The sequence below is a fragment of the Candidatus Thiodiazotropha endoloripes genome (assembly GCF_001708965.1).
In the GTDB taxonomy this organism is placed as follows: Bacteria; Pseudomonadota; Gammaproteobacteria; order Chromatiales; family Chromatiaceae; genus Thiodiazotropha; species Thiodiazotropha endoloripes.
In genome coordinates this window covers 173,015-230,685 of the sequence record NZ_LVJW01000006.1, presented here as the reverse complement: position 1 = coordinate 230,685, position 57,671 = coordinate 173,015, and the positions used below count along the sequence as shown (strand labels likewise).

Sequence of the window (57,671 nt, the reverse complement as noted above, 5' to 3'; positions counted from 1 at the left end):
GGTAAGGAGGTCTGTCATATAAAGTGTCATCAGCGGGGTGAATCCGCTGTTCTCGGGCAGGGCGTCCAGAATCCGCTGACGATAGTCTGCCGCCAGTTGGGTGTTGGCTACCGGAGGTTTCAGGTTCGGCATGACGATCGCTCTGGCGAAACGTTCGGCGGTGTGGGCAACCACGGAGGTCATCGCCTCGTCATCGCGTAAATGGAGGTGCCAGTCATCAGGTTTCGTCAGGGTGATCTTCATGTTGTGCCGTCGCTGGATTACTTAATCGCATTCACCATTGTCGCATAGTCGTAGGGGATCATAAATCGAGGTGTGAACGGAGACGGTAACCGATGAATTGGCTTGTCGGCTGGGATAATCATCGATGCGACTCTTGCCTCATGCTGAACCGAGAGTGGGGGAATGAGTTTCCTAAGCGATGTTTCCTTAGGTTTTTGCTATTTGAAACAATTTAACAATTGAAATTTGTTATTTGTTAATTTAAGTAATTTCTAATATTCTATACCTCGAAAGCTGCGCAGTATCTGCTTTCTTAACAAAATTCGAAGACGACATTCTATCTTGAGGAGAGTGAAATGAAAAAGACTGTTCAAGCTGCTGCCGCTGCTGCACTTATCGTTGCTTCCGCTTCTGCATCTGCATGGTGGGGTGGCCCTGGTTACAACCGTGGATGGGGTAACGATGGTTGGGGCGACGGCTGGGGTGATGGCTCCGGTGACTTCAGTTTCGGAATGAGTGGTAGTGCACGTGGTTCTGGTTATGGTCGTGGCAACAACTACTACCGTGGATACAACGGCTATGGTCCTTACGGCTATGGCGCACCTTACGGTTACGGTTATGCCCCTTATGGCTATCCTGCACCTGCAGCTCCTGCTGCACCTGCAGCGCCTGCCGCTCCTGCTAAATAAGCAGTTTATATAAAAGGATCCATTTGCACAGGGATGTGCCTAGATAGACATGCGTAGTTTTCAAAACACAGATTTTTTGGGTACTTTACAATGAAAAAGATTTCAATCATTGCCGCTGCGATTGCCTTGGCAGCCAGCTCCGCAACTGTTAACGCCTGGTGGGGTGACAGCTGGAGTGACGACTTTTTTGGTGATGGCTTCGGCGCCGGAGACTTCGACTTCTCATTCAACATGCGTGCACGTGGTAACGGCTACGGCCGTGGTTATGGCCGTGGTTACGGTTATGATCATCCTTACTACTATGGTTACGCACCTCACTATGCACCCGCTCTGACCGAAGAGCAGCAGAGTGCCATGGCTGAGCAGCAGAAAGCATTTGCTGAACAGCAGAAAGCTTTCGCCGAGCAGCAGCAGAAAGCATTCGAGCAGGCTGTCGCCGCACAGCGTCAGTACGCTGAGCAGTTCAGTAACTCTGATCCTTTCGCCGCTATGGAAGCTGACATGAAAGCCAGACAGGAGCAGCAGGAAGCTTACCGCAAAGAGATGATGGCCCGTTTTGAGCAGACCGCTCCGAAGCGTCCTGAAATGCCGGAAGCTGTTGCCAAGCGTATGGAAGAGTCCAAAGCCCGTCGCGACGAAATCGTTAAAGAGATGGAAGCCCGTCGTGCTGAAGCAATGAAGCAGATGGAAGAGCGTCGTAAGGTTGCCATGGAGCGCAAGCCTTTCGAAATGCCTTCGATCGAAGCTCGCAAAGAGATCTGATTTAACTAAGATCCATTGCAGAAAAGGCGCATCCAGAGCAATCTGGATGCGCCTTTTTTTATGTTTTCAGGGTATTTTCCAGGGTGTTTCTTTTAGCTTCAACAAAATTCAGCATAAATCCTAATTCAATTGTAAAAACAGTGGATTAGGTCATCAAAAATTACTATCAGATAACGCTGAAATCCTTCTCATCTTGTTGTATATTACCGAGATCAATCCAAATTATTGGTAATCCAAATAGTTTTCATTCTAACTCTGACGGTTTTACCCGGCAGAGGTGAATGGAGTTGCATCAGCTTAATCCCTGACGCCAAACCGAACAGCTAGAGAATAACAATGCCAAGTAGACCCGATATCGACCCCATTGAGACACAGGAGTGGCTGGACGCCCTGGAGGCCGTACTCGAGAATGAGGGGGTGGAGCGTGCCCATTTTTTGATCGAACGCCTGGTTGACAAGGCCCGTCGCTCCGGCGCTTATCTGCCATTCAGCGCCAACACCGCCTATGTCAATACCATCCCGGTAACCAAACAGCAGCGATTTCCGGGCGACCGGGCGATGGAGCGTCGTATTCGCTCCTTCATTCGCTGGAATGCGATGGCGATGGTGGTACAGGCAAACCGAATCTCCACCGAACTTGGTGGTCATATCTCGAGTTTTGCCTCCGGCGCGACCCTGTTCGATGTGGGCTTCAACCATTTTTTTCATGCCCCGACCAAAGAGCGGGATGGGGATCTGATCTTTTTCCAGGGCCATTCCGCACCAGGTGTCTATGCCAGGGCCTACCTGGAGGGAAGACTGAGTGAAGAGCAGCTCTATAGCTTCCGTCAGGAGGTGGATGGCCATGGGCTCTCCTCCTATCCTCACCCCTGGCTGATGCCGGGATTCTGGCAATTCCCCACCGTTTCCATGGGGCTTGGTCCACTGATGGCGATCTATCAGGCCCGCTTCATGCGCTATCTGCATGATCGGGGAATGGTCAACACGGAACAGCGTAAGGTGTGGGCCTTCTGTGGGGATGGCGAGATGGATGAACCGGAAGCATTGGGTGCGATTTCCCTGGCGGGCAGAGAGCGTCTCGACAATCTTGTCTTTGTTATCAACTGTAACCTGCAGCGACTGGATGGTCCGGTGCGCGGTAACGGCAAGATCATTCAGGAGCTGGAAGGGGTCTTCCGGGGTGCCGGCTGGAATGTGCTCAAGGTCATCTGGGGCGGCTACTGGGATCCGCTTTTTGCCCGGGACAAAAACGGTATCCTGGTGAAACGCATGGAAGAGTGTGTGGATGGTGATTACCAGGCCTATAAGGCGAAAGGTGGCGCCTACACCCGTGAACACTTTTTCGGTAAATATCCCGAGCTGGATGAGATGGTCGCGAATATGACCGACGAGGACATCTGGCGCCTCAATCGTGGTGGGCATGATCCCCATAAGGTGTTCGCCGCCTATGCCGAAGCGACCGCCCACAAAGGTCAGCCAACCGTGATTCTGGCGAAAACCGTGAAAGGTTACGGTATGGGTGTGGCCGGTGAAGGGCAGAACATCACTCATTCACAGAAGAAGATGGGTGAAGCGGCGCTGAAGGCCTTCAGGGATCGTTTCAACATTCCGATTTCCGATGATCAGATCGGTGCGGCGCCTTTCTATAAGCCTCCGGCAGACAGTCCGGAGATGAAATACATGCATGAGCAACGTAGCAAGCTGGGAGGCTTTCTACCTCAGCGGCGCACCAAGGTTGAAGCCATGACAGTGCCTCCGCTGGAGAGTTTCAAAGCGCTGCTTGAGGGTAGTAGTGATCGGGAGCAATCCACCACCATGGCCTTTGTTCGACTGTTGAATATGCTGATACGGGATAAACAGCTTGGAAAGCAGATCGTACCGATTGTTCCTGACGAGGCCCGGACATTCGGTATGGAGGGTATGTTCAGGCAGTTGGGTATCTACTCATCGGTAGGGCAGCTCTACGAGCCGGTGGATGCGGACCAGGTGATGTTCTATCGGGAGGATAAGAAAGGCCAGATTCTGCAGGAGGGTATCAATGAGGCGGGCGCCATGTCCTCCTGGATTGCGGCCGCTACCTCCTATAGCAACCACGGGGTCAGCATGATCCCCTTCTATATCTACTACTCCATGTTCGGCTTCCAGCGTATTGGCGATCTGGCCTGGGCGGCCGGTGACATGCAGGCACGCGGATTCCTGATCGGCGGCACCGCAGGCAGAACAACCCTGGCTGGTGAGGGATTGCAGCACCAGGATGGCCATAGCCATCTGGTGGCGGCGACCATTCCCAACTGTGTCTCCTATGATCCGGCATTTGCCTATGAACTGACGGTGATCGTGCTGGATGGCATGCGGCGCATGTATCAGCAGCAGGAAAATGTTTTCTACTACATCACCGTGATGAATGAGAATTATCTCCAGCCGGCCATGCCCGAGGGTGTGGAAGAGGGCATTGTGCAGGGTATGTACCTGCTGAAAAAGGGCGGTAAGCAGAAAAAGCGTGTGCAACTGCTGGGCAGTGGCACGATTCTTCGTGAAGTGATCGCCGCCGCCGAGCTGCTGGAAAAAGATTTCAATGTCACCGCGGATATCTGGAGTGTAACCAGCTTCAACGAACTGCGCCGGGAGGGTCTGGACGTTGAGCGCTGGAATACCCTCCACCCGGAAGAGGATCAACGACAGAGCTATGTGGCCCGGCAACTTACCGGTCAACAGGGTCCGGTGATTGCGGCAACAGACTATATCCGCAGCTATGCCGATCAAATTCGTCCTTTTGTGCCCGGCGCTTACAGTGTGTTGGGCACCGACGGTTATGGTCGCAGTGACATGCGAAGTCAGTTAAGGAAGTTCTTTGAAGTCAATCGCTACTATGTGGCACTTGCCGCCTTGAAGTCATTGGCAGATCAGGGTGATCTGAAAGATGAAGTGGTCACTCAGGCGATCAAGAAATATAAAATCGATCCGGATAAGCCCAACCCCTGCACTGTATAGATGGTTGGTTATTAACTTGTGCGGCATGTCCGGACGTTAAGAAACAGAGTGCCGGAATGGCAATAAAGAGGATGAGACGTGGGTAAAACGACAGATGTACTGTTACCTGATATTGGTGATTTCGAATCGGTGGAAGTCATTGAGATCCTGGTTTCTGAAGGTGACGAAGTCTCCGTTGAAGAGTCTCTGCTGACCCTGGAAAGCGATAAAGCCACCATGGAGATCCCCTCTCCACATGGCGGGAAGGTCAAGCAGTTGAAGGTTAAAGTTGGGGACCGGATCAGTGAGGGGGATGTGATCCTTACAATCGAAGCGGTTGAAAGTGAATCGGCTGCTGCGGATGAGTCGGCAGCCGGATCCGCTCCGGCACCTGCAGCCGAAGAGGTGGAGACCGTACAGGCGCCTGCGCCGACACCAAATGAAGAGGCTGGCGATGATCTGGCGGCAGGTCGTCGCCCGGGGGATAAAGAGGCTCGCATCCCACCGGTGCCGGAGAGTCCGATAATCAGCGGCGAACCACACAAACCCCATGCCAGCCCTTCAGTCAGACGCCTTGCCCGTGAGTTGGGGGTGGACCTCTCTCTGGTGAAAGGTCATGGTCCCAAACAGCGGATATTGAAAGAGGATGTACAGAATTTCGTCAAACAATCGTTACGCCGGGGTGAAGCGAGTGGCTCTGGTCGTGGCAGTTTTGAAATGCCGAGTGGACCGGATGTGGACTACAGCCGCTTTGGTGAGGTTGAATCCAAGCCAATGGGGCGGATCAAGAAGATCAGTGCCGCCCATCTGCACCGCTGCTGGCTGACCGTACCCCATGTAACCCAGTTTGATGAGGCGGATATCACTGAACTGGAGGCCTTTCGAAAGGCACAGAAAGCGGTCGCAGAGCAGCGGGATGTTCGACTCACGCTGATGCCGTTCCTGATGAAGTCGGTTGCCGCCGCGCTGGCGGAGATGCCGGCGTTCAATGCCTCCCTGGATAGTGACGCCGAAGCGCTGATCTATCGACACTACGTCAATATCGGTGTGGCGGTGGATACGCCCAATGGTCTGGTTGTGCCGGTAATCCGTGACGTGGACAAGAAAAGTGTCTTCGAACTGGCGGCGGAACTGATGGCTGTCAGCGAGCGGGCCAGAGCCGGCAAGCTGGCACCGGCAGATCTGCAGGGAGGCTGCTTCTCAATCTCAAGCCTGGGCGGTATTGGTGGGACGGCCTTTACCCCGATCGTGAATGCGCCGGAGGTGGCGATTCTTGGCGTCTCACGCAGCAGCATGCAGCCGGTATGGGATGGGGCGAACTTCCAACCCCGGCTGATGCTACCCCTCTCCCTCTCCTATGATCATCGGGTGATTGACGGTGCAGAAGGTGTCAGATTTACCCGACTGCTTGCATCGTTGCTGGAGGATATTCGCCGCTTGCTGCTGTAGTGGTCGATGAGGTCTGTTTCTATCACAAAGCAGATCCGGGGAATTTATAAATTAAAGTCTGAATCCTTATGCAAATTAATAAGTTGTGGCTTGTTGTATGGTTGCATGACAACAACTAAACTTTAGTTATTAGAGTTTCCTTTCGAACGGATTCTCATCAGCTCAGTTGCAGGCACAATCAGCCGTACTCCGCAGATACAGTTGTGATTTAGGGGCAGGGATGCAACCTGTGCCTCTTCAACTCGTGGAATCTCCAATTTTCTGACGGAAAGCAATTCCTTAGGCTTTAAAGTAATTTCAGGCTTGTCCGATAAAGGATTAAAGGTTGGCTTGAACTTGGATTGGAATAAACAAATACGTATCGAATCTGAATCAAAGGCTGTTGTCGTGGTGCAGCAGTTGGCTGGTTTAGGTTCGGTGTCTGGCTGATATGCATAAGACGCTGTTATTACTGATATTCTTTCTTTCTTATGTGCCATATCTTTGGGCTGATGAGATAAAGAATGAGCCCATCCGACCCCTTGAAGTGAGTTTTGAAGTCGACCCGAAACTGGTTGCGCTGGGTGATCAGCTGTTTCACGATCGACGCCTCTCCCGGGACAACTCTTTGAGTTGCGCCAGTTGTCATCTGCTCTCAACCGGTGGGACAGACCGAAAGCCTCGTTCCGCCGGGGTAGGGGGTGTATTGGGGGGAATCAAGGCGCCAACCGTTTACAACAGCAGTTTCAATCTTGCCCAGTTCTGGGATGGACGGGCGGAGAGTCTTGAGATTCAGGCTGCGGGTCCGGTGCACAATCCTGTTGAGATGAACTCATCCTGGCCTGAAGTGATCTCCAAGTTGAGTCAGGATGCCTCCATGGTTGAGGTTTTCGGTCAGCTCTTCAGTGACGGCATTACCGGTGAGAACATTGCAATCGCCATCGCCGCCTTCGAAAAAACGCTGGTGACTGAGGGCTCCCGTTTCGATCGTTGGCTGAGCGGCGAGCAGACCCTGAGTGAGCGGGAGTTGCGCGGCTATCGACTGTTCAAAAGCTACGGCTGCATCAGTTGCCACCAGGGGGCCAATGTGGGCGGCAACTTGTATGCCTATATGGGAGCCAAGGGTGACTATTTCAAAGACAGAAATACAGAAATCACCGAGGCAGACTATGGCCGATACAATGTAACCGGAGAGGAGGACGACAAGCACTATTTCAAAGTTCCCAGCCTACGACTGGCCGCGGTCAACTCACCCTACTTTCATGATGGTTCCGTATCGACCCTGGATGAAGCGATTCGGGTGATGGGGCGTTATCAGTTGGGTCGTGAGATACCCGATGAGGATATACGGGATATCGTTGCTTTTCTGCATACTTTGGTTGGCAAGCATAGTCGATTCAAGCCATGATTAAGTTTCTTAGATCAATCGGCACCAAACGCGGCGCATTGCTGATCGGCTTGAGCCTGGCATTTGCCTTGTTGCTCGGGCTGTTCTGGGATGATGAGTCCAGTGAGTATGCAGAGATCTCACACAACATGCTGCAATTGAAGAAGCTGGATGCCCGCCTCGATCGGGATATGCTGAGAATCTCCTCATTTCTGATGGTTCAGTACGACCCATTGGTAATGACGACCAACGATCTGCGTGAGATGAAAGCAAAGATCAATCTGCTGATCGATGAGCATGATCAGCAACTCAAGGATCTTTTTTCCACCTATTGGCAAGGGATGGATGAAAAGCTCACCCTGCTGGAAAAGATCAAATTTCAGGCCGCACTGGTGCGTAATGGCATTCACTACCTGCCCATCATAGCGAATGAGCTGAAAGTGAGTGAGCCGAGACTCTACGAAGATATACTGGTACTGATCAATCAACTCTATACCTACCATCTGTTCTCTGCGGATTCACAGTTCACCGAAGTTGAACGCAATCTGGAACAGCTCAAGCAGTATAAGGTGGAAATCACCGGGAATCAGTCACTATTGGAGCAGGTGCTGTTTCATATCGACTCTGATCTGCATGGTCTTGCCAAACTGGGTCTATTGAAGCGACGCTATCTGGAGATTTCGAGCCAGGAATATTTCGAGGCGATTCATGCCAGGCATGAAGCCAATCGGATAGCAGAGACCAGCACCAAACGGGAGCTGATCATGCTGCTGATGGTTGCGGTGTTCATTCTGCTGCTCGGTCTGTGGCAACTGATCAGGAGTCTGCATAATGCCCATCAGGAGGTAAATCGTGCCTGGTATCGTCTGCATGATGCGGTGAACAACCTCTCCGAGGCGTTTGCCCTGTTCGATGCGGACGGTCGTCTGGTATTGTTTAATCGCTGCTTCGAGGATTTCTATCCCTGGCTTAAAGAGCGAGATATGGAGTCTCTCACCTTAAAGGAGCTGCAGGCTGTTGCTGCTAGCCGGGTGAAAAATCTGAACCTTGAGGGCGATGCGATTCTCGATCTCTTGCCTCAGGGTCAGTATCTGGAAAAGCTGGATAGCGGCGCCTGGTATCTCAGCAGTAACAACCGCACCACTGAGGGTGGGCTGGTCTGCGTCAGAAGTGATATCACAGAGTCAAAACAGGCCGAGTCGGATCTGCGTAAGCTGGGTCGGGTACTGGAGCAGAGTCCTGCGTCAGTGATCATCACCAATACGGAAGGGATTATCGAGTATGTGAATCCGAGATTTGAAAAGGTCTCGGGTTACACGGCAGCAGAAGCGATTGGGCAAAATCCAAGGTTCCTCAAGAGTGGAGACAAGACCAAACAGGAATACAATGATATGTGGAGCAGCCTGCTCGCAGGTAAAGAGTGGCGTGGTATGTTCCACAACAAGCGCAAAGACGGTTCCATTTATTGGGAGTCCGCGTCGATCTCACCGCTGCGGGATGAACGAGGCAAGATAACCAACTTCATCGCTGTCAAAGAGGACGTCACAGCACAGAAGCGGGCCGAAGATCAGTTGAGAATGAATGCCACAGTATTTGACACCACGGCGGAAGGGATCATGGTGACTGATGAGGAGAACCGGATTAAAACGGTCAATCCGGCCTTTTCAAGAATCACCGGTTACAGTCAGGAAGAGGTTTTAGGGCGTACACCCAATATTCTCAGTTCCGGTCGCCACAGCAAATCCTTCTATGAGGACTTGTGGGAGTCTGTGCTGCATAAAGGCTACTGGTCAGGTGAGATCTGGAATCGGCGTAAGGATGGCAGTGTGTTTCCGGAATGGCTGTCGATCTCTGCAATCAAAGGTGAACACGGCATCGCAAAAGAGTTTGTCGCCGTCTTTTCCGATATTACCAAGCACAAAGAGAACGAAGAACAGATCCGTTATCAGGCCAACTATGATGCCCTGACCGGGCTGCCCAACCGTTCACTGTTATCCGACCGATTGAATCAGGCCATCGCTGCTGCCCATCGTGAAAACTGGATGCTTGCGGTGCTGTTTATCGATCTCGATCACTTCAAGGTAGTGAATGATACGTTCGGCCATGTGGTGGGGGATGAGCTGTTGCAGCTGGTATCTGCACGGATCAAAGCCTGTCTGCGTGAATCGGATACGGTAGCCAGGTTTGGTGGGGATGAGTTCATCATTCTGTTGCAGGATGTTACGGAGATGGATTCTGTGGCGAATGTGGCCACGAACATCATCGATCATATAACCCGAGTTTTCTCTCTGTATGGGCGTGAGATCTATATCGGTGCCAGTATCGGCATCACGGTCTATCCGGATGATGCGGTGAATGCGGACTCCCTGCTGCGAAATGCGGATATGGCCATGTACCAGGCGAAGGAGCGGGGCCGAAATACCTACCAGTTCTTTACCGCATCGATGCAGCAGCACACCTTGGAGCGCCGACAGCTGGAGCTGGATCTGCGGCAGGCGATCAAACGGGATGAACTTGAGATCTACTACCAGCCGGTCATCAATCCGACTCTGAACAAGGTGGTGAGTGTCGAGGCTCTGTTACGCTGGCATCACCCCCATCGGGGTACCGTCTCTCCGGCAATCTTCATCCCGGTTGCAGAAGACAGCGGACAGATTGGCCCCATTGGTGAGTGGGTATTGAAGAAATCCTGTGAGCAGTTGAAGCGGTGGCACAATGCCGGCTTCAGTGATCTCAAACTGGCGGTGAATCTCTCCAGCAGACAACGGGAGCTTGGTCTTGAGGCCAGCTTTTTACTGGGGGTATTGGCGGAGACCGATCTCTCTCCCGATTATATTACCCTTGAGATCACCGAGAGTCTGTTGATGCGTGATACCGATGAGGCGATGACCTGGTTGTCTGATTTCAAGGCACTCGGCGTTTCTCTGTCAGTGGATGATTTTGGTACCGGTTATTCATCACTCAGCTATCTGAAGCGGTTCCCGGTTGATACGATGAAGATCGATCGCTCATTTGTCAGCGATCTACCGGATGACATTGAAGATGTAACCCTGGTGCGAACCATTGTTGCGATGGCACAGAGCCTCAATCTGTCCCTGATTGCGGAAGGGGTGGAGACCCTAGAGCAGGCTGAATTCCTGGTCGATACCGGTTGTGACAATCTACAGGGCTTCTACTACGCCAAACCGATGTCAGCGAAAGAGTTGACACTCTGGCTCAGTTCCGATGTGCTTGAGACAGGTACCACATAGGGGCTGTCAATCCGTATTCTATCGGCCATGGACTGCTGAGCACCATTTTAAGATTGCCGTTATCAAATCTGAGCGCCCGATCCAAACCCAAATAATTGCACGCTGTTTTTTGGTCAATACCGGTGCCCCTGTCACAACCTCAATCCCCGATTGGTTATATAAAACCGCTGCTGAAGGAGACTCCAACGCTGTTATGGATTGAGGTGGCTCTGATGCTCGATGGTGATTCAGAGAGTTTACTGATCTGTCGGCTGACTGGAGAAGTGGTTGCAACCTGATTGACGGAAGTTGTACCACTCAAACTGATTACTAGGACAAATTTGCAATATTGAGGGATTTAATTATGAAAAAACTGACTACCGTTGCCTTGTTAAGCCTGACCCTTACACTGGTTGCCTGTAGCGACTCAAGTGGCCCGGATAGCAGCACCAAAGCCGATACCGCATCACCGATGACTGAACCGGCAGAGCCTGCAGTGAGCGGTCAGGGTATGGAGCAGGGTGATCAGGCAGCATTTGAAGCTGGTGTCGATGCAGCCAATCAGGCCGCCGCTGAGAAACAGTAGTGGTGACAGGGGGGTGACCCTGACTTTTATAAGTTCTCCCGGCCTACCTCACCAAACCGCGTTATATCCAACTCATAGGCAACATAAATCTTGCCATTGAGCTGTGTGGTTGCTGCTACTGTAGAAACCCCACTCTGTTGTTGAAGTGGCAGAGTGGGGCACCGGGTTTTATCCGGCTATGAGCCGGGTTAAGGGCTATTCATGCCTGATTGTTCGTTCTCAGCGGCAGAAATGCTATAAAGGGTTATTATTAATCCGGCTGTACTCAACATACTGAGTCGCCGGGTTAAGTAATATACTATCCTGTGTTCAATATCGAATTACCCTGGTGGTGATCGATGCCTATTGCATACAAGCCTATTTAAGAAAATTAATACTGTGAGGAGCCTACATGAGCGGCATTGTCGAAGTGACCCTTCCCGATATCGGTGATTTCGAGCAGGTGGATATCATTGAAATTCTGGTATCTCCAGGCGACCGGGTCGATGCGGAAGATTCGATTATTACCCTGGAGAGTGATAAGGCGACAATGGACATTCCCTCCCCGTACAACGGCACGGTCAAGGAGCTGATGGTCAAGGTCGGGGATAAGATCTCCATGGGTGGGGTGATCCTGAAACTGGAACTCGCCGCCGGGGAGAAGGCGGAAATCCCGACGGCAACCAGTAAAGCGCCGGTATCCGAGGCGGTCAAAGGTGCCGCAGACAAGCAGGCTGATGTGGTGGTGCTCGGGGCGGGACCTGGTGGTTATACCGCAGCTTTCCGGGCAGCGGATCTGGGTAGGAAAGTCATTTTGATCGAGCGCTACGAGGCACTCGGTGGGGTCTGTCTGAATGTTGGCTGTATCCCGTCGAAAGCCCTGCTGCATGCCGCGGATGTGATCAATGAAGCGGCTGAAATGGAGGAGATGGGGATCAGCTTCGGTAAGCCGAAGGTTGATCTCGACAAGCTTCGCGCCGGCAAGGACAAAGTGGTGCAGAAACTCACCGGTGGCTTAAAGGCGTTGGCCAAGCAGCGTAAGGTTGAGGTGGTTCACGGCCTGGCCCGTTTCGAGTCACCAAAGCGAATTGCGGTGAATGGCGCTGAGGGTAGCACCTCGATCGATTTTACCGATGCCATCATCGCTTGTGGCTCCACCCCAGTAGAGATTCCCGGATTTCCCAATGACGACCCCAGGCTGATCAACTCAACCGGGGCATTGGAACTGGCTGACGTTCCGAAACGCATGCTGGTCGTGGGTGGCGGAATCATCGGGCTTGAAATGGCCACGGTCTACAGCACATTGGGCAGCAAGATCGATGTGGTGGAACTGCAGGACAATCTGATCCCCGGGTGCGACCCGGATCTGGTCAGACCGCTGCAGAAACGGATCAAAAAGCGCTATAACGCCATCATGCTGGCTACCAAGGTGACCGATATTCAGGCTCAGAAGAGTGGTCTGAAGGTCAGTTTCGAAGGCAAGCAGGCACCGGACAAACCGCAAACCTACGATCGGGTACTGGTCTCTGTAGGTCGGGTACCGAACGGCAAGAAGATCAATGCTGAGGCGGCGGGGATCAATGTGGATGAACGTGGTTTCATTCCGGTTGACCAGCACATGCGGACCAATGTGCCTAACATCTATGCCATTGGTGATGTGGTTGGGCAGCCGATGTTGGCCCACAAGGCCACCCATGAGGCAAAAGTGGCTGCCGAAGTGATTGCGGGGCTGCCATCCAGCTTTGATCCGATGACCATTCCGTCAGTGGCCTATACCGACCCGGAAGTGGCCTGGATGGGACTGACTGAGACTGAGGCCAAGGCACAGGGTATCGAGTATGAGAAGGGAGCGTTTCCCTGGGCTGCCAGTGGCAGAGCTCTGGGTATCGGCCGTGATGAAGGGGTGACCAAGCTGCTGTTTGATCCAAAATCGAAGCGGATTCTCGGGGCCGGTATCACCGGGCCGAATGCCGGTGAGTTGATCGGTGAAACCGTACTGGCACTGGAGATGGGTGCCGATGCGGAGGATATCGGCTTGACCATACACCCCCATCCAACCCTCAATGAGACCATCTGCTTTGCCGCAGAGATGGCGGAAGGCAGCATCACCGACCTGATGCCACCGAGAAAGCGCTGAGCCGGGCTGGTTGAGATCCAGGATAAAACAAGTTGGACCGGGTGACTGCTGCTGTGCGGGCCTTTTATGAGGCCTACCCCTATCCGCCGGGTAACAGGCCCGATTGCGATGCCTACCATGGACGGTTACTGCTCAGTTACATCGAACGACCCGAAGGCATGCCCAAGCAGCTTCAGTTGCTTGAGGCGGGTTGTGGACGGGGAATCAACCTGATCGCAGCCGCGGCACTGCAGCCAGATGATCAGTTCACCGGCATCGATATCAACCGGGTGGCGATCGACGAAGCATCGGCGAATATCCGCACAGAAGCACTCGCCAACCTCAGTTTTCAGCTTGCCGATCTGCTCAATCCGGCCTCTCTGCCAGGGGTGAGTCGGGGCTATGATGTGATTCTCTCCTATGGGGTGATACACCATCTGAGTGACCCGCTCAAAGGCCTGCAGCAGCTGACCCAACAACTGGCGCCCCATGGAGTGATGTCATTGATGGTCGATGGTCGGTATGGCCGGCAGCCTCTGGATCGGTTTCTACAGGCTCTGGAGATGATTTCACCATCGGCTGGCCCAGATGAGCAAAGGGCGGCGACGGCCAGGGCTCTGGCCCGGGTCGCCGAGAGGGGGCTATTCCAAGGCAACTGCTGGCAGGGTACCTCGTCGGTGGATGAGGTGGAGTTCGCCGACCGATGTCTGCATGTGCATGAGCAGAGTTATGACATCGAGGGCTTGTGGCAGTTACTGGATATGGCCGGTTTGAAGTTTATTCGTTGGCATCAGCCGGATGATTGGTCGCTAAAGAAGATCTTTGATGATGAGGCGCTGATCGAGCAACTGCAGGCAATTGAACCCTCGATGGCCTATCAACTGATCGAACGCCTGACCTACCGACCCAAACTGACCCTGGTGGTGGCAAGAAAGGAGGAGCAGCCCCGACTACCCCTGACCAGGGAGGCGTTCCTGTCAAAACGTTTTTGCCTGAGTCCTCAGTTAAAACGGGTAACCGATGAGTCAGGCAACACAGAGTGGTTGCTGCGTGGGCGCAAGCTGTCGATTGCTGCGCAAGGGTTGCCACATCAACTGCTCACTGCTGCGTCACAAAGTGACAGCGGATTTACCGCTTCGCAGCTGCTTCAACAGCTTAGCGGGGAGTCCAATAACCCGCAGCAGGGCCTGAATCTGTTCATGCAACTCTATGATCTTGAGTGTCTCTATGCCCCCCATGAAACAGACAGGACACTGTGATGATTGATACTCCGCCGCTCTATTTCAGAGATCAGGGTGACCCGCAAAAGCCGGTCCTCTGTCTGATGCATGGACTGTTCGGTTCGTCCAGTAATTGGATGGGGATAGTCCGGCTGCTTCAGGATCAGTTCAGAATCATCAATCTCGATCTGCGCAACCATGGCCGATCTCCACACTACCGTGAGATGAGCTATCCGCTGATGGTGGATGACCTGCTGGCGCTGTGTGACCATCTCGAGCTGCAGACAGTCTCTCTGCTGGGACACAGCATGGGTGGTAAAGTGGCCATGCTGACCGCTCTCACAAACCCGGAGCGGGTGGAGAAGCTGGTGGTGGCGGATATTGCGCCGGTCGCTTACGAGAACCGTTTTGCATCCATATTCAAGGGGCTGCAGACTATGCCCCTGGAGCAGCTTGAGAGTCGTGATGCGGCCGATCTCCATCTGTCCGGCTATGTTGCCGAGCCAGGGGTTCGTCAATATCTGCTGCAGAATCTACTAAAACAGGGAGAGCGTTGGGGATGGCGCTTCAATCTGCAGAGCTTGATTGAAGCCATGCCGCTGCTGACAGACTTTCCTGAGGTAGCGGGTAACACTTTTCCCGGGGATGCCCTGTTCATTCATGGTGAACTGTCGGACTATGTGAACCAGCAGGCGATCAGGAGCATCGACGACTGCTTCCCGCACAATCGCAGAAGGATGATCCACGCTGCGGGCCACTGGCTGTATGCGGAACAACCTGCCCCTTTTGCTCAGGCGGTGGCCAGTTTTTTGAAGTGACTTCCGTGGCGTGTAGCAATTCCCACAGAGGAAGCCGGTCTGAACAGCGGTCGAACAGAATTAGAATTCAAAGATCAAAAATATAACGGAGGAGGTAATCGATGAAAAAATTATTCGGGATATGTCTTTTGATGCTGCCATTGATCGGTGTCAGTGCCGAACAGCAGTTTATCAGCATTGGAACCGGTGGCCTTACCGGGGTCTACTACCCGACCGGTGGTGCCATCTGCCGGCTGTTGAACAAGGGCAGAAAGGAGCATGGAATACGCTGCTCTGTGGAATCCACCGGCGGGTCCATCTTCAATCTCAATACCATCGCCGCAAAAGAGCTCGATTTCGGTGTGGCCCAATCGGATTGGCAGTATCATGCCTATCAGGGCAGTTCAAAGTTTTCCAAGCAGGGCGCCAACAAGAGCCTGCGGGCGGTCTTCTCCATCCACAGTGAACCGTTTACCGTAATGGCCCGTACAGAGAGCGGCATCAAAGCTTTTGCCGATTTGAAAGGTAAACGGGTGAATATCGGAAATCCAGGCTCAGGTCAGCGGGGCACCATGGAGGTCATGATGGAGAAGCATGGCTGGAGTAAGCAGGATTTCAAACTGGCTTCGGAGTTGAAGGCGACTGAACAGGCCAGAGCCCTGTGCGACAACAAGATCGATGCCATGGTCTATGTGGTGGGACACCCCAATGCTTCGATCAAAGAGGCGGCCACCGCCTGTGATACCCACCTGGTCGCGGTAGCCGGGGATCTGGTTGAAAAACTGATCGAGACAACTCCCTATTATGCACCGGCGACTGTCGCTGGAGGTGTCTATCGTGGCAGTGACGCCGACACACCCACCTTCGGCGTCAAGGCGACTCTGGTCACTGCCGAGCATGTTGACGAAGAGGTTGTCTATCAGCTGGTCAAAACCGTGTTCAACAATCTGGATAAGTTCCGCCAATTGCATCCTGCTTTCGCCCATCTTCAGGCTGCGGCCATGCTGGAGGGCAATACCGCGCCATTTCACAAAGGAGCGATGCGCTACTACAAAGAGAAGGGCTGGCTGTAGTTTATTCCAGGCAACTTCTGCAAGCTGTGGCCAATCCCGATTGGCTGCAGCTTTTTCTGCATTCCAGGTCTGTTACTCCACGATTCTCAGAAGCTGACTTTTTAGATCAACTGGTTACGAACTATTGAGGACACTTCATAGTAAAAAAAAGAGTAAAAACGATTGCGTCTATTCGTGGATTGGGTGTTCATTAAGCCATGTCAGGAAATGGAGCGCTCAGAATCAGGCTCTTCAGATCTGCCACAGCAGTGAGAGGTTATAGTTGAAGTCGTTGTTCTCTTGCTCTTCACTGACATCGGAGTCGTATTCGTTTCTCAATCCGAGTTTGATGGCCAGGTTACGGGTTTCGGCCATTTTGATCGACCAGTTAACAGCCGTCAGATTGCGGTACTCCCCGGTTTCGTCCAGATCCGGATAGAAGGCTGTGGTGAACTCGAATCGCTCAAACTCTGAGATGATCCAGCCCAGATCGAGTGCCAGTACCAGTTCCGGGGTTTTGATATCTTCATCATCACCCCGGCTGATCGATCCACCCAGACCGATCCGGCTGGCGATATCCCAGCTGTCGTTCTTCAGATGCTGGTAACCGCTACCGCCGGCGGCTGAGAGACGATCGTCCCAATCCTTGAACTCGTCCCAGTCATAGCGTCCCTGGAGGAATGAGAACCAGGGATTCTGCGGCCAGATCCACTCTCGTTTCAGGTCGGCGAAGAAGCGGTTTGCGGAGATATCGCCATCACTTTTCGAACGATCGTAGGCGGATGAGAATTTCCAGGTTTTCAGCGGATCGGCATAATCGGTGTTGAAACCCAGATGAAGGTTTATCGTCTCACTGTTGCCGGAGGCTCCATTCAATCCCAGTTCGAGCTGGTGGCGCCAGGATGCCTCAATCCCATCATCCGCAAAAGCGGGTAGGATCGATACTGTACAGATCAACAGTGATAGAGTAGCTGACAGAGATTTAAAACTCATGGCTCGCGTAGCAGGTTGTGAACAGATGGTGCAGAAGAATAACGTAAATCAGTTGGAAATGGTGGAGACGGTTGAGTATGGTGGGAGGCGTCCCACAGGTTTGACCAAAAGTTTTCTGATGGCTACCGCGCTCTGCTGGGCGCTGTTTCAGCTGTGGGCGGCCTCACCACTGCCTTTTACCTTCGGCATTGGTGTCTTCAACGATACTGAGATCCGTTCAATCCACCTGGCGTTTGCCATCTTTCTGGCCTATCTGTTTTTTCCCTTCAGAAGACGCATCAGCCATCAGATCCCCTTGATTGATTGGTTGCTGGCAGCAACCGCCGCCTTCTGCGCGGCCTATCTGTTTCTCTTTTATGAAGCGCTGGCTGAGCGGGCAGGGGCTCCCTCTGGGTTCGACGTGGGGGTGGCGGTAGCCGGTGTGTTGTTACTCTTGGAAGCAACCCGAAGGGCGCTGGGCTGGCCGCTGATGCTGATTGGCGCCTGCTTTCTCGGCTATACCTTTGCCGGTCCCATATTGCCCGACCTGCTGGCCCACAAAGGGGCTTCCCTGGAACGGGTTGCCTCACACCAGTGGCTCTCCACCGAGGGTGTATTCGGTGTGGCGGTGGGGGTCTCCGCCGGATTTGTGTTTCTGTTTGTGCTGTTCGGCAGCCTGTTGGAGCAGGCCGGTGGGGGACACTATTTCATCCGCGTCGCCTATGCTCTGGTGGGCCATCGCCGGGGTGGGCCAGCCAAGGCGGCGGTACTGGCATCGGGATTGACCGGTATGGTCTCCGGCTCCTCCATCGCCAATGTGGTCACCACCGGTACCTTCACCATCCCGCTGATGAAGAAGATCGGATTCTCTTCAGAGAAGTCCGGCGCGATCGAAGTGGCGGCTTCGACCAATGGTCAGATCATGCCGCCGGTGATGGGGGCGGCGGCGTTCCTCATGGTGGAGTATCTCAACCTCTCCTATCTGCAGGTGATCACACACGCCTTTCTGCCGGCACTGCTGAGTTACATTGCACTGCTCTATCTGGTCCACCTGGAGGCGGTCAAGGCGGGTATGCCTGCGGCACACCGCAGTCATGTGGCCACACTCTGGTCCCGTCTGCTGCGATGGGGATTGACCCTCTCAGGAGTGGCACTGTTTTTTCTGCTGGCTTATTGGCTGGTGGGGTTGGTCGATCAATTGCTGGGGGAGTACAGCTTCTGGGGAAATGCGCTGTTGATCCTGGCGCTCTACGGATTGTTGATCTACGGTGAGGTCCGATATGGATTGCGCCAGCAGGATGAGAATATCCTGGAAGGAGTGACCCCGGGCCAGGCTCTGTTGGGTGGGCTGCATTTTCTGTTGCCCATTTTGGTGCTGGTCTGGTGTCTGATGCTGTTGCGCCTCTCTCCGGCCACTTCGGTCTTCTATGCGATCTGTCTGATGATGGTGATACAGCTGACTCAGGAGGCGCTGCGGGCGCTCTATAGCGGAAATCGATTGACTGAAGGGTTTGTCAATGGATTCAGGTCCCTGGTCACCGGTCTGGAGAATGGCGCCAGAAACATGATCGGCATCGGTGTCGCCACCGCTACCGCCGGTATCGTGGTGGGGACCGTCAGCCTGACCGGTATCGGCCAGGTGCTGGGTGAGCTGGTGGAGGTACTCTCCATGGGGTCCGTCGTGCTGATGCTGCTGCTGACCGCCCTGATCTGTATGATCCTGGGAATGGGTCTGCCCACCACCGCGAACTACATCGTGGTATCGACTCTGATGGCCCCGGTGATCGTTCAGCTCTCCGCTTCCCACGGACTCGACATCCCACTGGTTGCGGTGCATATGTTTGTCTTCTATTTCGGCATCCTGGCCGATGACACACCACCGGTAGGTCTGGCCGCCTATGCCGCTGCGGGTATCTCCGGTGGGGATCCGATCCATACCGGCCTGCGATCATTTTTTTATGATATCCGTACCGCCATTCTGCCGTTTATGTTTATCTTCAATACCGAACTGCTGATGATCGGTGTCTCCGGTGTGGGGGATTTTCTGTTGATCGCACTGCAGGGTCTTGCGGCGATGCTGCTGTTTGTTTCCGCTACCCAGGGTTGGCTGATCGTTCGCAACCGTTTATGGGAGAGTGCCGCACTGCTGCTGGTCGTGTTCTCCCTGTTCCGCCCCGATTTCTGGCAGCAGCAGATCTTCCCATCCATGGCCTGGCAGCCGCCACAGCAGATTGATGCCTATCTTGCTAAGCTCCAGTCTGGTGACAAGCTGCGCCTACAAGTGGAGGTGGAGGAGGAGAGTGGTGAGTTCAGGAAGAAGGATGTGCTGCTGCAGGCGTCGACACTGGAGGGTGAGCTCTCCCTGGCGTCGTTTGGCTTGTTGACCGAAGCGGATAGTGAAGGGCTGAGAGTGGTTGATGTGGTGTTTATGAGCGCCGCGGAAGGGGCGGGACTGGAAGCGGGTTTTACCCACCGGGTCCACGGCTACTATCTGCCTCAACAGCAACCGGATAAAAACTGGTTTCTGATACTGCCGCTGGCACTGTTGGCCTTGATTCTGTTTATGCAGCAGCGGCGCAGAGAGATAACCGATTCCGGTTGAGATCCGGGCTTGGTCAGTGGTTTGACCAGCCTTACAGAGATCCAGACAGACGATAACGATGGTTGAAATATAACGATGGCTTTCAGTTTCTATTGGCACGATTATGAAACCTGGGGTGCGGATCCCCGTCGCGACAGGGCTTCACAGTTTGCCGGTGTGCGAACCGACGAGGAGCTCAATCCTGTGGGTGAGCCGCTGGTCATCTACTGCAAACCGAGTGATGACATGCTGCCCCAGCCGGTTGCCTGCATGATTACCGGAATAACCCCTCAGTATGCCCAGCAGCATGGCCTGGTGGAGGCCGAGTTCATTCGTGCCATCCATCAGCAGCTGGCAGCGCCGGGTACCTGTGGTGTGGGCTACAACAGCCTGCGTTTCGATGATGAAGTCACCCGTAACACCCTCTATCGAAATCTCTACGATCCCTATGCCAGAGAGTGGCAGAACGGTTCATCCCGCTGGGATATCATCGATATGGTTCGGCTGACCCACGCGCTGCGACCTGAGGGGATCGAATGGCCGAAAAACGATCAGGGTGTGACCAGCTTTCGGTTGGAGGAGTTGAGTGTGGCGAATGGCATAGAGCACGCCGCCGCTCATGATGCCCTGTCGGATGTCCACGCCACCATCGGCATGGCCAGACTGGTCAAGCAGCGCCAGCCGAAGCTGTATGACTATCTGTTCAACAGCCGTGCCAAGCAGGTGATTGCATCACGTCTGAATCTGCAGAAGCGTGAGGCGGTGCTGCATGTATCCGCCATGTATCCGGCGGTACAGGGATGTATCGCCATGGTGATGCCATTGATCAAACACCCGGCAAATCCTAACGGCATTGTGGTTTACGACTTACGTTACGATCCGGAGCCACTGTTCTCGCTTGATGTGGAGACGCTGCATCAACGTCTGTTCACACCCAAAGATCAACTCCCGGAAGATGTGGAACGGCTGCCGATCAAAACGATACACATCAATAAATGCCCGGTGGTGGTGCCGATGAACACCCTGGACCCGCAGTCTGCGGAGCGTTGGCAGATCGATCTTGCTCAGGGGGAGCGGCACCGGTCGGCACTGCTGGAGGCGGACCGGTTCATGGCTGACATAGAGCAGGTCCACCGGCAGCGTGAGTTCGAGCCGGTAAGCGATCCCGATCTGGCGATCTACTCCGGAGGCTTCTTTTCAAGCAGTGATCGACAGCGAATGAATCAGATCGTTGAGTCGGAGCCTGAGACCCTGTGCGATTTTCCACCGGTATTCGATGATCCAAGACTGGTGGAGATGCTGTTCCGATACCGGGCCAGAAACTGGCCGGAAACCCTCAACCAGGAGGAGCGGCAGCGCTGGGAGGAGTATCGCAGTGAACGCCTGTTGATGGAGGAGGGGGGTGGCAGCATCAACCTGGATCTCTACCTGCAGACCCTGGATCAGCTGGAGGCCGATCCCGGGCTGAGTGAACAGGAGCGTACATTGATTGCGGACTTACTCGCCTGGGCCGAGCAGGTGGCGCCGTTATAGCGGATGAACTTTGGAATGGCCGCGAATCACCACGAATGCTCAACAGTATCAAATCTGGACGGATGTTTTCATTCGTCGTACACCCGGCATTGGCCGGGTTAATCGTCTGTGGTTGCCTGGCTGGGCTGTCGGACTACTCTTCTGACCACTTCTGCAAGGCATCGATAATGCCTTTCGCCTGATCCTTGCTGGAGATGTTGAATTTACTCTTCTGCATGTATTCGCCATTACGCTTCTGATAGCGACGAATGGTGTACTTGTCGGCACCGTATTGCTGCTTGGCGCGATCCCAATCCTGAAAACGGAAGATGATTGTGGTCCAGGCCCCTTTGGAGAGAACAACCTTGTCCAGTTCCTTGACCACATCGATGCCGTCTTCCGTATAGTTGACTGTCAGCTCGTCAGGTGTTGATGCCATAGTGTTAAGTAAATCCCATAGGTTGATAAAACAGTGTTAACGATCTTCGGAAGCACCGAATTGTATCAGCATCCGGATGATATCCTGATTGCCTTTCTGTTTGGCCAGGCTCAGTGGAGACAGCCCCTCCTGATTGGCAATATCCAGGCTTGCGCCACGATTGATCAGGTACTTTGCTGAGACTCGTTGATCGTTGAGAATCGCCGAGTGGAGCGGAGTATTGCCTTTCTCGTCCTGGTTGTCGAGTTTTGCCCCCTGTCTGATGAGAAAACCGACCACATCCCGGTCGGCACTACCCAGTGCTGCAGTCTCATGCAGGGCGCTGTTCGGCTCGATTTTCGCTCCCTTCTCCACCAGATATTCGGCAATGATCGGGTTTCGTGCAATCAGGGCCTTGAGCAGGGGAGTGTGTCCCTGAGGATCGACCGCTTCCAGGTCGGCCTGGTTTTTCACCAGGATCCTACTCATCACCAGGCTGCCTTTCTGGGCCGCCACATGGAGTGGTGTCAAACCGCTGGTATCCGCTTTGTTGACGTCGGCGCCCCAGTGCAGATTACGCTCCAGCTGGTCGATGTCACCGATCTGTACCGCACGGGAGAGGGTGATGGTGGGTTCCGCCTGCTTGCTGCAGGCCGATAATACGATGAAACACAGGCTTATGATGATTGCGATTCGATATAACATAGGGGGATAGTAAATCCATCACTACTCAGGCTGCAAGGCCCTAGCTGCAGGTTGTTTGAGAATCTTCTTATGCTGTCAGGGATTATTCCAGCAGATGTTTAAAACTAGATTCATGTTCATGCAAACCATCGGCTGCAGTTGCGATGATTCACCAGTTAACCGGTTTACCTCGTCCAACCTGTACTCTGTCTATCTATTCCTTTAGGATGCGGACAGGCTGAGATTGTTCCGTAGACGGAATTTTCACTGAACACACGAATATTGTGTGAATGGCTATCTCTAACACTAGGGCCTGTTAACACGAATCCAATTGGCCCTGTTGCCCCTGAAAAAGCGCCAATCAAGGCGCGAGGAGAGAGGTTTGGTTATTCCAAATGAACGACGAGCAACGCCGAGTGGCGCTTTTTCAGGGGCAACCCGAAGGGCTGAGGCTATTTCTCCGCCCAGCGGCGTTATCATTCGCTCATGTGGAGTGACGACACTTCGCTCAATCTGCCTTGCTGGGCGAAAAAATAGTCACGGCAGGGCCAATTGGATTCGTGTTAACAGGCCCTAGGCAGAGCATAAGACTCCCGATCGTGATAAGCAAAATACTCCTGACAATGGCTGTTATCGGCGTGGCCTGGCTGGTCATTCGTCATCGCCAGCAGTCTCTCAATGAACCTGCACGGATCGCCCGGCCGGTTGCCAAAGAGAAAAGCTCAAACCGATCGATCAAGTGGCTCAGTTACGCTCTGTTGGTGCTGATGATTTCGGCCAGCCTGATCTATCTGGGTTGGCAGGTGGAGCAGGGCTATCGACTGGTTACGGTACGTGTGGTGGATGCTCAGACAGGCCGCAGTGTCAGCTACATCGCAAGAAGAATGGATGTGGATGATCGCCACTTCGTCACCCAGGATGGTCGGGAGATCATTGTGGCCGATGGTGAGCGCATCGAACTCTCAGCCTACAATCCGCAACAGCTCCCCTGAGCCTATTCGCCCGGCGATCAAATAGTTCACTTCCAGGGTTTCAAGCAGACCCTTGATCAAGGCATGGTTCACTGCGGCTGAAAGTGAACTATTTGGTCGCCGGATTGGTATTTATTGCAGCTCCAGGATTTTACTTCTCTGCCGATATAACCGGTTAACAGTGTGATCAACCCGGTGGTGGGCTCATCCTGCGTCATGTCATTTGCGCAAAAAATCATCAAAACTTGTTACACCCTGGAGGGTTCCACCCGCTATAAGGGTTTGAAGGGTGCAGTCTACAATCTGCTGCAGAATCCCCGTGCGCCGATTCGTCCCTACTTCGATATCTTCATGATCCTGCTGGTGCTGCTCAGTGTCTGGCTGCTGATCTATGAAGTGAAACACGATCTTGGATTGTGGGGCGATCTGATTGAGGTGGGGGCGGTGACCATCTTCATCATTGAGTATCTGTTGCGTTTCTGGCTCTACAACGACAGTCACAAAGTCATCATCGAACGCTACGAGCGGGCCGAGTTCATCAATGAGACTTTTCGCCTCGGTCCCGCACTCTCCAGTGCAATACTCGGTAAGCTCAGGTATGCGATCCAACCCCTGGCGATCATCGATCTGCTGGCGATCATTCCAAGCTATCGTCCGTTAAGGTTCCTGCGAATTTTTCTGCTCTTCAGACTGTTCAAGCTGTTCCGCTATACCCGCAGCATCAGTGAATTCGTCAAGGTGCTGTCTGAAAAGCGTATTGAGTTGGTCACCCTGTTCATCTTCATGGCGTTTATCACCTTTACCGCCGCCACGGCGATCTTTTTCTTCGAGGCGGAACATGACGAGGGGCAGATCGACGGCTTTTTCGACAGCGTCTATTGGGCCCTGGTCACCATGTCGACAGTCGGTTATGGGGATATCACTCCGCAGACCACTGAGGGCCGGGTGATCAGTCTGGTGTTGATCATCGCCGGATTGGGTGTGATCTCGTTCTTCACCTCGATCATCGTCTCCGCCTTTGGAGAGAAGATTCATGAGATACGCGCCCACCGGGTCTTTTCCGAGGTTGAGCGCAAGCAGGTCGATACCCTGGTCTGTGGTTTTGGCCGGGTCGGACAGGTGGTGGCGGATCGTCTCTCCGAGGATAAGCGTTCGTTTGTGGTGGTGGATCCTCTCGAAGAGAACATCAGGCTGGCGAAACAGCGCGGTTATCTGGCGGTGATGGGCAATGGTGAGGATAACTCGCTGCTGATGAGTATGGGGATAGAGACCCGCATCAAGCGGCTGCTCTGTTTGACCGGTGACGATGTGGTAAATGTCTACATCACTCTGATTGCACGGCAGATGAATCCCGATATTGAGATCATCTCACGGGCCAACCACCGGGAGAATGTCAACAAGCTCCATCGGGCCGGGGCAAGCCACTGTGTGGCACCCTATGAGGTATTTGGCCTGATCGCTGCCGAGTATGCGGGTCAGCCGGTGGCCTTTGAAGCGGTTTACGGCCTGCTCACCCGGCAGACCAGCGAAGGCATCGAAGCGGTGCGTATCAAACGTGACAGCTCTCTGGCGGGCAAGCAGATGGGAGAGATCGATTTTCTCGCCAGGAAACTGATCCCCTTCGGTATCATCAGGGATGGCTGCTGTGATCCAGGCATCGATAACAGCTGCTTCAACCTGAACGAGCGCTGTTTCTACTTCAATCCGGGAGAGAAATTCACGCTGCAGGCAGACGACCTGCTGGTGCTGATCGGTCATGAGTACAGTGTCATCCATCTGCGAGACTGTCTGGAACGGGGGGAACTCTAGTGGCACGGCGGGATAACTTGATCTTCGGTTGTGGCGCACTGGGTCATGAGGTGGCCATGCAACTGTCTGAGCGCGGCATCCAGGTCTATCTCTACAGCAACAACTTCGATGAGGTGGGGGGGCTGCTGGCGAAGGGGCTTCAGGCTGCGGTCATCGACTATACTGACGATGAAAAACTGTTGGGGATCGGTATTGGAAACTGGGTCAAGACGATATTCTGTCTCTTTTCCGAAGAACCGAAAAACCTCTTTTTGACCCTCTCGGCCCGGGCCTTGGATCCGAATCTGAAGATTGTCTGTGTCGCGGAATCGATTGAATCCAGCGAACGGCTGCTCGCCGCCGGAGCCACCAAAGTCATCGATCCCTATGAGATCAGTGGTCAGCGGGTGCATGAGATGATTGCCCGTCCCTATCTGGTGGAGATGCTTGAAAACACGGTTTTCGGTAAGCATATCGATATTGCCGAGATAGAGATCCCCGATTCATCGGTGCTGGCCGGTATGTCCTTGAGCGATCTCGAGCTGAACAAAAAATATGACCTGATCGTGCTTGGGGTGGTGGATCTTGAGCTGGGCAACCAGCTGATCTTCACAAACAGCGGCGTCGACCACCATCTCGATGCCGGGGATATTCTGGTGGTGATCGGTTGCAAGCAGGAGATTGAACGACTCAAGCAGGGCGTCTCAGCGGATGCCGGGGAACCCTGAAGGGATAAAAACCATCCAACGGAATTAGATAGGCCAGCAGCCCGCTGATCCGACTCATCGATCAGCGGGCTGCTGGTTGATCGCTATGATCTTACTGGCTCAGTTATGCCGGTGCGCTCTCCAACAGATTGGCCAAAGGTTTGGAAACCTGAGCCATCTGTGCCTGGGCCGCCGACTCAGGAGAGCTGGAGATCTGCTGCAACAGGGAATCCAGCATCGAACGGGCCTGTTGGGGGGTGCTGATCGGGTCAGTCTGGCCGCTGCGGGTAGTCTCCATCTGGTAGAGATGACGTGCGTTATCCACATCCAGTGTCGGGCGCTCTTCAACCGTTGCCTGGGCCTGCTCTACGGCGCTGCCTCGGGGCTGCTCGGTCTTACCGCTGGCCTGGGACTGGCCGGACTTGTCTGTTGTGGTTTGTACGGTTTTGTCGCTGTTGACCGGATTTATCATGGTTTTAAACCTCTAGAGACAAAAAATTGACGCTCTATGCTGCGAATTAATAGGTTATGCACTATTCTGCGAGAAACGTGCCAACAGTGTTTTGCCGAGTATAGCCAATGAGTGGTGTTGAAACCCGTCGATGGGTGATTCTGCGAATAGAAGCCCTATTTCTGCTGTGGTGGGGATTCACGACCCTGTCAGCTGCGGCCAGCCAGCCGGTATTGGGGGAGCAACTGGAGTACACCCTCAAGTTCCGCGGCCTGATTACCGGTTATGTGGAGCTGGATATCGCCAAAGTGACTCTCAATGTGGAAGAGAGCATGGGGCAGGTTTTGACCATGCCTGCCTACATCACCAATCTGCATCTGACCACGGCGCCTTATACAAAAGCGGAGCTGCTCTATCCGGTGCGGCTCAGTTACCGAAGCTGGCTGGATGCCCGGGAGCTGCACCCCTTGATCGCCTTCAAGAGATTGAAATTCCGCAAGCAGCGGGAAGAGTTCTTCTGGTTCGACCGGGAGACGGGTTATGCCCATCACTATCAGACCGGTGAGCAGGCTGAAGAGACCTCCCCATCACCGCCTCCCAGTCTGCAATCCGTAGCTGCATTGAGTAATGATCAATGGACCGCCCTGAATCAGACCAAAACCCTGCAGATGAATGGATCCCAGGCGTTGGACTATATGGGATTGATACACCGTCTGCGCAGCATGCCGATCGAGAGTGGCAGCCCGATCGAGTTCTCCACCTTCAACGGCAAGGAGATCGAGTGGTTTCGTATCGATGTGAGTCGGGAGCGCTTGACCCGCGCCGGGTGGGACAGGCCATCGTTCAGGTTGAAACTGCGAGAGATCGATCCGGAGAATGGGGCGTTGGGTGAAACGGTCCACATCTGGATGAGCGACGATGATCAGCGACTGCTGTTGCGCTTCTATGCTGAGCGCACCTTTGGCGCCATGGAGGGGATCCTCGAGACGGGGCGGCCGATTGATCAACAACACAAGGAGGGGCTTTCAGAGGCGACCCAATCCTCCATGGAGACCTACCTCGACTTCTGATGCGCCGGAGTCTGCTCTGAAATGTCAGTCAGGGATTGTTGTACGTTTCACTCAATCATCCGACAGCTTGAACTTTGCCTTTTCCCCGCTCGGTTTCTGCTCAGCCCCTTCAACAATCTTCAGATGATCAAGATTTGGGATGGCGGCTGGTTCAACCTCCTCCTGACAATCTTCCAAAGTGCCCTGTTTGGCTGGTGAGAGGGAGAGGGAGCCGGTATCGATATTGGGTGTTGGCGGTGGACGCTGCTCTTCCAGGTCGTGTTCTGAAGTATCAAAGTCGAGCGCGGAAGTATCGATGTGCAGGGGTTCGGGCTCCTCTGTCTGATCCAGTTTCGAGTCCTCTTTGGAGAAGTCGAGATCGCTGATATCAGGGATCACCTGGGGTGTCACCTCGGGTGTGCAGTCCGATAGATCGAAGCCATCTTTCGACAGCGAGAAGTCCGGCGCCACGATCTCCCGATGGGGCGGCTCCGGTGGGGGTTCCATGGGCCCGTCAGCCAGGGTCAGGGTTTCAGTCGGCTTCGCCGGTTTGGCTTGCTGTGGAGGCACCCCCTGTTCAGGGCGTTCCGCTGGTGGTGGTTTGGGTGTCGGTGGTGGGTCTCCGGCGGGTACGATGTCCACAAGGCCACCGGCGTCTCGAAAGGCTACCCGGTATTTGATCGCCCGATCCATATCGATACCCCGTTTGATCGGGATGGGTTTGCCACTGAACAGGCGTTCCAGACGCTCGCCTTCCAGTTTGAACATGGCGCCGACTTTTCGTTTTACCTTTTCAGGGTCACTGTCTTTTATCAGTGCGCCGGAAAAATAGACGTCGTAGTTCTCGATGTTCAAAGGTTGTCTCCTTGACCCGGCCAGGTGCGATCTTGAACATTATAATCGTCTCCACCCTGGGTATTCTTTAGAAACGGGATTTTCAGCAACCCGTTCAGCTTCGTCGTCAACTGCGGATCCTGCAGCGAGTTGACGCCGATCTGCATCCCGATATGGCCAAGTTTCGGTGCCGCCCTGTAGGTGCCCATCAGGCGGTCCCAGATCGACAGATTGAAGCCGAAGTTGCTGTTGGTCTCCCCGGGAATGACCGAGTGGTGTACCCGATGCATATCCGGTGTCACCACCAACCAGCGCATTAGCCGGTCGAGGGGCTTTGGCAGGGAGACATTGCCATGGTTGAACATTGCCATGCCGTTGAGTATCACCTCGAAGATCAATACCGCGATGACCGGTGGACCCAAAGCCGCAATGGTGGCGATTTTGATCAGCATGGAGAGCAGAATCTCGATCGGATGGAAGCGGGCGCCGGTGGTCAGGTCGTAGTCCGGATCGGCATGATGTACCCGATGCAGACGCCACAGTGCGGGGACCGCGTGAACCATCACATGCTGCAGATAGATAACCATATCCATCAGTGTCACGGCGATGATCACGCTGAGCCAGAAGGGCAGTTGTATCTCGTTGAGCAGCCCCCAGCCCTTCGCTTCGGCGAATGCAGCAAATCCCACTGCAGCTGTGGGAAACAGCAAACGCAACAGCAGGGTATTGAGCAGGGTGATTCCCAGGTTGGCAAACCAGCGCTGACTTCTGGTAAAGCGTTGCTGACGACAGGGTTGTACCGCTTCCCAGCCTGCCATCACGGCAAAAATAGAGAAAAACGCGATCAGGCGGATGGTCAGTTCATAGTCGAGAATAATGTCTGTCATGAAGGATCCGATTCTCCTTAAGCTGGAGTCACTCGATTAATCTCGAGCTTATGTTACTCCATCTGAACAGGCCCTAACATGGAAAGAGAGTTTTTACATTCGCTCATGTCATATCTGAAGTTTAGACAACGTCAGAGATAGCAATCACCATTTTGTCAGAGTCTTCCGGATCAGGCATTTCCCTTGTTGCGCATGCCTATACCCTGATGGGCTGCAAAATCGAGCATCCGCTGGATCGGAATCACCGCCTGTTCACGTATCCCCGGGTCGATCTCGATCTGATTGGCGCCAGACTCAAGAACCTGGTTGAGATTCTGCAGCGCATTCATCCCCATCCAGGGACAGTGGGCGCAGCTGACACAGGTAGCCCCTTCGCCGGCGGTCGGTGCCTCGATCAGGGTCTTCTCCGGGGCCATCTGCTGCATCTTATAGAAGATGCCTCCATCGGTAGCGACGATGAACTCCTGATTGTCCATGTTGGCAACCGCTTTGATCAGTGCGGTGGTGGAGCCGATGACATCGGCCTGCTGGATGACATTTTCCGGTGACTCCGGGTGGACCAGCACGGCTGCATCCGGATGCAGACGGCGAATTCTTTCAAGGGCCACGGCTTTGAACTCCTCATGCACCACACAGGAGCCTGGCCACATCAGCATATCCGCGCCGGTGACACGCTGCACATAGCTGCCCAGATGGCGATCGGGTCCCCACAGAATCTTCTCACCTTTGGCTGCAAGATGTTCGACGATGGGCATAGCGATCCCGGAGGTGACCACCCAGTCGGAGCGGGCTTTCACCTCAGCACTGGTGTTGGCGTAGACCACCACCGTATGCTCAGGGTGGGCATCACAGAAAGTGCTGAACAGATCGGCCGGGCAGCCCTCGTCGAGTGAGCAGGTGGCATTCAGGTCGGGCATGATGACCCGTTTCTCCGGATTGAGAATTTTCGAGGTTTCGCCCATGAAACGAACCCCGCAAACCACCAGGGTCTGCGCCTCCTGCTGAGTTCCGAATCTGGCCATCTCCAGGGAGTCCGCTACGCAACCACCAGTCTCTTCCGCCAGGGCCTGTAGTTCTGGATCGGTATAGTAGTGGGCAACGATCACCGCCTTCTGTTGGTGTAACTTGTCGCGGATCTGCTGCTTCAGCTGTTGCTTCTCCTGCTCCGAAAGCGTTGGCCATCGGGGGTGTTCAGGGACTTTAATCTCGGGCAGTTTCAAAGATTCGATGTTCATGAATGTCTCGTTGACTATTTGATGATCTCAACCTGTCTCGGATTGAGGACCTGGTAGATTTTTGCAGGACGGTGATTGCCGTGTCTGGCAGTTTCACCGGTCTCGCGAATGATGTTACGGGCCAGAATCGCCTTGCGGAAATTTCGCTTGTCCAAAGCTTCGTTGAGCAGGACTTCGTAGACAGATTGCAACTGACTCAGGGTAAATGTCTCGGGCAGCATCTGAAAGGCGATGGTGCTGTAGCCCAGTTTGGCGATCAGCCGTTGCCTTGCCAGGCTGATGATCTGAGCATGGTCGAAGGCCAACTCCGGCAACTCATTGATCGGGAACCAGGCTGCCTCTGCGGCATCGCTCGAAGCCCTGGGGCAGAGATGGTCCGAAGGGCTCAAGGCAAAATAGGTGACACTGATCACCCGCTCCCGTGGATCTCTTTGCGGTGCACCGAAGGTGCCGAGCTGTTCAAGATAGATGCCTTTGATTCCGGTCTCTTCCTGCAACTCTCTTTTGGCACAGGATTCCAGGTCTTCCGCAATGTCGAGAAAGCCTCCCGGTAGTGCCCACATGCCCTGAAAAGGGGGATTTTTACGCTCAATCAGAAGTACGGACAGAGTATCCATCTGGATGGTAAACAGCACCACATCGGTGGTCACAGCAGGGTGAGGATAGGGATAAATGTAGCGCTGTGAGTTCATTTGAGTGTTGGTCAATCGATGTGAGCACGGCTGATGCCTGCCCGCTAAACAGGTTGATAAAGTCGATATGCCATAGTTGAGGCCATACTACACTGGTTAGTGTAGTAAGTACACCATCCTGAAAAATCAAATCCTGAGTTAAATGGGAGGTTAAAGATCAACCTGTTGATGCCGCTAAGGGTGTAAGGAAGTAATACCATTTATCCCTAATCAAAATATAACGATGCAAACGGCCAGACAAGCGAAAGACCAGGTGCTCAAACTGCAGCACCTACCCCCACTTTCAACAACCGCAACCCGACTGCTTGCGCTGTTGACCGAAGAGGACCTGGCACTTAACAAACTGGCTGAAGCGATCGATCAGGATCCTGGATTGAGTGCACGGATTCTGGGATTGGCCAATTCGGCATACTTTGGGCAGCAGAATCCGGTGCTCAGGGTTGAGGATGCAATTATTCGTGTATTGGGTCTGAATATGGTGAAAAGCCTGGCCTTCAGTATTGCGGTCAGCGGCGCTTTCGATATTTCAAACTGCCATCAGTTCGATATCAAACAGTATTGGCTTGAATCCCTCTCCACTGCGATTCTGGCCAGACATCTCAGCGTTCGCAGCACCACCTCAGAGCCACCGGATCCGGATGCGGTCTATCTGGCCGGATTGTTGATGAAGATCGGTGTCCTGGTTCTGGTGCATCTGTTTCCGGAAGATTATGACAAGGTGCTTGTGCAGAAGCGCCAGCAGGGAAGTGATGCGGATATTCTGACGCTGGAAACAGAGATGCTCGGTATCAATCACCGGCAGGCCGGGGCCTGGCTTGCGGATCGATGGCACCTGCCGGAGCTGGTGGTATCAGCCATTGCCCAAGCCAATCAGCCTGGCGATTCCCAGCATACCAAAGAGGTAACTCTGGTTGGTGCAGTCTCCTGCTGGCTCTCTGAGGCTGAACAGGAGCAGCAACCGGTTATGGATTGCACATCGGAGCTTTCGGACTGTTGTGGTTTGTCGGCTGAGACCATCGCGGTGGTGAAGAGCGGTTTTATCGACGAAGAAGAGGAGATCAAGGTCATTGCCAATATGTTGGCAAGTTGACAGGAGTGTCCCATGGATCTTTCGTTTAACCAGACATCGATGGACTTAAGAGAACGCTTTTTCAATCTACTTGACTCCCTGTCCGCTCTTCGGGCGCTCTCTCAAATCAATCTTGAGCGGGTTACCGAAGCGGAACTGCTGGCCGAAGCGTTGGATGAACTGGTGCGCTATCAGAATATCGATCACTGCTCTGTGTTTCGTATGGAAGCGGGCGTATTGCGATGTGTATCAGGCCGTAGCATGGCAGAGTCCCATGCGGAGATCACCGGTACGCCAAGCGCAAGAGCCACAGCAGACAGTATGGCGTTCAAGCCCGGGGAAGGTATCGTGGGTATCGCCTACAGTTCCGCACAGCTGCAGTACTGTCGGGATTGCAGTCAGAGCAGTGAATTCAAACCTCACGACTCAACTGTCTCCGATATGCCCGGGTCGTTGATCAGTGCGCCGATAAAAATGGGCGATAAGGTCCTTGGCGTACTCAATGCCTCACACCCCATGGCGGAGTATTTCGAGCCCTGGCAACAGCATACCTTAAGCCTTTTCAGCAGCTGCCTGGGACAGATTCTCTACAATCATCAGATGCTTCATGAGTTGGAAATTCTGATCGATCAACGAACCGAAGAACTGGGTAAATCCCTGGAAGAGGCAAATCGTTTGCGCAAACGCTATGAACAGCTCTCGATGGTGGATGAGCTGACCGGTTTGCACAATCGCCGCTTCTTCTTCAATGAGGCGGAGGCGCATATATCCCGTGCGATCCGCTCCAAACAGCCTTGCAGCCTGATGCTGGTCGATGTCGACCATTTCAAGCGGGTCAACGATCAATGGGGCCACCTGGTGGGAGATCAGGTCCTGGCCGCGATATCCCGAATACTGATGGACGAAGCACGGGGTGGTGATCTGGTAGCCCGGGTTGGTGGGGAAGAGTTTGTGATCCTGTTGCCTGAAGCCGGAATCGAAGGTGCTGATCTGATGGCGCAACGGATCCAGGAACGTTTGACCAACATCAACATGGGCAACAGCCATCCCGGTATCAAACTGACAGTCAGTATCGGCATGACTGAATTGACTAAAAATTCCGATCAGAAACTGACCCCGAGCCAGCTGGTCGATCAGCTCTACTCACAGGCTGATCAGGCGATGTATGAGTGCAAACGGGAAGGCCGCAACCGGCGTATACGCTTTAAAGAGCCGGTAGACGATTGAGTCTGGTTTCTCGGGCCTATTGGATTCGTGTTAACAGGCCCTAAAACCGATAGCCGCAAATACACCTCATTCACCGTATAAATATCGCAAACAGCTGTAGTTCTATTTGCGGCTAATCACTCGCTTTGATGAAGAGCAATACTATTGCTGTTGAATGGCACTGGAAAGGGAACCGAAAATGATCCCCTCACTGGTGTCATAGTGACTCTCAGTCGGCCCCAGGAAGAGAATCCAGGTTGCGCCTTTATCGGTTCCGCCATTGTCATCAAAGGGTGCGCCAACTGCCAGATCCTGATGCTCATCCTCATTCAGGTCGCCGATACCGGCCAAGGAACTGCCAAATTGATCGTTGTCATTCAGGCTGCCGTCAAAATCCCCTTCTGTATCGGATATCTTGGAGGCTGAGATGATTTCACCATCACCCTGCATGAACAGAACCCAGGTGGCCCCCCGGTTGCTGCCGCCATCGTCACTCCCCGGTGCGCCGACCATCAGATCATCGTTGCCGTCGTTGTTGAGGTCACCCAGATTGGCCAGAGCACTACCGAAGCGGTCTCCATCACTGAGCTGATCCTCCAGCCCGCCCCGGTTGTGTGAAATTCGCTTCAGGCCATCCACCGTGCCGTCGCTGTTCAGGAACAGCACCCACACCGCACCGCGATCAGTACCCCCATCGTCATCTCCACTGGTACCCACTGCAATATCGATCACTCCGTCATCGTCCAGGTCGCCGACGGCGGTTACCGAGCTGCCAAACCGATCTCCATCATTCGGTTTGCGCTCCAGGCCGCCCTTTTCGGAGGAGATTTTCTGCCGCGCGCTGACCGTGCCGTCACTGTTCATGAAGAGAATCCAGACGGCGCCCCGATCGGTACCGCCATCATCATCGTTGGGCATACCAACCGCCAGATCGGTAATGCCATCGTTGTTGAGGTCGCCGATATTCGCCACGGCATGGCCGAACTGGTCATCCGCATCGAGGTTTTCATTCAACTCACCGGACTCTTCAGAGATCTTCTGGTATGACTCCACCGTCCCGTCGTCCTTGAGAAACAGGACCCAGAGCGCCCCATGATCGGTGCCGCCGTCATCATCCATTGGCGCACTGACCACGATATCCCTGAAACCATCACCATTCAGGTCATCCAGCGGGGCGAGGGCGCTGCCGAACAGATCCCCGTCATCCAGGTCACCATCGAACGACCCCTTACTGTCAGAGATCTTCTGCTGGGTGTCGACCTGGCCATCGTCATCCAGGAAGAGTACCCAGACGGCACCACGGTCCTCACCGTTGTCATCATCGTAAGGGGAGCCGACTGCCAGGTCGATGACGCCGTCTCCCTCAAGGTCGCCGATATTGGCCAGTGCCGCACCAAACCGGTCTCCGTCATCCAGGTCACCGGAGAACTGTCCGCGGCTGTCTGAGATCTTCTGATCCTCATCGACCTCCTTGGTATAGGTCTCCTCGCAACCACTGATGAGCAGACCTAATAGAACGCTCAATGCGAACAGTGCAGGCAGTTGATTGGGTTTCATATCGATCGAGACCTTATCAGTTCCATTGTGATGCTACTCATAGACTCTATTATGGCCTGACTGGTTCGTATTCAAAGCGTGGATCTGTGTTTTTGTTCACGATTGATCCAAATGAACGGAATAATCCCTATTCTCTGTCTGTGTCTCTGCTCAACAGGCCATGACTAAAGCAACCTTCGGTCTATCCACGGTACACCCCTGTCTTCAGTGATGGGGTCTAATAACCGCTCAATCGTTTCTTCTGATCGCAATGATTGTCTACCGACGTTGCTCTCTTTGATGACTTGAGGCTGCCCCATGAGGCAGCCTCAAGTCACCTTGGCTGGGAGGGTGTCAGCTGCTGACCACTGGGGATTCATCAGCGGTTTCCGTTGCTGCGGGAGCTGTGGCCGGGGTTTCCGCGGCAAGCAGTTTCTCACTGCCTGAAGGATTGGTGAATTGATCGTTCAGGGTCTGGATGTAGGTGTCGGTGGACTGCACTACATCGGTCAGCTGTTTACGGGATTTACGCCCCCAGCCGGCCGGTTTTTTTCTGAAGATGGAGCGCCAGGGTTTGGTGCTGCGAATGAACGAGCCTACCGGATTGCTCTTCAGGCCCATCTCTTTGGCTTTTTTCCGAAGACCTTTCAACAGTGTGCGTGCGGCCAGCCCTCTCACGGTAAAATGAATCGCGGTCAGCAGAATGATGACAAGCAGCAGTGCGATCCAGGGTATCAGGCTGTTGGCGTCGGCCGCCAGCCAGGGTGGCTGAAAACTGAATCCTTGCCAATATCCCGCATTGATCGAGTAGATCAGCAACCCAAGCAGTGTGATACCCATCAGCACTGCGTCCCCGATCAGGACCCGTTTGCGCCATTTTTCCAAGGTACTGGATACCAGGGGCACACAGCGCTCTTCAATATCCCGGGCGGTCTTTTCCAGAGCGCCGACAATACGATAGGCCCGTTCGATCTCCACCTCTTCCATGCGGCTGTGAATTTCGCTCAAGTCGAGATCCCGTTTGGTTTCATAACGCTGACGCAGGGCTTCATCCTCGATCGGTACAGCGGCATCAGGATTGTAGATGGCATAGAAGCGTCCGGCGGTGAGCCCTCTCTCCCCCAGGGCCCGTTGCCAGGCGGCAATCACGTCTTCCGGGTTGTTCTCCCGGGCGGTGGTGTCGATCTGATTGAGAATGTAGAGGAACTTGCCGGTATCGTTGCGATGGATGGTACGTTCGATTAGGTGGCTCAGGGTATCCTGCATCGCCCCGGGTTCCGGGTGGCGGGCATCGAAAAAGACCAGCACCAGATCGGACAGGTCGATGATGTGGTCGGTAATGCGCAGGGTGGAGGTGCGTTGTGCATCCGCATCGAATCCGGGGGAGTCGATCAATATTTTACCCCGCAGCTGCTGGCTTGGGCACGTCTTCAGTTGCAGATAGGCGTCGATTCTGTCGCCTTCCCCTTTGGCGACCTTTTCGATCTCATCCGACATCTGGTAGAACGGGAATCTTGGATCAGAATCGAGTGCCACACCTGGCAGGGCGTGGGCTGTAGCCTCTTTGCTATAACAGATGACGGTAAACTTGTCGTCGACCGCCTGGTTGCCGGAGCGCTGAATCTTGTCACCGATATAGTGGTTGATGAAGGTCGATTTGCCCGCTGAGAAGGTGCCTAGAATCGAGATCAGCGGCCACCAGGGGATTTGGGTGGCGAATGAACTGTCACCCTCCAGCAGTCCCATGCGAAAGGCTACCGAGTCGAGTACACGAAAGCTTTGAACTGTGCTGAGGAGTATGGGGTTTTCCTGTTCCAGGTGGGTTTCAAGGTGTTGAAGGCGTGCCTCTATGACCTGTCCTGCTGGATGCATATCGATTTTGCTCCTCTAATAATGAATAATTTGTTGTTCGTGTTATCAGGCCCTTATCTGCCGTAGGCATTGATCCCAATCCACGGCGGTGCCTGTCTAAATAGTATCAGAATGAGAATGGCATCAAGAGTTCATATTCCTGTGAGCTATCTTAATGACTGTCTTCGGTGGATGCATGATTTTTTTCGTCCGGGCCACGCAAACTCGTCATTGTCCTGGATCCTGCTGCGAAAATGGTCGACTTGAAGGTTGCAGACCATGCCCGTATCGGGTCATCTACTGCGATTCATGCTTGGAATCGGTCTGTTTTTATCGGCGATCGGTACGCTGCAGAGATCTTCAGAGGTGGCATGGAAATCCACAGATTCAACTAATCCACTGACTGTAATTAATAATAGTGAAAAAGAGTGTTATTAAAATAGTATCATTTGTTGCAATTTCAGGCCCTTGAATGTCAGGATATCTTGTTGATTTAAAATGGTATATAATGAAGTTCTAATATATTTAACTATCTGATAACCAAATGATATATGGGGCTTTCTTAACAAATTCCTCGGTTGCATTAAACCGTCCCTTTAGGGATACTGGGAAGTTCTCAAATAGGGTTAGCTTTCGCCCCTAATACAAAAAAATAAGTCAGAGAAATACGTGGAGGTTGAGATGGCTGAATTGTTTTCGGATAGTTGGATGAGTGAGTTTGCAACGCACTGGAATGCTGAGCCGGAATTGTCCGATGCCCTATCCCAGATCGGTTTCAACAGTGTGATCGGCTATGGATTGGATGGTGATGATGCACCGAAGGGTGTTCTGACAGTCGAGAATGGCAAGGCCGTCTCTGGTGAGGCTTTCAGCGGTCAGACCTTGAACTGGGATATCCGCGCTTCCGAGGATCAGTGGCGCAAGTGGATGGCAAAGCCTCCCGGCATGATGGGGCTCGGTATGGCCTTCACCTCGCGTAAAATGAAATTCGTCGTCGGTGACTATTCGTCAATGATCAAAGATCCAAGAATGGCCGGACCTTTCATCAAGAGCTTCTCTGTGATGGGACGGGTCTGAACAATCCTCATCCGGTGATTATTTCTCCTAAATACGTGTCATTACACTAGGTAGTAGCAAAATATGGGTTCACAATTCAAAGCAATGTTAATCACAGCGGGTTTGGCTGCTTCCTTGGCTGCCGGGAGTGTCCATTCCCAGCCGAATATGGCTGACAGTGCTTATTTTGTCGTGCAGCAGACACAAGGCGTACCCCATGTCTCTCTGGGGGGAACCGTGGTTCCCTACAAAGAGGTTACCCTGTCAGCGCAGTTGCCGGGGCGGGTAAACTACCTGGCCGGTATCGAAGGGGATACCTTCAAGGAGTCTGATCGCCTGGTTGAGCTGGATGACAGTGAATTGATGGCCAAACGGCAGGCGGCGATGGCTCAGCTGGCCAATGCGGATGCCCAACTGCGAAATGCCGGTGTGCAGTACAACCGGGAACTCTGGTCACCCAAGTCGAAATCGGCAATGGGTGGCATGGGGATGCCCAATCTGTTCGATCAGATGTTCACCCGACCGATGGAGGATGCCTTTGGCGATCGGGATCAGGGCGCTGAAAGGACAGCCGATATCTTCTCCTCGCGAACCAATATTCAGCAGGCGCAAAACACCATCTACCGTGTACAGGCCGAAATTCGGGCCATCGATGCCAAGCTGAGGGATGCCAAGAGTCTTGCCCCATTTCAGGGGGTGATCATGAAAAAATTCGTTGAGGTGGGCGATACCGTGCAACCCGGCCAACCCCTCCTGAAGTATGCGGATGTGGAGTACCTGCAGATCGTGGTGGATGTGCCGGGCCGGTTACGCCCCGGTCTGAATGAGGGGATGATGCTGAGGGCTGAGCTCGATGTCGGTGACCGTGAGGTTCCGGTACGTGTGGCACAGATCTTCCCCATGGCCGATGCCCAACGACACACTGTGACGATCAAGTTTGATCTGCCACAGGGTGTCTCTGCACCCGGTATGTACGCCAAGGTGCTGGTACCCGATTTCAATGCCCCCGCCAGATCCAATCCAATTATTCCCAACAGTGCGATTCGCTATAACGGCAGTCTCCCCGGGGTCTATGTGGAGGGAGAGGATGGCAAGCCCACGCTGCGTCTGATTCGTGTCGGTGAGAAGCTGCCGGGTGGTGGTTTTACCACGGTACTCTCCGGATTGCAGGCTGGGGAGCGGATATTACGCAATCCTCCGGTGGACATCAGCACAGGCTGGACAACACCGCAGCAATAAAATAATTCCGGAAGTGCCGACAGGTAGTAGTCAAGTTAATCTGGTGCTTCCATATCCATCTTATATCTTTAGGGTAGGGCCTGACGGCCCAACACTACAGTTTCGGGATCAAATATGAGCCAGAACGACGACAAACTCGATCAGCTCCATTCAATGGACCCCAATTATGAGGCTCATCTGGGGATAGCCGGCAGGACCGCAAGGTTCTTCATTCAGTCCCCACTCTCGCCGCTCTTCTTCATGGCCATGATGCTGATGGGGCTGTTGGGCCTGATCATTACACCGCGCCAGGAAGATCCCCAGATCTCAGTACCGATGGTGGATATCTTCGTCCAGTATCCCGGTGCTGCCGCGGATCAGGTGTCGGCGCTGGCGATCGAGCCGCTTGAGCGGATCATGTCCGAGATCCCCGATATCAAACATGTCTACTCCGCCTCTCAACGGGGTGGTGGCGTGGTGACCCTTGAGTTTGAAGTGGGTGAGGAGATGGGACCCTCACTGGTCAAGGTCAACGACAAGATCGACTCCAACATGGATTTGATTCCACCCGGGGTAATGCCGCCGCTGGTCAAGGCGAAAGGTATCGATGATGTCCCGGTGGTCACCCTGACGCTCTGGTCCAAGGATCTGGATCGGGACGGTATGCCCGATGTGGACGATGGCCAGCTGCGGATGTTGGGGCACGATGTCCTACAGACGCTGAAAGAGCTGCCCGATACCGGTAACGGCTTTGTGGTTGGCGGGCGCCGGGAGCAGGTGACCATCGAGGTCTTTCCTGAACGGCTGGCGGGATATGGCATCAGTCTGGATCAGGTGGCCAATACCATCCGCACCGCCAATGCTGAGCAGATGGCTGGCGGGGTCGAGGCGGGCAGTACCCACTTCTCCGTGGTGACCGGCTCTTTTCTCAAGCATGCGGAAGATATCAATCGTCTGGTGGTGGGTACACACAAGGATGTCCCGGTCTATGTGCACGATATCGCCCGGGTCAAACAGGGTCCGGAGGATGCCAAGCAGCTGGTGGGCTTCTACACCGGTGCCGCCAGCAGCCTGGATATCAAGGCGGATGGCGTGCCTGCGATCACCCTGGCGATCGCCAAGAAAGAGGGCTCCAATGGCGTCACCGTGGCCAACTCCATCAAGGAGCGGGTCGAACACATCAAAGGTTCTCTGATTCCTGAGAATGTGGAAGTCAGTGTCACCCGAAACTACGGTCAGACGGCAGATGACAAGGTCAGTGAACTGATCTTCAAGCTGTTTGTGGCCACCGGTTTTGTATTCCTGCTGGTTTTGGCGGCATTCCGCGCCTTCAGGCCGGCGATCGTGGTGGTACTGGTTATTCCGGTGGTACTGTTGATGACCATCTTCAGTGCCTGGGTGATGGGTTATACCATCGACCGGGTGAGTCTGTTTGCCCTGATCTTCTCCATCGGCATATTGGTGGATGATGCGATCGTGGTGGTGGAAAATATCTATCGGCGATGGCTGGAGGAGAACTCCACCGATATTGTCACCGCGGTGGATGCGGTGCGTGAGGTGGGTAACCCCACCATTCTGGCAACCTTCACGGTTATCGCGGCACTGCTGCCGATGGGATTCGTCTCCGGCATGATGGGGCCCTACATGGAGCCGATCCCGGCGCTCGGTTCGGTAGCGATGCTGATCTCCCTTTTCGCTGCGTTTGTCTTTACCCCTTATCTGACCGTCTCCCACTGGTTGAGACCCTCCATGCACTACCTGAAGGTGGCTGGAGATCGTGAGCATAAGGAGGCTGAATGGCTGGAAGGTCTGTTCAAGGGCATTCTGATGCCGATGATCGAGAGCCCGCGTAAGGCGAGGATTTTCAAGCTGGTGATGTGGGGCACCTTCCTGATTACCTGCTCATTTTTCTATTTCAAATGGGTGGCGGTGAAGATGCTGCCGCTGGATAACAAGCCGGAGTTTGCGGTGGTGGTCGATATGCCGGAGGGCACCGCACTGCCGGTAACCGCCAATCTGGCCCATCAGATGGCCGAGAAGATTCGGGTGATGCCGGAAGTGACGGCGGTACAGGTCTATGCGGGCACGGCCAGACCCTTCGACTTCAACGGTATGGTCAGGCACTACTATCTGCGTAAGGATCCCTGGCATGCGGAAGTTCAGGTGCAGTTGCTGGACAAGACGGAGCGTTCCAGGACCAGCCATGAGATTGCGGTTGAAACCCGCGCCATGCTTAGCAAGCTGAGCGAGGGTACCGGTGCCAAGGTTGCTGTGGTTGAGATGCCGCCTGGACCTCCAGTGTTGCAATCCGTGGTCGCTGAAGTGCATGGCCCAAGCCCGGAAGTCCGGCGCCAGGTTGCACAGGATCTCACCAAGATCTTCGAACAAACCGAAAGTCTGCGGGATGTGGATAACTACATGCGTGATCCATACCAGTACTGGCGCTTTACCGTGGATACAGAAAAAGCGGTGCGTCGCGGCATTTCGGTGGATACTATCAATCGTAACCTGGGTATGTCTCTGGGTGGTTCACCTCTCGGGGATGTCAAACAGCGTGCCGGTCATGAGCCGATCAATATCATGATGCAGGTGCCACTGGCTGAACGTTCCGAAATCACTCGTCTGGGTGATCTTCCGATTCAGTCCAGTAAAGGGGTGACTGTTCCACTGCGAGAGCTGGGACGTTTTGAGCAGGTCTATGAAGATCCAATCATCTACCACAAGGATCTGCGTGATGTGGAGTATGTTGTCGCTGAAGTTGGCGGCAAACTGGCTGCGCCGGTCTACGGCATGTTCCAGGTGCAGGATCTTCTCAATGGATTGGGAGATGCTGATCCTTATGTGGCGCCGGACAATGTGCCGATCGATGCGCACTGGCTGGGCGCGCCAAAGAATGACTCATCAACAGCAATTGAGTGGGCCGGTGAATGGACGGTAACGTTTGAGACCTTCCGTGACATGGGGGCCGCTTTTGCTGTGGCACTGGTGCTGATCTATATCCTGGTGGTGTGGGAGTTTGGCAACTTCAGGATCCCGGCACTGATCATGGCACCGATTCCGCTGACGCTGCTCGGTATCATTCCGGCCCATTTTCTCTTCTTCCAGGCAGGCTGGGGGGGTGAGTTCACCGCGACCTCGATGATCGGATGGATTGCATTGGCCGGTATCATTGTGCGTAACTCCATCCTGTTGGTGGACTTCTCAATTCATCAGGTTCAACAGGGTGTCTCTGTGGTCGATTCGGTGATCATGGCCTGTAAGACCAGAACCCGACCGATCATGATCACCGCATTCGCCCTGGTGTGCGGTTCATCGGTAATCTTCTTTGATCCCATATTCCAGGGTATGGCAATCTCCCTGGCTTCCGGTGTCATGGTCTCCACCATATTGACCCTGATCGTTATTCCGCTGGGCTGTATCAAAGCGAGTAAGGATATTCTGGAGGTTGCTGCGGCAACGGCACCGGCCGGTAGCGAGCACCTGATAGCGCAGCTGGAAGAGCCAGCCGAAAAGCAGGCCGAGGTGGCCGCTGAAGCGGCTGTGGATAACCTTCAGTCTGAGCAGAAAAGTTCCATCGGCATGCTGATCTGGACTAAGATTATTGCCCTCTTCAGCCTGGTATTCTATCTGTTCAAAGGTATCTTTCTGCTGATTGGTCAGTTGTTTAAAGGTCGGGCTGGAAAATCGAATCAGGCCTCTCCCCCAGTAGAGAAGAAGCCTGATATGAGCAGCCCCGGTGGGGGGAGCAGCAGCTCCGGAAGTCCGACGCCAACGGCTGGCGGCTCGACTCCAGAGGATTCTGAACCACCTGTTGCAGCGGCACCTGTTAAACAGCAGCGAGCTCAGGTTGCAGCATCAGCGGAGACAGCCCGCGGTGATGCGAAAATGCGGGATGAGGTGAAATCCGAACCGGAACCTGTTGAGTCTCCTGCTGTAGAATCTGAACCCATGAGCAAGGCTGCGACTGAAGCGCCAGAAGCACAAGAAGCGGTTGAGATTGAGAGCAAAGAGGTTGCACAAACTGAGAAGAGACCGGTCAAATCAAAACAGCAAACCCCGGCCAAACCGAAAAAACGCCCATCGACCTTGAAGAAGCAGGTTGCTAAGAAAAAGGCAGGCAGTGCCGCAAAGAAAGGGAATGGTGAGAATAAGGTCAAGCAGTCCACCGAGCCGAAGAGGAAAGCCGCTTCAAATGTTGCGAGTTTTCCGGTTCGTAAGAAGGCTGCTCGACGGGGAATTCGCCTTAAGTAGGCGGGAGATGGATGGTCATGGGCCAGCTTCGGGCCCGTCGATCAAACCGGTTTCCTGCTGATTGATCATAGTCTGTTGCAGCCTGAAGCTGCACCAGGCTTACTGCGGAGTATGCGTGTTTGCACATCAACATCTATCTGCTGTTGTTATGGTCGGTCTGCCTGTTGGCACCTGTACAGCTGTTTGCCGAACGCTACGCCTATCCTCTCAATGACTCCAGATCTTTCGGATCCCGCTCAAACAGCGGGGTCTATGGACAGTATCAGTGGCGTCCACTAAATAAGCATCAGGAGATGGCATCCCAGACAGAGCGTGAATGGAAGCGTTCAGCTGATCAGTCGACCCAACCCTATCGAGACTACACCGATACTCCTTTTGGCTTGCCTGAAGGTACCTATCGGCCAGTACCCCAGCGGCATGAGATAACACCATACCATCAGGGCTATCGATTTCGTCCCCTCAATCCGTCAGAGCAGGAGCGGATCAAGCAACGAAATCTGACCAACCGGGAGACTCGCCAACCCGTTGGAGAGCTCCGCTTTCGTCCCCAGCAGTCAACTTCCGAAACTGGTCGGTTTGGATACTCTCAGGGCAATCAGTACCGGTTTCGTCCCGATGAGCGTCTGGATCGTGGATTCCCTTCGGACACAACGCCCTTCTATACCTCTGAGCCTCAACTCATGGCGCCCTGAATGAGGCAGTCGACCAGCTCGCAGGTCGGGAAAGTGGAAAAAAACGTTAAAACAGTTTTGCACTCGGCTATTTACCGCTAAACTGTCGAGTATTTAATCAATAAAAGAATCTGCTTGAGAGAGCAATACTGAGCAAGGCTGCTGAGTCGGGTCGCGGTTGATAACGAAACGATCCCATTGCCGCCTGGAACAGAGCGATAGTCAAGATGATTCATGCATTATCCGGTTGGGTGACACAACCCAATCTTACAAGCTGATAACAAGGAAACAGGTAACCCTGATGAAAATCGCAGCGTTTGCATTACTGCTTTCTGGTGTCTTTACCGCAACCATGATTCCCACTGCTGAACTGAAGGCTGAGGGTGGTTATGGTGCAGCGAAATATCCATTTCAGATGCCTGCCGGCAATGGCTCCCCCGGTTATGGACAAAACTGGCAGCAGGGGCAACCCAACTACGCCGGTTACCGATTCCCTGCCAGAGCATCGGCCTATCGCTTCAGACCCTGGTCAGGGGAGAGACAACGGACAGTGCAACGTGCTGCTCCACGCTATGCCGCCTACAATCAGATGCAGCAATCCCATCAGGGCTATCGCTTCAGACCGATGAAGCCGGTGCAAGCCTCCCCACAGACCGTAGCGACACCGGCGGTAGCCTACCGCCCGGCGAATATCACCATACCGGACAACTATATCTATCGCCCACTGAGTCCAGTGAAAAAGGCGAAACCCAGCTCCTATGCAGACAACAGCCCCCGGATCTATCCGCAAATGCCCCGATATGGGTATGGCGCTTATCAACCGCTCCCCGTCATGCAGTCTGCCTACCAGGGAAATCACAGAATGATCAACAGACCATCGCCGACATCGCGCTATGTCTATGGCAATGGCCGCTATTCAGGACATAAATTCAGGCCGGATCATAGAGTTTACGCTCCTGCGGCGTATGGCGGCTATGGCCGACCGATGATGCCGATGAATCGGATGCCTGGTTACGTCAATCGTGGTTGGCCTCAACCACTCAGATTCAGACCGGCTCCTCAATTGCGTATGCCGCAACCCGCTTATGCCTATCTACCCCCCAATCGATATCCGGGGATGGTCCAGCACTATCCGGCAGGGGTGGCACCATGGGGGCGCTATGCGGCACCGATGCCACAAGCCTACCCAAGCTGGCAGATGCATCCCGAGCGCCATGCCGGCCGGGATCACAAACGGGTCGACTGGTATGATGGCCATTCAGATGGCGAGGGTGCCTGGTATAAACTGACACAACAGCAAAACTGGCCTCAGGTTTCGCAAAACTGGGCTGGGCAGAATAGTGTCTACTCACAAGGCCCCAGATAAATGGTACTGACAGTTTAACGGCAATCCTTTCAGCAGGTACCTGATCAGTCTAATAACGGGGCGAATCACAATAATAAAGGGGAGTGTATGATAACTGTAATCGGTAGTCTGAAAGGAGGGTCCGGAAAGAGTACGGTTACCTTCAATCTGGCTGTCTGGTTGGAAATGGCTGAGGCTGATGTACTGGTCATCGATGCAGATCCACAGGCAACACTGAGTGATGTTTCCGAAGTCCGCAATGAAGAGGGTTTTGAACCCTTTCTGAAGATAAAAAGCGGCTCAGCTCTGAGCCGTAAAAAACTTGCCGGCTACGATGAGGTATTGATCGATGTGGGGGCGTCCGATATCGAGTCGATGAAGCTGGCACTGGCGCTGGCAGATCGGGTGGTGATACCGGTGCCACCCTCCCAGGCCGATATCTGGTCGACTCAACGCTTTATTAATTTCCTCGATGAGGCGGTGGATGGGGAGCGCCCCGAATTGCTGACTTTCATCAATCGTGCCGATACACACCACGCGATACGGGAATCCGATGAGGCTGCCGCAGCCCTGGTCTCCCTGCCGGATGTTCGTTTTGTAAAACATCGCCTCTGTCAGAGAACGGTGTTCCGGCGCTCATTCAGTGAGGGATTGGCAGTCTACGAGCTCGATCCCAGGGGCAAGGGTAGTAAAGAGTTTTATGCTTTAACGGCAGCCCTCTACCCGAAATATGTCTCACAATAGCCGATTTCTCAATCAATTCATTGGGGTCTGTTATCATTTGTAAGGCATAATTGATAGATCGCCTATCAGCGTGTGTCGTGCTGGGCATACAACTACCGGTAACAACACAGAAGGTCTCACGGTTATCTGTCCCCATGGGACGGGATCGAATTTAGAAATATAATTTGTTTGTTGGAGAGAGAGATGGGGATGTTAAGAAATTTATTGGCTTTGATTGGACTGCTGGCGGTAATCGGCGCTGCGGCCCTGTATGCAAAATTCAATAACGCGCTCGATGGCTTTGATCCAGGAGCCGGGAATGTTTTCAAAGAGTTTGGCGAGGCATTGGTGGAGAGCAAAAGCGCTGCCGAAGCGAGCATCTGGAAGGTGCAGGTGGAAGAGGGACTGAGTGCAGAGGATGTGGAAGAGACCATGAAGTTCGTCGCCAACGAACACAACATGTCCAATGTGGGTGAACTGCCCCTGTCGCTTGATATCGAGGCCAAATCCGGTAGCGACTATCGGTTTGTAAAGATCTATCTATTCTGTAACTCCCTGATCGCAGCTGAGATGCTCGATTACTCCGATGCCTATTCAGCCTATCTGCCCTGCCGGATCACCCTGATCGAGGACAAGCAGGGCAAGTTGTGGTTGATGACCTTGAACATGGACATGATGATCTATGGTGGAGAGCCACTGCCTCCGGCGCTAAAAGAGAAGGCTATTCAGGTTAAAGAGTACATTCTGGATATCATGAATCGCGGTGCAGCCGGCGATTTCTGACGACCAAGAGTTGATCGGGAGGATCCGTTTGCTATTCCCACGCAATATTTGTGGTAATGTAGCGGATCTCCCATCGTCTATCCCCTGATCACGAACAATCCACTGATTTTTCACCAAATCTGATTTGCGGTGAGCGTATGGGGGTGCTTGCTGATAATTAACCCTTTGTTTTGAAAGGAATCTTGGTGGAACGGCTAAAATCAATATTTTTTCATGATTTCGCTTCGTCCGATCACTCCAGCCGACACTGGCTGCCAGCTCTCCCCTGATAAGTGCCCCGATGCCGATTCAGTCTATCAGCATATAAAGAGACTTTTATTGTGATAAATAATTGTTATGCTAATATTTTCCAACTAAGTAACGAGAAGGTAACAGTCAGGTTCTGCGAAGCATGACAGATAAATATGACGATAAAGCCCTAAACGACCCTTCCGGAAAAGCTGATATTGACCGGGAGGTGGGCGAAAACCAGTCCTCGATGGACCGTCTTTCCCTAGCGTTTGAGACCAGTGCCAGGCGTTGGGAGCTGATTGTCTACCCATCTCTTTTCGCTTTCATCCTACTGGCCGCCTACGGTTTCTACCTGATATTCAGTTTGGCCAAGGATGTTCATTTTCTGGCATTGAGCGTTGACTCCAACATGAATGTCATGTCGAGTAATCTGATGACCATGACAGACAGTGTTGGCCAGCTCTCTGCGAATGTACGCACCATGGCAGTGAGTGTCGATTCCATGGCTCAGGATGTCAGGGCACTGGAGCCGATGTTGACCAGTATGAACTCCATGAACGAATCGATGAAAAATATCACCCACTCCACCTACAGCATTCAACGGGGAATGCACAGCATGAATCACAATATTCATGATGTCTCCCGGCCGATGACTTTTTGGAACAATTTTATGCCCTGGTGAAGCAGTGGTATGACCAGGCATAGTTTTGAGGAAGGCGCTGAGGCGCCTTTTTTATTGGCGGCGCACGCTCACAGACTCAGTCGCTATTGAAGTCGTAGTCGATGGAGTCGGATGGCTCCTGGATGAAGTATCCCCGAATGTAGTTGATACCGATCGACCAGAGTATCGCCAGACTGCCAGCTTCCTCCACCCCGGAGGCGATGGTCTTGATATCCTCCGCCTGAACCAGTTCGTTCAGATGATTCAGCTTGTCCTGTTTATCCTGATTTTCAGACAGATCACTCAGAAACGAGGTGTGGAACTGGACGAAATCGAGGGGAAAGCTACTGAGAATCGCTTCGGGTTTTTTCGCCAGGCCGAAATGGTCGATACAGGTTTTGCATTTGATCTTTTTCAATCCTTCTGCGAATTTCTTCAGCTTCTGCAGATGGCTCCTCGCCTCGCTGTCATCAAACTGAAAGGTGACCCAGGAGCCCTTGGCTTCATAGTCTCTCAGGCAATCGCAGACGAACAGCAGCAAGGTCTCATCATCCAGCGAACTGCCGGAGATATTGATCAGAAAATTGATCTTCTTACCCTGCTTGCGCTGTTTCGCCAGTTCGTCAATGGCATTTTTGATGACCCACCTGTCCAGCTCATGCATACGCCCCATCTCCTGGATCTGACTCAGGAAGTGGTCCGGTTGGATCTCCTCCTGTTGTTCATCGAGAAGACGCAGGGTGACCGCATAGTTTTCCCGGGTGTCGCCATGCAGGCTGACGATGGGTTGAAAGGCCAGCTGAAATTTATCGTTGTCGAAGGCAAAACGAATCAATGCGGAGAGATCGGCCTCTCCTGAGGTGCCGCTGTCAGTAGCCGGAATCGGCTCTTCGGCAATATAGTAGCTGTTACCACCTTTCGAACGAGCCATTTCACAGGCTTGATAGGCATGGGTGATGAAATCGTTGCCTGTGGAGAACTCTTCAGAGCAGAAGACCACGCCAATACTGCATGTGGCCTGGATTTCCTGATCTGACTGTTTGTTACTCTCTATTGCATCGCAGACCTTTTTCGCAATCTGTTCGGCACTTTTTGGTTCAGTCTCTTGAGATAGTATGGTGAAAGTGTGATCGCCGAACCTGGCCAGCACCTGTTGGCTTCCGACGGTTTTACGCAGTAGTCCGGCAATCTCCAAAAGCAGCGTGTCGCTGGCTTTGATGCCTGTCTTGCTGCGAATTTCAGTAAAATTGTTCAGGGTGACGTAGAACAGTGTATTCCCTTTGCTGCCGGAGGGTTTGTTGCGTCTGACCTCCTCTTCGAGCTGATTGAGGAAGTATTGGCGATTGTAGAGTCCTGTCTGAACATCCTGGGTACTCAGCAGGCGCAGTTTCTCTTCCACCTCCCGAGTAATCGATTGATCTCGAAATACCACCTGTGTGCAGGGCTCTCCATCGATGCTTGCCGGTGTAAAGTGGAGTTCCGCGCTGAACTCTGCACCATCACTGCGCAGACAGGTGGTTTTCATTTCACTGGAGTGTTCGCTGTCAGCACTCAGCTTTCGCAGCAGTTTCTTGAATCCGGCGTGCTCAGAGGGGGCGATCATATCCATGATTGGAAGCCCTTCGATCTCCTCCTCACTGGCCAATCCGAACAGCTCAAGATAGGCACGATTGGCGGTGACATGCATGCCTTCGTGGACGTAGGCGATCGCATCCCTGGAGCTTTCGGTCAGAGCGTCGCAGCGCTCCTCAGCCTCTTCCAGTTGGTGTTCAATCAACTGCAGTCGCCGTGCGATATTGAGATTCTTATACTCTCGGAGGATGACCTGAACCAGGTGATCGAAATTTTTACGTTCAACCAGGTCCGCTATGCCCTGTTTCATCAGTGAGATGCGCAGCTCGTCATCGGCTTCGTCACTGACGCCGATCACCGGGGTGGCAGAGCTGGTGACACCCAGTAGTGCAAGCAGTTGGTTGATCTCCAGAGCGTCGGCTTCGACCGTATAGATCAGCAGATCCAGAGGGCGTTTTTTCTTCAGTTGTTCGGCCAGTTGATCAGCATCATGATCGATTCGAATCGCATGAGCCGGTGTGCCACTGTTACGCAGGGAGTCCAGACAGGTTTCTACTTCAGGGGTTGTATTTCCTAAAACCAGTAACTCAATCGCTTCTTCGGGCATGCCGTACTATCCTGATACCATTGCGTTTATCTGTTTCATAGCTGCTATGATTACCGCCAGTCAACTCCATTCTTAAGTCAGTGCCACGCCGACTGTTGCAGACTATCCCCTGATTTTATGTGGCCTTGCTGCTCTGTCGTCTCTGCCTGATCGCTTCAGCCAGTGTGTTGAGAAGTGGCACACTGTCATCCCAACCGATGCAGGCGTCGGTAATACTTTGGCCATAGGTCAGGGTTTCCCCTTCAACTCTATCTTGTCGACCGGCAGTCAGGAAACTTTCAATCATTGCACCCATGATGCGATTGTCGCCACGGGCGATCTGGCTTGCCACATCACGTCCGACCAGCAGCTGGCGGGGGTGCTGTTTACGGCTGTTCGCATGGCTGAAATCGACCATCAGCCGGGGTTTCAAGCCATTACTCTCCATCTCATCCGCAGCGATGTTGATGCTCTCCGAGTCATAGTTCGGGCGGCTGCCGCCTCTCAGGATTACATGACAATCGGGATTGCCGTGGGTGGAGAAGATGGCGGAATTTCCCTCTTTGGTCACCGAGAGAAAGTGATGCGGGCGGGATGAAGAGCGAATCGCATCCATCGCCACCCGCATGCTGCCGTTGGTCGCATTCTTGAAGCCGACCGGGCAGGAGAGGCCTGACGCCAGCTCTCTGTGCGCCTGGCTCTCCGTGGTGCGCGCACCGATCGCTCCCCAACTGATCAGATCGGCGATATATTGGGGGCTGATCAGATCCAGATACTCGGTTCCGGCCGGAACTCCCAGGTCATTGATATCCAGCAGCAGTTTTCTGGCCAAGCGCAGTCCGGCATTGATTTCAAAGCGGTCATCCAGGGTCGGATCGTTGATCAGTCCCTTCCATCCCACGGTTGTGCGTGGTTTTTCGAAATAGACCCGCATCACGATCTCCAGGTCATCCTTCAGGGATTCCCGCAGCGGCTGCAGTCTGCTGGCATAATCGAGGGCAGCCTCAGGATCGTGAACCGAGCAGGGGCCGATGATCACCAGCAGGCGGTCATCCTCACCATGCAGAATCCGGTGTATCCCCCGACGGGCATCAAATACGGTATTTGAGGCCTTTTCTGTGATGGGCAGTTCCTGGTGTATCTGAGCCGGAGGATTGAGTTCCTTGATGGCTTTGATGCGGAGATCGTCAGTTTGTTTCATGCGCTGGAAGCCGATTGTTCAATGGTCCAAAAAACAGCTGATTATACATGCATCCACTGAATCAGCGATAAGAGTTTGTGCCAAGCTGCCGACAGTTAATCATGTTCCTAACAACTAAACCCCATTCATATTGGGGGTGGTGCAGGACGCCAAGGGTCGAAATGCCGGGCGATTGTCCGGAGGGTCCACTGTATAGACAGTTTAGGCAGCTGGTTCGACGGTTGCTCAATCTGCTCAGTCAATGGGGTGGTGAAGCCTTTGATGCTGCGTTGCAATGGGTTGAACTTGTCACTCTGCCAGAGTGGGGCCTTGGTCAGCTGAGATAAAGTAACTTGTTGTAAATATGGAAATTAGTATTGAATGGTTCAGTCGAGTGTCTGGTGGGGCTGGGGCCTGGAGAGTCGGGGCTGCAGCTGAAATGGATCAGTCGCCGAGGGGTAATATTTCATATTCTGAAACACTCTAAAGGATTATAAAAGCGCTACCGATAATGCTAGGGTATAGGTTGTTAACCCGGCGGCTGAGTATGTCGTGCTAATGGTGAATCGTGATATTGCGCGATCGGGATTACAAAGGTGGTTCTGTTCAACGAAGTCCTGCACGAGTCATGAACCGACATCATGCTGCCAAATCAGATCGCTTCTGGTTTTGGCGCCATGCAGTGACGGGGCGCTTGCTGTGATCAGCTCCTAGAATAGTGCGACTACTTTTCGGCCCAGATTTTTGGACCAATTGGATTCGTGATAACAGGCCCTGGTGTAGACCGGCCCAAACAAGGCTCTTAAAGTATAAGCCAAGACAATATGCGACTGATCAAGAATGCCATAAAGACCTTTATTGCCTACGCACTCCACTATTCCGGTCTGTTGTCACTGATTAAGAACAACCGGCTTCGTGATCGTGTCTGCGTGCTGGCCTACCACCGTATTCTGCCTGATGCACAGGCGGCAAAAACAAACTCGGCTGATGCGATCATCACAGAGAGTGCGCTGTTCCGTAAGCATCTGAGATGGTTGAAGGATGAGTTTCACATCATCGATATGGAGGAGTTACAGGCAATCCTGCTGGATAACCAACCAATGGCCGGCAACAGTCTACTGGTCACTTTTGATGATGGCTGGCGGGATAATTTTGAGCATGCCAGGTCGGCGTTGACCGCGGAGGGTGTGCCGGCAACCATCTTTCTGCCCTATAACTATATCGGCAGTGGTGAGGTGTTTTGGCAGGAGGAGATGCTCGCCAGACTGACACAGTTGAATGAGAGTGAAGCGGAAGCCGATCAATCGTTACTGATGGAACTCGCTGCTATTGAAGCTGGCGCCGGCAAAGAGCTGCTGCGCCGTGCGGTAACCCAACTGAAGACCAAGCCCTATGCGGAGATCTACCAGACCCTGGAGAGATTGAGAGCACATCAACCGCAGAGTGCCATCGACATGAAGTTGGATGCATACATGGATTGGCAGCAGGTCAATCAGCTGGGCAAAGAGCGTATCAGCTTTGGCTCACATGCTTTGAGTCACAGGATTCTCACCCAGATAGAGTTGGATGAAGCCAGGCATGAGATTGTTGAATCCAGAAGCCTGATTAAGGAGAAGACCGGTAAGGAGATCGATACCATCGCCTATCCGAATGGCAACTGCAATCCAGCCATCGAAAAAATTGTCGATGAGTCGGGATTCCGGCTTGGATTCACAATCAGCAGAGGCTATGTTGCCAAGGATTCAAACCCAATGGCGCTACCCAGATTTAATATCCATACCAATAATTCGAGCAGTAAACCCCTGTTTCTCTGTACGGTCCTGAATATTTTTTAATTGGTGTAAACACTCCCTCACTATGAAGGTTTTTGTTACTGACGGATACGCAAGAGCTGCATTGGCGGTAACCCGCTCGCTTGGCTCAAAAGGGCACCAGGTTTTTGTCGGATCCGAATCCAAGAGATCTCTGGCGTCCTCCTCAAAGTATTGTCACCTTGGCGTAAGCTATCCCAATCCTGCCGAGGAGCCGGAGGCTTTTGTCGATTTTCTCATCGATACCGTTGAGCGGTATGGGATTGAGGTATTGATGCCTGTCACCGATGTCTGTCTGTTACTGGTTTCTAAACACAGGGCGAGATTTCCAACCACTTGCACTCTGCCGATTGCGGATGATGCGGCGATCAATGCGGCTGCGGACAAGAATCACATCCTGGAGCTGGCAAAGTCGATCGGTATGCCTGTGCCTCAATCGTTGGTGATCAACTCCAGTGACGGTGTGGAGCAGGGCCTGAGCGGTGCCGGGCTCAAATATCCGGTTGTCTTGAAGCCGGTCAGGTCCAGAGTCAAGTCTTCGAGTGGCTGGATCTCCACGGCGGTCGACTATGCTGCAGATCGTAGTGAGTTGCTTGAGAAATTGGAAGCGTATGTTCCTGAAGTCTATCCGGTCATTCTACAGCAGCGTATAAGCGGGGTGGGCTCCGGAGCCTTCTACTGCTTCAACGATGGTAAATGTATTGCCAAATTTGCCCACTCACGATTACGTGAAAAGCCCCCTTCAGGGGGTGTCAGCGTACTCCGGGAGAGCCGCTTGATCGATCCAAAGGTCGATGAGTACAGTCAGAAGCTGTTGACTGCCCTGGGATGGCATGGGGTGGCAATGGTTGAGTTCAAGATCGATGAGGCGACGGGTGATGCCTACATCATGGAGATAAACGGACGCTACTGGGGCTCCCTGCAGCTGGCCATCGATGCGGGTGTGGATTTTCCCGAGATACTGCTCTCCATGGTTTCCGCAGACGATCCGAAACATCCACCGGAGTATAAGACCGGTGTCAAAACCCGTTGGTTCTGGGGAGATATGGATCTGCTGTTGATGTATCTGCTGAAGAAGAGCGAAGCACTGAAACTGCCTGAACAACATCCGGGCAGATTGAGGGCCATTCTCTCCATACTGCTCCCCTGGAGCCGTGGCCAGCGTTTTGAAGTGTTGCGATTCAAAGATATGGGGCCCTGGTTTTACGAGACCAAAAAGTGGATAAACACCAATCTGCTCAATAGATTGGATTAACGTCAACAGAGCCTGGACAGCCCGGCGGGGAAGAGACCACTGACTGCAATGGCAGGTGGTCGATTTGGATTCAGCGAAGTTGTTTGAGACTAGAAATTGTTTAGCGTCTGTTGTGTGATTTCATTGTAAAATGCCAGCACAGCGTATTTTTATCGGATCAGGTGAAATGTCGGATATTCAGCGATTATCGATTACATCGAAGAGCAGGGAGTTATGGAATCACTATCTTGGTGATGCTGCCGATGCGAATTTCTACCAGCGGTTCGAGTGGCAGGAGTTGAATGAAAGTCACTTTGGTCATCTGGTCTATCCGATCGTCTCCAGGCAGGAGGAGCGGATCAACGGTGTTTTACCCATCGTATTAATCAACAGCAGACTGTTTGGCAGGATCATGTGCTCGATGCCGTTCGTCAACTTCGGCGGCGCCTGTGCCGATAGCATCGAGATAGAGAAGGATCTGGTGAAGTATGCGATTGAACTGGCAAACGAGTCTAAAGTGGACTATCTGGAGTTACGGGCTGGTAAGAGTTCACCGCTGGGGCTCGAGGAGTCGACCAAAAAAGTCTCGTTGGTGATCAAGCTTGAAGATGACCATGAAAAGATCTGGTCCGGATACAAGTCAAAACATCGCACCAATATTCGACGGGTCTACAAGAATGATATTGAAGTTCGTTCCGGTCATGCAGAACTGCTCGATGATTTTTATCATGTCATGAGCCACTCCTGGCGGGATCTGGGGACGCCATTCTACAAAAAAAGTTACTTTCAATCGCTGCTTCAGCGCTTTTCACCACAGGACCTGAAGATATTTGCGATATACATGGATGGTCAGCCGATCAGTGTGGCAATGAATGGTTACTACAAACAGACTGTCGAAGGGATGTGGATGGGTACTGTCAAGGAGTATCGCAGGCTTCAGCCAACCTATGCTCTCTATTGGGAGATGATCAAAGACAGCTGCGAAGGGGGATATCGTAATTTTCATCTTGGTCGATCAACCGCCGACTCAACCGGTGAGTCATTCAAGAAGAAATGGAATGCAGAGACCAAACAGCTCTATTGGCAGTATTACATGCCGGATGGAGCTGATATGCCACAATTGAATGTAGACAACGTGAAGTTCAAATTGGCGATCGATGTCTGGAAAAAACTGCCACTGCCGATAGTCGGATTGATCGGGCCTTTGATATCCAAGAGTATACCTTAGGTATGATGAGACATCTTTCTCCAACTGGCTCGCCAATCAAATTTGCGGAATTAGCCGTTTGGTTGGCAAATATTGTTTCCGGTAAGAACCACAACGAGGTGTTGCTGCAACTCGCAAAAGGGTTGCTTGGGATGGATGCTGGATTCCTCTTTTCCACAGGGCGGGGAGCCATGACAGCGCTACTGGCGGCTGTAAAGCTTCAAAACAGTGACAACGATCGTAATGAGGTAATCGTTCCCGCCTACACCTGTTACTCAGTAGCCAGTTCTGTAATCAATGCAGGGCTCAAAATCCGACTCTGTGATATCGACCCCAGAACGCTCTCCTATGATGAACAGCAGCTTCGCCAGATCGACTTCTCCCGGGTTGCTGCCATCATCAGCGCCAATCTATACGGCTTGCCAAATGACCTGCCGATGTTGGAAAAGTTGTCAAAAAGCGAAGGTTTTCTGTTAATCGATGATGCGGCTCAATCACTCAATGCAAAAATTGATGGACGCTATCTGGGCAGTTTTGGTGATGCGGGTATTTTGAGTCTCGACAAAGGTAAAAACGTAACATCCATACAGGGTGGATTGGCAGTAACAAACCATCCTGGTCTGGCAGAATTGTTATCCCAGAATGTGGAAAGACTCGATCCTCTGAGCTTTAAGCGCCAGGCCATCGAGTTCATAAAAGTAGTGATCTACTATTTTTTTCTCAACCCTTACGCCTATAAACTGCCCGCCAATATCAGTTTTTCAGGATTGGGAGAGACCCGCTTTGAGACTGATGTCGAGGTCAGCAAGTATCCAGCCTTTCTCTCATCTTTAGCAACTGCTCAGTTCAACAGGATCGATCAGATCACCCAGTCAAGAACTCAGCGTGGCTTCTACTATGATGAGGCACTGCAATCCAATCAGTCGATAACCAAGATCGATCGGCTGGTGCAAACGGAACCGGCCTATCTGAGGTACCCCCTGCTGGTCCATGATGCGAATCAACGCAGTGAGTTGCTTGATGAATATCGTGAATATGGCATCTCAGCCTCATATCCAAAGTCATTGAACTGTGTTGACGAGATAGCGGGCCATCTGGTCGGGGAGAGGGCATGCCCCGCTGCGGAGGTCATTGCAAGGCAGATTGTGACACTACCCACACACGCCTATGTGCGTGAAACCGACATGAATCAGATCATTGAAATTCTGGCGGGTTTATAAGAGCCGAATGGTATAGAGTCATCAGGCTTTGGTGAGGAGTTTGGCATGTTAGGTTGCTGTATAAATCGATTGAGTGTTAACAGGTCCTGAAAATGGAAAAAAACAGAATAATAAGAAATCTCTTCTCGAATTGGACTGGCCTGTTGGTTTCCATTGTCGTATCTTTTTTTCTTGCCCCATTTGTAGTGCACAGTCTGGGTAATGAGCTGTATGGTGTATGGACCATTATCAATCAGTTTACAGGCTACATGTATCTGTTTGATCTCGGTGTTCGCGAGTCGGTTATCAGATCCACATCCCACTCCCTTGCCAAGAAAGATCCGAAAGCGCTTGAAGAGGTGTTGAGTGCTTCATTCATAATCTATTTCTTTATCTCTGTTGTTACCGTTCTGATCTCGATTGTGCTCGCACTCTATTTCTCCTCGATCTTCGGGGTCGAAGAGGAGGTGGCTAAAGCGGCATCGGTTAGCGTTCTTCTAGTTGGTGTGACCATAGCGCAGTTCTTCATTTTCAACATATTTTCCGGCGTTTTAATGGGACTGCAGCGCTATGACATTTTTAATATTGTCAATATTCTGACCACCTTGCTTAAGGCGGCGGCGTTTGTGATTCTGCTGAGTAATGGTTATACAATCGTCGCAATGGCTGCCAGTCAGATGCTGCTCAGTTTTCTTGGTGGCCTCTATCTAATGCATGCCGCAAAGAAGATTGCAGCAACTCATGACGTCAGATTTAAAGTCAGACTGAAAATCGATGCGGCCTTTCGCAAAGTGACAAGAAAGATCGTCAACTACAGTGCTTTTGTATTGATCAATAATCTGGGGCAGAAAATTGTATTTATGACAGATGCCATCGTGATAGGTATTTTCATGCCTGTCGCCTCGGTAACCTTCTACGCCATAGCCGGGACTCTGGCTGAGTACCTGAGGCAACTCGTGGTGGTCACGGCCAGAGTGCTGATGCCGATGGTGGCACGCTACAGCGCTTTGGATGATCATCATCGAATCAATAAAACAGTGATTGATGGTTCGAAACTTACAC

The 57,671-nt window shown here is 53.0% G+C and carries 46 protein-coding genes (2 of these 46 running past the window's edge); 32 read left to right on the top strand and 14 right to left on the bottom strand.

From position 1 onward, the window contains the following. Positions 1-243, bottom strand: the beginning of a protein-coding gene (gene pyrC, locus A3193_RS11595) for a dihydroorotase (protein ID WP_069006258.1). 801 nt of this gene lie to the left of the window's left edge; 243 of the gene's 1,044 nt are visible here — the first part of the coding sequence; it begins with the start codon at positions 241-243; its stop codon lies off the left edge, out of view. Positions 244-578: 335 nt separating this feature from the next. Here pyrC and A3193_RS11590 point away from each other — a divergent pair, with 335 nt between their 5' ends. From A3193_RS11590 to aceF, 4 genes are all read left to right on the top strand, one after another. Continuing rightward, positions 579-911 carry a sulfur globule family protein gene (locus A3193_RS11590; RefSeq protein ID WP_069006257.1) on the top strand — a complete coding sequence of 111 codons (333 nt, stop codon included), beginning with the start codon at positions 579-581 and terminating at the stop codon, positions 909-911. A gap of 90 nt (positions 912-1,001) precedes the next feature. Beyond that, a complete protein-coding gene (locus A3193_RS20905; protein WP_069006256.1) occupies positions 1,002-1,673 on the top strand; it encodes a sulfur globule family protein in 672 nt (223 codons plus the stop codon). 336 nt (positions 1,674-2,009) lie between these two features. Then, the gene (aceE, locus tag A3193_RS11580) at positions 2,010-4,664 is read left to right on the top strand and encodes a pyruvate dehydrogenase (acetyl-transferring), homodimeric type (RefSeq protein ID WP_069006255.1); all 2,655 of its coding nucleotides are present in this window, start codon (positions 2,010-2,012) and stop codon (positions 4,662-4,664) included. Between the two features lie 78 nt (positions 4,665-4,742). Next, positions 4,743-6,092 carry a dihydrolipoyllysine-residue acetyltransferase gene (aceF, locus tag A3193_RS11575; RefSeq protein ID WP_069014916.1) on the top strand — a complete coding sequence of 450 codons (1,350 nt, stop codon included), beginning with the start codon at positions 4,743-4,745 and terminating at the stop codon, positions 6,090-6,092. Positions 6,093-6,214: 122 nt separating this feature from the next. Here aceF and A3193_RS20650 read toward each other — a convergent pair whose 3' ends face one another. Next, positions 6,215-6,571: a hypothetical protein gene (locus A3193_RS20650; protein WP_162272404.1), complete on the bottom strand. Its 357-nt coding sequence runs from the start codon at positions 6,569-6,571 to the stop codon at positions 6,215-6,217. Between the two features lie 47 nt (positions 6,572-6,618). On the opposite strand from A3193_RS20650, the gene A3193_RS11570 reads away from it, so the two are divergent. The 7 genes from A3193_RS11570 to A3193_RS11540 all read left to right on the top strand — a co-directional run bounded on the left by A3193_RS11570 (position 6,619) and on the right by A3193_RS11540 (position 16,459). After that, the gene (locus A3193_RS11570) at positions 6,619-7,479 is read left to right on the top strand and encodes a cytochrome-c peroxidase (protein WP_235614985.1); all 861 of its coding nucleotides are present in this window, start codon (positions 6,619-6,621) and stop codon (positions 7,477-7,479) included. Continuing rightward, positions 7,476-10,709, top strand: coding sequence for an EAL domain-containing protein (locus A3193_RS11565; protein ID WP_141694789.1), 3,234 nt, complete (start codon positions 7,476-7,478; stop codon positions 10,707-10,709). The genes A3193_RS11570 and A3193_RS11565 overlap by 4 nt, the downstream gene beginning before the upstream one ends. Before the next feature lie 343 nt (positions 10,710-11,052). Beyond that, positions 11,053-11,274: a hypothetical protein gene (locus tag A3193_RS11560; protein WP_069006252.1), complete on the top strand. Its 222-nt coding sequence runs from the start codon at positions 11,053-11,055 to the stop codon at positions 11,272-11,274. 391 nt (positions 11,275-11,665) lie between these two features. After that, complete coding sequence (lpdA, locus tag A3193_RS11555) at positions 11,666-13,390, top strand: dihydrolipoyl dehydrogenase (RefSeq protein ID WP_069014914.1); 1,725 nt, start codon at positions 11,666-11,668, stop codon at positions 13,388-13,390. A gap of 41 nt (positions 13,391-13,431) precedes the next feature. Continuing rightward, positions 13,432-14,628: a class I SAM-dependent methyltransferase gene (locus A3193_RS11550; RefSeq protein WP_235615037.1), complete on the top strand. Its 1,197-nt coding sequence runs from the start codon at positions 13,432-13,434 to the stop codon at positions 14,626-14,628. Further along, positions 14,628-15,407: an alpha/beta fold hydrolase gene (locus tag A3193_RS11545; RefSeq protein ID WP_069006249.1), complete on the top strand. Its 780-nt coding sequence runs from the start codon at positions 14,628-14,630 to the stop codon at positions 15,405-15,407. Before A3193_RS11550 ends, A3193_RS11545 begins: the two co-directional genes overlap by 1 nt. Positions 15,408-15,508: 101 nt before the next feature. Continuing rightward, the gene (locus tag A3193_RS11540; RefSeq protein ID WP_069006248.1) at positions 15,509-16,459 is read left to right on the top strand and encodes a TAXI family TRAP transporter solute-binding subunit; all 951 of its coding nucleotides are present in this window, start codon (positions 15,509-15,511) and stop codon (positions 16,457-16,459) included. Between the two features lie 231 nt (positions 16,460-16,690). Here A3193_RS11540 and A3193_RS11535 read toward each other — a convergent pair whose 3' ends face one another. Further along, positions 16,691-17,431: a DUF481 domain-containing protein gene (locus A3193_RS11535; RefSeq protein ID WP_069006247.1), complete on the bottom strand. Its 741-nt coding sequence runs from the start codon at positions 17,429-17,431 to the stop codon at positions 16,691-16,693. Between A3193_RS11535 and A3193_RS11530 the strand changes: the two genes are divergently transcribed. Both A3193_RS11530 and sbcB read left to right on the top strand, forming a co-directional pair. Next, the gene (locus A3193_RS11530; RefSeq protein WP_235614984.1) at positions 17,430-20,012 is read left to right on the top strand and encodes a TRAP transporter permease; all 2,583 of its coding nucleotides are present in this window, start codon (positions 17,430-17,432) and stop codon (positions 20,010-20,012) included. The genes A3193_RS11535 and A3193_RS11530 overlap by 2 nt on opposite strands. Positions 20,013-20,087: 75 nt before the next feature. Next, complete coding sequence (gene sbcB, locus A3193_RS11525) at positions 20,088-21,524, top strand: exodeoxyribonuclease I (protein WP_069014908.1); 1,437 nt, start codon at positions 20,088-20,090, stop codon at positions 21,522-21,524. A 133-nt stretch (positions 21,525-21,657) separates the two neighbouring features. Here sbcB and A3193_RS11520 read toward each other — a convergent pair whose 3' ends face one another. After that, on the bottom strand, positions 21,658-21,942 hold the full coding sequence (locus A3193_RS11520) for a hypothetical protein (protein ID WP_068990967.1): 285 nt from the start codon (positions 21,940-21,942) through the stop codon (positions 21,658-21,660). A gap of 36 nt (positions 21,943-21,978) precedes the next feature. Beyond that, on the bottom strand, positions 21,979-22,626 hold the full coding sequence (locus A3193_RS11515) for an ankyrin repeat domain-containing protein (RefSeq protein ID WP_069006244.1): 648 nt from the start codon (positions 22,624-22,626) through the stop codon (positions 21,979-21,981). Positions 22,627-23,204: 578 nt separating this feature from the next. On the opposite strand from A3193_RS11515, the gene A3193_RS11510 reads away from it, so the two are divergent. From A3193_RS11510 to A3193_RS11500, 3 genes are all read left to right on the top strand, one after another. After that, positions 23,205-23,597, top strand: coding sequence for an antitermination protein NusG (locus A3193_RS11510; protein WP_139117059.1), 393 nt, complete (start codon positions 23,205-23,207; stop codon positions 23,595-23,597). A gap of 195 nt (positions 23,598-23,792) precedes the next feature. Beyond that, positions 23,793-25,385: an NAD-binding protein gene (locus tag A3193_RS11505; RefSeq protein WP_069006337.1), complete on the top strand. Its 1,593-nt coding sequence runs from the start codon at positions 23,793-23,795 to the stop codon at positions 25,383-25,385. Next, positions 25,385-26,092, top strand: coding sequence for a potassium channel family protein (locus A3193_RS11500; RefSeq protein ID WP_235614983.1), 708 nt, complete (start codon positions 25,385-25,387; stop codon positions 26,090-26,092). Before A3193_RS11505 ends, A3193_RS11500 begins: the two co-directional genes overlap by 1 nt. Positions 26,093-26,195: 103 nt before the next feature. Here the strand turns inward: A3193_RS11500 and A3193_RS11495 are convergent, their stop codons facing one another. Continuing rightward, the gene (locus A3193_RS11495) at positions 26,196-26,543 is read right to left on the bottom strand and encodes a hypothetical protein (protein ID WP_069006243.1); all 348 of its coding nucleotides are present in this window, start codon (positions 26,541-26,543) and stop codon (positions 26,196-26,198) included. A gap of 107 nt (positions 26,544-26,650) precedes the next feature. Between A3193_RS11495 and A3193_RS11490 the strand changes: the two genes are divergently transcribed. Further along, positions 26,651-27,592: a DUF3108 domain-containing protein gene (locus A3193_RS11490; protein WP_069006242.1), complete on the top strand. Its 942-nt coding sequence runs from the start codon at positions 26,651-26,653 to the stop codon at positions 27,590-27,592. Between the two features lie 51 nt (positions 27,593-27,643). Here A3193_RS11490 and A3193_RS11485 read toward each other — a convergent pair whose 3' ends face one another. The 4 genes from A3193_RS11485 to A3193_RS11470 form a co-directional block, all read right to left on the bottom strand. Continuing rightward, positions 27,644-28,426, bottom strand: coding sequence for a hypothetical protein (locus tag A3193_RS11485; protein WP_069014906.1), 783 nt, complete (start codon positions 28,424-28,426; stop codon positions 27,644-27,646). Then, the gene (locus tag A3193_RS11480; protein WP_069014904.1) at positions 28,423-29,292 is read right to left on the bottom strand and encodes a sterol desaturase family protein; all 870 of its coding nucleotides are present in this window, start codon (positions 29,290-29,292) and stop codon (positions 28,423-28,425) included. Before A3193_RS11480 ends, A3193_RS11485 begins: the two co-directional genes overlap by 4 nt. Positions 29,293-29,462: 170 nt before the next feature. Beyond that, positions 29,463-30,527, bottom strand: a complete 1,065-nt coding sequence (gene nadA / locus A3193_RS11475) for a quinolinate synthase NadA (RefSeq protein WP_069014902.1) — start codon at positions 30,525-30,527, stop codon at positions 29,463-29,465. Positions 30,528-30,541: 14 nt separating this feature from the next. Further along, on the bottom strand, positions 30,542-31,219 hold the full coding sequence (locus tag A3193_RS11470; RefSeq protein WP_069006238.1) for an NUDIX hydrolase: 678 nt from the start codon (positions 31,217-31,219) through the stop codon (positions 30,542-30,544). Between the two features lie 223 nt (positions 31,220-31,442). On the opposite strand from A3193_RS11470, the gene A3193_RS11465 reads away from it, so the two are divergent. Continuing rightward, on the top strand, positions 31,443-32,309 hold the full coding sequence (locus A3193_RS11465; RefSeq protein ID WP_069006237.1) for an HDOD domain-containing protein: 867 nt from the start codon (positions 31,443-31,445) through the stop codon (positions 32,307-32,309). 12 nt (positions 32,310-32,321) lie between these two features. Next, a complete protein-coding gene (locus A3193_RS11460) occupies positions 32,322-33,515 on the top strand; it encodes a sensor domain-containing diguanylate cyclase (protein WP_235614982.1) in 1,194 nt (397 codons plus the stop codon). A gap of 141 nt (positions 33,516-33,656) precedes the next feature. On the opposite strand, the gene A3193_RS11455 is transcribed toward A3193_RS11460, so the two are convergent. Beyond that, positions 33,657-35,051 (bottom strand): integrin alpha, encoded by a 1,395-nt coding sequence (locus A3193_RS11455; RefSeq protein ID WP_069006236.1) that lies wholly within the window; start codon positions 35,049-35,051, stop codon positions 33,657-33,659. A 333-nt stretch (positions 35,052-35,384) separates the two neighbouring features. Continuing rightward, positions 35,385-36,902 carry a dynamin family protein gene (locus tag A3193_RS11450; protein WP_069014900.1) on the bottom strand — a complete coding sequence of 506 codons (1,518 nt, stop codon included), beginning with the start codon at positions 36,900-36,902 and terminating at the stop codon, positions 35,385-35,387. A 687-nt stretch (positions 36,903-37,589) separates the two neighbouring features. Here A3193_RS11450 and A3193_RS11445 point away from each other — a divergent pair. The 8 genes from A3193_RS11445 to A3193_RS11410 all read left to right on the top strand — a co-directional run bounded on the left by A3193_RS11445 (position 37,590) and on the right by A3193_RS11410 (position 47,841). Then, positions 37,590-37,958 carry an SCP-2 sterol transfer family protein gene (locus A3193_RS11445; RefSeq protein WP_414630429.1) on the top strand — a complete coding sequence of 123 codons (369 nt, stop codon included), beginning with the start codon at positions 37,590-37,592 and terminating at the stop codon, positions 37,956-37,958. Between the two features lie 147 nt (positions 37,959-38,105). Continuing rightward, entirely contained in the window at positions 38,106-39,176 is a 1,071-nt protein-coding gene (locus tag A3193_RS11440) for an efflux RND transporter periplasmic adaptor subunit (RefSeq protein WP_069006334.1), read from the top strand. Positions 39,177-39,290: 114 nt separating this feature from the next. Beyond that, positions 39,291-43,406: an efflux RND transporter permease subunit gene (locus tag A3193_RS11435; RefSeq protein ID WP_069014897.1), complete on the top strand. Its 4,116-nt coding sequence runs from the start codon at positions 39,291-39,293 to the stop codon at positions 43,404-43,406. A 119-nt stretch (positions 43,407-43,525) separates the two neighbouring features. Next, positions 43,526-44,098 carry a hypothetical protein gene (locus A3193_RS11430; protein ID WP_069014895.1) on the top strand — a complete coding sequence of 191 codons (573 nt, stop codon included), beginning with the start codon at positions 43,526-43,528 and terminating at the stop codon, positions 44,096-44,098. Positions 44,099-44,378: 280 nt separating this feature from the next. Then, a complete protein-coding gene (locus A3193_RS11425; protein ID WP_069014893.1) occupies positions 44,379-45,443 on the top strand; it encodes a hypothetical protein in 1,065 nt (354 codons plus the stop codon). Between the two features lie 87 nt (positions 45,444-45,530). Beyond that, positions 45,531-46,166 (top strand): ParA family protein, encoded by a 636-nt coding sequence (locus tag A3193_RS11420; protein WP_068991019.1) that lies wholly within the window; start codon positions 45,531-45,533, stop codon positions 46,164-46,166. Positions 46,167-46,349: 183 nt separating this feature from the next. Beyond that, positions 46,350-46,928: a DUF302 domain-containing protein gene (locus A3193_RS11415; protein WP_069006230.1), complete on the top strand. Its 579-nt coding sequence runs from the start codon at positions 46,350-46,352 to the stop codon at positions 46,926-46,928. Positions 46,929-47,319: 391 nt separating this feature from the next. Further along, on the top strand, positions 47,320-47,841 hold the full coding sequence (locus A3193_RS11410; RefSeq protein ID WP_414630428.1) for a hypothetical protein: 522 nt from the start codon (positions 47,320-47,322) through the stop codon (positions 47,839-47,841). A gap of 76 nt (positions 47,842-47,917) precedes the next feature. Here A3193_RS11410 and A3193_RS11405 read toward each other — a convergent pair whose 3' ends face one another. Together A3193_RS11405 and aroG are read right to left on the bottom strand one after the other, a co-directional pair. Next, complete coding sequence (locus A3193_RS11405) at positions 47,918-49,999, bottom strand: EAL domain-containing protein (protein ID WP_069006229.1); 2,082 nt, start codon at positions 49,997-49,999, stop codon at positions 47,918-47,920. A gap of 115 nt (positions 50,000-50,114) precedes the next feature. Beyond that, entirely contained in the window at positions 50,115-51,179 is a 1,065-nt protein-coding gene (aroG, locus tag A3193_RS11400; protein WP_069006228.1) for a 3-deoxy-7-phosphoheptulonate synthase AroG, read from the bottom strand. Positions 51,180-51,982: 803 nt separating this feature from the next. Here aroG and A3193_RS11395 point away from each other — a divergent pair. The 5 genes from A3193_RS11395 to A3193_RS11375 form a co-directional block, all read left to right on the top strand. Next, positions 51,983-52,993: a polysaccharide deacetylase family protein gene (locus tag A3193_RS11395; protein WP_069014892.1), complete on the top strand. Its 1,011-nt coding sequence runs from the start codon at positions 51,983-51,985 to the stop codon at positions 52,991-52,993. 22 nt (positions 52,994-53,015) lie between these two features. After that, the gene (locus A3193_RS11390; protein ID WP_069014890.1) at positions 53,016-54,224 is read left to right on the top strand and encodes a carboxylate--amine ligase; all 1,209 of its coding nucleotides are present in this window, start codon (positions 53,016-53,018) and stop codon (positions 54,222-54,224) included. Between the two features lie 166 nt (positions 54,225-54,390). Beyond that, on the top strand, positions 54,391-55,431 hold the full coding sequence (locus A3193_RS11385) for a FemAB family XrtA/PEP-CTERM system-associated protein (protein ID WP_069019499.1): 1,041 nt from the start codon (positions 54,391-54,393) through the stop codon (positions 55,429-55,431). Between the two features lie 62 nt (positions 55,432-55,493). Next, positions 55,494-56,630 (top strand): DegT/DnrJ/EryC1/StrS family aminotransferase, encoded by a 1,137-nt coding sequence (locus A3193_RS11380; protein ID WP_162272442.1) that lies wholly within the window; start codon positions 55,494-55,496, stop codon positions 56,628-56,630. 92 nt (positions 56,631-56,722) lie between these two features. Then, positions 56,723-57,671: the 5' portion of a lipopolysaccharide biosynthesis protein gene (locus A3193_RS11375; protein WP_069014884.1), read on the top strand. It continues 593 nt past the right edge of the window; 949 of the gene's 1,542 nt are visible here — the first part of the coding sequence; the start codon lies at positions 56,723-56,725; the stop codon falls past the right edge of the window.

Bases quoted from the DNA above. Each gene is read 5' to 3' on its own strand.
- A3193_RS11415 (WP_069006230.1), top strand. From the start codon at position 46,350: ATGGGGATGTTAAGAAATTTATTGGCTTTGATTGGACTGCTGGCGGTA.
- A3193_RS20905 (WP_069006256.1), top strand. From the start codon at position 1,002: ATGAAAAAGATTTCAATCATTGCCGCTGCGATTGCCTTGGCAGCCAGC.
- aceE (WP_069006255.1), top strand. From the start codon at position 2,010: ATGCCAAGTAGACCCGATATCGACCCCATTGAGACACAGGAGTGGCTG.
- A3193_RS11565 (WP_141694789.1), top strand. From the start codon at position 7,476: ATGATTAAGTTTCTTAGATCAATCGGCACCAAACGCGGCGCATTGCTG.
- sbcB (WP_069014908.1), top strand. From the start codon at position 20,088: ATGGCTTTCAGTTTCTATTGGCACGATTATGAAACCTGGGGTGCGGAT.
- A3193_RS11420 (WP_068991019.1), top strand. From the start codon at position 45,531: ATGATAACTGTAATCGGTAGTCTGAAAGGAGGGTCCGGAAAGAGTACG.
- A3193_RS11560 (WP_069006252.1), top strand. From the start codon at position 11,053: ATGAAAAAACTGACTACCGTTGCCTTGTTAAGCCTGACCCTTACACTG.
- A3193_RS11495 (WP_069006243.1), bottom strand. From the start codon at position 26,543: ATGATAAATCCGGTCAACAGCGACAAAACCGTACAAACCACAACAGAC.
- A3193_RS11460 (WP_235614982.1), top strand. From the start codon at position 32,322: ATGGATCTTTCGTTTAACCAGACATCGATGGACTTAAGAGAACGCTTT.
- A3193_RS11545 (WP_069006249.1), top strand. From the start codon at position 14,628: ATGATTGATACTCCGCCGCTCTATTTCAGAGATCAGGGTGACCCGCAA.
- A3193_RS11425 (WP_069014893.1), top strand. From the start codon at position 44,379: ATGAAAATCGCAGCGTTTGCATTACTGCTTTCTGGTGTCTTTACCGCA.
- A3193_RS11470 (WP_069006238.1), bottom strand. From the start codon at position 31,219: ATGAACTCACAGCGCTACATTTATCCCTATCCTCACCCTGCTGTGACC.
- A3193_RS11405 (WP_069006229.1), bottom strand. From the start codon at position 49,999: ATGCCCGAAGAAGCGATTGAGTTACTGGTTTTAGGAAATACAACCCCT.
- A3193_RS11440 (WP_069006334.1), top strand. From the start codon at position 38,106: ATGGCTGACAGTGCTTATTTTGTCGTGCAGCAGACACAAGGCGTACCC.
- A3193_RS11385 (WP_069019499.1), top strand. From the start codon at position 54,391: ATGTCGGATATTCAGCGATTATCGATTACATCGAAGAGCAGGGAGTTA.
- aroG (WP_069006228.1), bottom strand. From the start codon at position 51,179: ATGAAACAAACTGACGATCTCCGCATCAAAGCCATCAAGGAACTCAAT.
- A3193_RS11450 (WP_069014900.1), bottom strand. From the start codon at position 36,902: ATGCATCCAGCAGGACAGGTCATAGAGGCACGCCTTCAACACCTTGAA.
- A3193_RS11590 (WP_069006257.1), top strand. From the start codon at position 579: ATGAAAAAGACTGTTCAAGCTGCTGCCGCTGCTGCACTTATCGTTGCT.
- A3193_RS11395 (WP_069014892.1), top strand. From the start codon at position 51,983: ATGCGACTGATCAAGAATGCCATAAAGACCTTTATTGCCTACGCACTC.
- A3193_RS11410 (WP_414630428.1), top strand. From the start codon at position 47,320: ATGACAGATAAATATGACGATAAAGCCCTAAACGACCCTTCCGGAAAA.
- A3193_RS11480 (WP_069014904.1), bottom strand. From the start codon at position 29,292: ATGACAGACATTATTCTCGACTATGAACTGACCATCCGCCTGATCGCG.
- A3193_RS11505 (WP_069006337.1), top strand. From the start codon at position 23,793: ATGTCATTTGCGCAAAAAATCATCAAAACTTGTTACACCCTGGAGGGT.
- A3193_RS11455 (WP_069006236.1), bottom strand. From the start codon at position 35,051: ATGAAACCCAATCAACTGCCTGCACTGTTCGCATTGAGCGTTCTATTA.
- A3193_RS11445 (WP_414630429.1), top strand. From the start codon at position 37,590: ATGAGTGAGTTTGCAACGCACTGGAATGCTGAGCCGGAATTGTCCGAT.
- A3193_RS11530 (WP_235614984.1), top strand. From the start codon at position 17,430: ATGGCTCGCGTAGCAGGTTGTGAACAGATGGTGCAGAAGAATAACGTA.
- A3193_RS11435 (WP_069014897.1), top strand. From the start codon at position 39,291: ATGAGCCAGAACGACGACAAACTCGATCAGCTCCATTCAATGGACCCC.
- nadA (WP_069014902.1), bottom strand. From the start codon at position 30,527: ATGAACATCGAATCTTTGAAACTGCCCGAGATTAAAGTCCCTGAACAC.
- A3193_RS11390 (WP_069014890.1), top strand. From the start codon at position 53,016: ATGAAGGTTTTTGTTACTGACGGATACGCAAGAGCTGCATTGGCGGTA.
- A3193_RS20650 (WP_162272404.1), bottom strand. From the start codon at position 6,571: ATGGCACATAAGAAAGAAAGAATATCAGTAATAACAGCGTCTTATGCA.
- A3193_RS11490 (WP_069006242.1), top strand. From the start codon at position 26,651: ATGAGTGGTGTTGAAACCCGTCGATGGGTGATTCTGCGAATAGAAGCC.
- A3193_RS11540 (WP_069006248.1), top strand. From the start codon at position 15,509: ATGAAAAAATTATTCGGGATATGTCTTTTGATGCTGCCATTGATCGGT.
- lpdA (WP_069014914.1), top strand. From the start codon at position 11,666: ATGAGCGGCATTGTCGAAGTGACCCTTCCCGATATCGGTGATTTCGAG.
- A3193_RS11465 (WP_069006237.1), top strand. From the start codon at position 31,443: ATGCAAACGGCCAGACAAGCGAAAGACCAGGTGCTCAAACTGCAGCAC.
- A3193_RS11520 (WP_068990967.1), bottom strand. From the start codon at position 21,942: ATGGCATCAACACCTGACGAGCTGACAGTCAACTATACGGAAGACGGC.
- A3193_RS11515 (WP_069006244.1), bottom strand. From the start codon at position 22,626: ATGTTATATCGAATCGCAATCATCATAAGCCTGTGTTTCATCGTATTA.
- A3193_RS11535 (WP_069006247.1), bottom strand. From the start codon at position 17,431: ATGAGTTTTAAATCTCTGTCAGCTACTCTATCACTGTTGATCTGTACA.